General features: G+C 71.1%; 58 protein-coding genes and 1 pseudogene (2 of these 59 running past the window's edge). 34 read left to right on the top strand and 25 right to left on the bottom strand.

Going from position 1 to position 53,408, the window contains the following annotated elements; all coding sequences use genetic code 11:
• Both ACIO3O_RS02450 and ACIO3O_RS02445 read left to right on the top strand, forming a co-directional pair.
• A protein-coding gene (locus tag ACIO3O_RS02450) for an RHS repeat-associated core domain-containing protein (protein WP_401740924.1) crosses the window boundary here: on the top strand, positions 1-1,909 show its 3' portion. Its footprint begins 1,352 nt before the window's first position; only the last 1,909 of its 3,261 coding nucleotides appear in the window; the start codon falls outside the window, past its left edge; it ends in the stop codon at positions 1,907-1,909.
• 207 nt (positions 1,910-2,116) lie between these two features.
• Complete coding sequence (locus ACIO3O_RS02445) at positions 2,117-2,293, top strand: hypothetical protein (protein WP_401740922.1); 177 nt, start codon at positions 2,117-2,119, stop codon at positions 2,291-2,293.
• 256 nt (positions 2,294-2,549) lie between these two features.
• Here ACIO3O_RS02445 and ACIO3O_RS02440 read toward each other — a convergent pair whose 3' ends face one another.
• The 6 genes from ACIO3O_RS02440 to ACIO3O_RS02415 all read right to left on the bottom strand — a co-directional run bounded on the left by ACIO3O_RS02440 (position 2,550) and on the right by ACIO3O_RS02415 (position 7,147).
• Positions 2,550-2,846, bottom strand: coding sequence for a hypothetical protein (locus ACIO3O_RS02440; RefSeq protein ID WP_401740920.1), 297 nt, complete (start codon positions 2,844-2,846; stop codon positions 2,550-2,552).
• 984 nt (positions 2,847-3,830) lie between these two features.
• A complete protein-coding gene (locus ACIO3O_RS02435) occupies positions 3,831-4,217 on the bottom strand; it encodes a peptidase inhibitor family I36 protein (RefSeq protein ID WP_401740918.1) in 387 nt (128 codons plus the stop codon).
• A gap of 225 nt (positions 4,218-4,442) precedes the next feature.
• Entirely contained in the window at positions 4,443-4,772 is a 330-nt protein-coding gene (locus ACIO3O_RS02430) for a hypothetical protein (RefSeq protein ID WP_401740915.1), read from the bottom strand.
• Positions 4,703-5,977, bottom strand: a complete 1,275-nt coding sequence (locus tag ACIO3O_RS02425; protein WP_401740913.1) for a terminase large subunit domain-containing protein — start codon at positions 5,975-5,977, stop codon at positions 4,703-4,705. Before ACIO3O_RS02425 ends, ACIO3O_RS02430 begins: the two co-directional genes overlap by 70 nt.
• Complete coding sequence (locus tag ACIO3O_RS02420) at positions 5,964-6,518, bottom strand: hypothetical protein (protein ID WP_401740910.1); 555 nt, start codon at positions 6,516-6,518, stop codon at positions 5,964-5,966. The genes ACIO3O_RS02425 and ACIO3O_RS02420 overlap by 14 nt, the downstream gene beginning before the upstream one ends.
• 116 nt (positions 6,519-6,634) lie before the next feature.
• The gene (locus ACIO3O_RS02415) at positions 6,635-7,147 is read right to left on the bottom strand and encodes a hypothetical protein (protein ID WP_401740908.1); all 513 of its coding nucleotides are present in this window, start codon (positions 7,145-7,147) and stop codon (positions 6,635-6,637) included.
• A 379-nt stretch (positions 7,148-7,526) separates the two neighbouring features.
• On the opposite strand from ACIO3O_RS02415, the gene ACIO3O_RS02410 reads away from it, so the two are divergent.
• Entirely contained in the window at positions 7,527-7,763 is a 237-nt protein-coding gene (locus ACIO3O_RS02410) for a hypothetical protein (RefSeq protein WP_401740906.1), read from the top strand.
• Between the two features lie 292 nt (positions 7,764-8,055).
• Here the strand turns inward: ACIO3O_RS02410 and ACIO3O_RS02405 are convergent, their stop codons facing one another.
• The 3 genes from ACIO3O_RS02405 to ACIO3O_RS02395 are packed head-to-tail and all read right to left on the bottom strand — an operon-like array spanning position 8,056 to position 9,724.
• Positions 8,056-9,171, bottom strand: a complete 1,116-nt coding sequence (locus ACIO3O_RS02405) for a hypothetical protein (RefSeq protein ID WP_401740904.1) — start codon at positions 9,169-9,171, stop codon at positions 8,056-8,058.
• On the bottom strand, positions 9,168-9,590 hold the full coding sequence (locus ACIO3O_RS02400) for a ParB N-terminal domain-containing protein (protein WP_401740902.1): 423 nt from the start codon (positions 9,588-9,590) through the stop codon (positions 9,168-9,170). Before ACIO3O_RS02400 ends, ACIO3O_RS02405 begins: the two co-directional genes overlap by 4 nt.
• Complete coding sequence (locus ACIO3O_RS02395; RefSeq protein WP_401740899.1) at positions 9,587-9,724, bottom strand: hypothetical protein; 138 nt, start codon at positions 9,722-9,724, stop codon at positions 9,587-9,589. Before ACIO3O_RS02395 ends, ACIO3O_RS02400 begins: the two co-directional genes overlap by 4 nt.
• Before the next feature lie 137 nt (positions 9,725-9,861).
• Between ACIO3O_RS02395 and ACIO3O_RS02390 the strand changes: the two genes are divergently transcribed.
• Positions 9,862-10,266: a hypothetical protein gene (locus ACIO3O_RS02390; protein ID WP_401740897.1), complete on the top strand. Its 405-nt coding sequence runs from the start codon at positions 9,862-9,864 to the stop codon at positions 10,264-10,266.
• Between the two features lie 100 nt (positions 10,267-10,366).
• On the opposite strand, the pseudogene ACIO3O_RS02385 reads toward ACIO3O_RS02390, so the two are convergent.
• Positions 10,367-10,642, bottom strand: a pseudogene (locus ACIO3O_RS02385) (integrase core domain-containing protein); the annotation flags it as partial.
• A gap of 6 nt (positions 10,643-10,648) precedes the next feature.
• Between ACIO3O_RS02385 and ACIO3O_RS02380 the strand changes: the two are divergent.
• On the top strand, positions 10,649-11,491 hold the full coding sequence (locus ACIO3O_RS02380; RefSeq protein WP_401740895.1) for a SigB/SigF/SigG family RNA polymerase sigma factor: 843 nt from the start codon (positions 10,649-10,651) through the stop codon (positions 11,489-11,491).
• Between the two features lie 230 nt (positions 11,492-11,721).
• Positions 11,722-12,360: a nucleotidyltransferase domain-containing protein gene (locus ACIO3O_RS02375; RefSeq protein ID WP_401740892.1), complete on the top strand. Its 639-nt coding sequence runs from the start codon at positions 11,722-11,724 to the stop codon at positions 12,358-12,360.
• Positions 12,361-12,372: 12 nt separating this feature from the next.
• On the opposite strand, the gene ACIO3O_RS02370 is transcribed toward ACIO3O_RS02375, so the two are convergent.
• A complete protein-coding gene (locus ACIO3O_RS02370; RefSeq protein ID WP_401740889.1) occupies positions 12,373-13,251 on the bottom strand; it encodes a DUF4436 family protein in 879 nt (292 codons plus the stop codon).
• A gap of 2 nt (positions 13,252-13,253) precedes the next feature.
• Positions 13,254-14,441: an agmatine deiminase family protein gene (locus ACIO3O_RS02365; protein ID WP_401740888.1), complete on the bottom strand. Its 1,188-nt coding sequence runs from the start codon at positions 14,439-14,441 to the stop codon at positions 13,254-13,256.
• Positions 14,442-14,763: 322 nt separating this feature from the next.
• On the opposite strand from ACIO3O_RS02365, the gene ACIO3O_RS02360 reads away from it, so the two are divergent.
• The 12 genes from ACIO3O_RS02360 (at position 14,764) to ACIO3O_RS02305 (ending at position 27,181) form a co-directional block, all read left to right on the top strand.
• The gene (locus tag ACIO3O_RS02360) at positions 14,764-15,345 is read left to right on the top strand and encodes a TetR/AcrR family transcriptional regulator (RefSeq protein WP_401740885.1); all 582 of its coding nucleotides are present in this window, start codon (positions 14,764-14,766) and stop codon (positions 15,343-15,345) included.
• A 195-nt stretch (positions 15,346-15,540) separates the two neighbouring features.
• The gene (gene ureA / locus ACIO3O_RS02355) at positions 15,541-16,278 is read left to right on the top strand and encodes an urease subunit gamma (protein WP_401740882.1); all 738 of its coding nucleotides are present in this window, start codon (positions 15,541-15,543) and stop codon (positions 16,276-16,278) included.
• Complete coding sequence (locus ACIO3O_RS02350; RefSeq protein ID WP_401740880.1) at positions 16,275-18,026, top strand: urease subunit alpha; 1,752 nt, start codon at positions 16,275-16,277, stop codon at positions 18,024-18,026. The genes ureA and ACIO3O_RS02350 overlap by 4 nt, the downstream gene beginning before the upstream one ends.
• 80 nt (positions 18,027-18,106) lie before the next feature.
• Positions 18,107-19,096, top strand: a complete 990-nt coding sequence (locus ACIO3O_RS02345) for an agmatine/peptidylarginine deiminase (RefSeq protein WP_401740877.1) — start codon at positions 18,107-18,109, stop codon at positions 19,094-19,096.
• 349 nt (positions 19,097-19,445) lie between these two features.
• Complete coding sequence (locus tag ACIO3O_RS02340; RefSeq protein WP_401740875.1) at positions 19,446-21,035, top strand: ABC transporter substrate-binding protein; 1,590 nt, start codon at positions 19,446-19,448, stop codon at positions 21,033-21,035.
• Positions 21,032-21,991: an ABC transporter permease gene (locus ACIO3O_RS02335; protein WP_401740872.1), complete on the top strand. Its 960-nt coding sequence runs from the start codon at positions 21,032-21,034 to the stop codon at positions 21,989-21,991. Before ACIO3O_RS02340 ends, ACIO3O_RS02335 begins: the two co-directional genes overlap by 4 nt.
• A gap of 55 nt (positions 21,992-22,046) precedes the next feature.
• On the top strand, positions 22,047-22,910 hold the full coding sequence (locus ACIO3O_RS02330; RefSeq protein ID WP_401740871.1) for an ABC transporter permease: 864 nt from the start codon (positions 22,047-22,049) through the stop codon (positions 22,908-22,910).
• Positions 22,907-23,905, top strand: coding sequence for an ABC transporter ATP-binding protein (locus ACIO3O_RS02325; protein ID WP_401740869.1), 999 nt, complete (start codon positions 22,907-22,909; stop codon positions 23,903-23,905). Before ACIO3O_RS02330 ends, ACIO3O_RS02325 begins: the two co-directional genes overlap by 4 nt.
• Positions 23,898-24,707 (top strand): ABC transporter ATP-binding protein, encoded by an 810-nt coding sequence (locus ACIO3O_RS02320; protein WP_401740867.1) that lies wholly within the window; start codon positions 23,898-23,900, stop codon positions 24,705-24,707. The genes ACIO3O_RS02325 and ACIO3O_RS02320 overlap by 8 nt, the downstream gene beginning before the upstream one ends.
• A gap of 127 nt (positions 24,708-24,834) precedes the next feature.
• The gene (locus tag ACIO3O_RS02315; protein WP_401740865.1) at positions 24,835-25,947 is read left to right on the top strand and encodes an agmatine/peptidylarginine deiminase; all 1,113 of its coding nucleotides are present in this window, start codon (positions 24,835-24,837) and stop codon (positions 25,945-25,947) included.
• A 53-nt stretch (positions 25,948-26,000) separates the two neighbouring features.
• Positions 26,001-26,324, top strand: coding sequence for a hypothetical protein (locus ACIO3O_RS02310; RefSeq protein ID WP_401740863.1), 324 nt, complete (start codon positions 26,001-26,003; stop codon positions 26,322-26,324).
• Positions 26,325-26,713: 389 nt separating this feature from the next.
• On the top strand, positions 26,714-27,181 hold the full coding sequence (locus ACIO3O_RS02305; RefSeq protein ID WP_401741849.1) for a peptidylprolyl isomerase: 468 nt from the start codon (positions 26,714-26,716) through the stop codon (positions 27,179-27,181).
• A gap of 64 nt (positions 27,182-27,245) precedes the next feature.
• On the opposite strand, the gene ACIO3O_RS02300 is transcribed toward ACIO3O_RS02305, so the two are convergent.
• A complete protein-coding gene (locus ACIO3O_RS02300; protein ID WP_401740861.1) occupies positions 27,246-28,238 on the bottom strand; it encodes a GlxA family transcriptional regulator in 993 nt (330 codons plus the stop codon).
• A gap of 70 nt (positions 28,239-28,308) precedes the next feature.
• Here ACIO3O_RS02300 and ACIO3O_RS02295 point away from each other — a divergent pair, with 70 nt between their 5' ends.
• A complete protein-coding gene (locus ACIO3O_RS02295) occupies positions 28,309-29,349 on the top strand; it encodes an NADP-dependent oxidoreductase (RefSeq protein ID WP_401740858.1) in 1,041 nt (346 codons plus the stop codon).
• A 13-nt stretch (positions 29,350-29,362) separates the two neighbouring features.
• Here the strand turns inward: ACIO3O_RS02295 and ACIO3O_RS02290 are convergent, their stop codons facing one another.
• The gene (locus ACIO3O_RS02290; protein ID WP_401740856.1) at positions 29,363-30,013 is read right to left on the bottom strand and encodes a DUF2867 domain-containing protein; all 651 of its coding nucleotides are present in this window, start codon (positions 30,011-30,013) and stop codon (positions 29,363-29,365) included.
• A gap of 126 nt (positions 30,014-30,139) precedes the next feature.
• Between ACIO3O_RS02290 and ACIO3O_RS02285 the strand changes: the two genes are divergently transcribed.
• Positions 30,140-30,697 (top strand): TetR/AcrR family transcriptional regulator, encoded by a 558-nt coding sequence (locus ACIO3O_RS02285; RefSeq protein ID WP_401740853.1) that lies wholly within the window; start codon positions 30,140-30,142, stop codon positions 30,695-30,697.
• A 283-nt stretch (positions 30,698-30,980) separates the two neighbouring features.
• Positions 30,981-31,457, top strand: coding sequence for a hemerythrin domain-containing protein (locus tag ACIO3O_RS02280; RefSeq protein WP_401740850.1), 477 nt, complete (start codon positions 30,981-30,983; stop codon positions 31,455-31,457).
• Between the two features lie 6 nt (positions 31,458-31,463).
• On the opposite strand, the gene ACIO3O_RS02275 is transcribed toward ACIO3O_RS02280, so the two are convergent.
• Positions 31,464-31,856, bottom strand: a complete 393-nt coding sequence (locus tag ACIO3O_RS02275) for a VOC family protein (protein WP_401740848.1) — start codon at positions 31,854-31,856, stop codon at positions 31,464-31,466.
• Positions 31,857-31,989: 133 nt separating this feature from the next.
• Between ACIO3O_RS02275 and ACIO3O_RS02270 the strand changes: the two genes are divergently transcribed.
• Positions 31,990-32,880 carry a LysR family transcriptional regulator gene (locus ACIO3O_RS02270; RefSeq protein WP_401740845.1) on the top strand — a complete coding sequence of 297 codons (891 nt, stop codon included), beginning with the start codon at positions 31,990-31,992 and terminating at the stop codon, positions 32,878-32,880.
• Positions 32,881-32,896: 16 nt separating this feature from the next.
• Here the strand turns inward: ACIO3O_RS02270 and ACIO3O_RS02265 are convergent, their stop codons facing one another.
• Complete coding sequence (locus ACIO3O_RS02265) at positions 32,897-33,847, bottom strand: SDR family NAD(P)-dependent oxidoreductase (RefSeq protein ID WP_401741847.1); 951 nt, start codon at positions 33,845-33,847, stop codon at positions 32,897-32,899.
• Positions 33,848-34,179: 332 nt separating this feature from the next.
• Here ACIO3O_RS02265 and ACIO3O_RS02260 point away from each other — a divergent pair, with 332 nt between their 5' ends.
• Positions 34,180-35,364, top strand: a complete 1,185-nt coding sequence (locus ACIO3O_RS02260; RefSeq protein ID WP_401741845.1) for an aromatic acid exporter family protein — start codon at positions 34,180-34,182, stop codon at positions 35,362-35,364.
• A gap of 1 nt (position 35,365) precedes the next feature.
• Here ACIO3O_RS02260 and ACIO3O_RS02255 read toward each other — a convergent pair whose 3' ends face one another.
• The 3 genes from ACIO3O_RS02255 to ACIO3O_RS02245 form a co-directional block, all read right to left on the bottom strand.
• Positions 35,366-36,130, bottom strand: a complete 765-nt coding sequence (locus ACIO3O_RS02255) for a GNAT family N-acetyltransferase (protein WP_401740842.1) — start codon at positions 36,128-36,130, stop codon at positions 35,366-35,368.
• A 38-nt stretch (positions 36,131-36,168) separates the two neighbouring features.
• Positions 36,169-37,149 carry a DUF72 domain-containing protein gene (locus ACIO3O_RS02250; protein WP_401741842.1) on the bottom strand — a complete coding sequence of 327 codons (981 nt, stop codon included), beginning with the start codon at positions 37,147-37,149 and terminating at the stop codon, positions 36,169-36,171.
• 182 nt (positions 37,150-37,331) lie between these two features.
• A complete protein-coding gene (locus ACIO3O_RS02245; protein ID WP_401741840.1) occupies positions 37,332-37,949 on the bottom strand; it encodes an alpha/beta fold hydrolase in 618 nt (205 codons plus the stop codon).
• Between ACIO3O_RS02245 and ACIO3O_RS02240 the strand changes: the two genes are divergently transcribed.
• From ACIO3O_RS02240 to ACIO3O_RS02215, 6 genes are all read left to right on the top strand, one after another.
• The gene (locus tag ACIO3O_RS02240; protein ID WP_401741913.1) at positions 37,881-38,162 is read left to right on the top strand and encodes a hypothetical protein; all 282 of its coding nucleotides are present in this window, start codon (positions 37,881-37,883) and stop codon (positions 38,160-38,162) included. The two genes, ACIO3O_RS02245 and ACIO3O_RS02240, sit on opposite strands and share 69 nt — an antisense overlap.
• Positions 38,163-38,356: 194 nt before the next feature.
• On the top strand, positions 38,357-39,130 hold the full coding sequence (locus tag ACIO3O_RS02235) for a GNAT family N-acetyltransferase (protein WP_401740839.1): 774 nt from the start codon (positions 38,357-38,359) through the stop codon (positions 39,128-39,130).
• A gap of 62 nt (positions 39,131-39,192) precedes the next feature.
• The gene (locus ACIO3O_RS02230) at positions 39,193-39,522 is read left to right on the top strand and encodes a helix-turn-helix domain-containing protein (RefSeq protein WP_401740837.1); all 330 of its coding nucleotides are present in this window, start codon (positions 39,193-39,195) and stop codon (positions 39,520-39,522) included.
• Positions 39,519-41,024: a helix-turn-helix domain-containing protein gene (locus tag ACIO3O_RS02225; RefSeq protein ID WP_401740835.1), complete on the top strand. Its 1,506-nt coding sequence runs from the start codon at positions 39,519-39,521 to the stop codon at positions 41,022-41,024. Before ACIO3O_RS02230 ends, ACIO3O_RS02225 begins: the two co-directional genes overlap by 4 nt.
• A gap of 3 nt (positions 41,025-41,027) precedes the next feature.
• Positions 41,028-41,600: a transcriptional regulator gene (locus ACIO3O_RS02220; protein WP_401740832.1), complete on the top strand. Its 573-nt coding sequence runs from the start codon at positions 41,028-41,030 to the stop codon at positions 41,598-41,600.
• A 223-nt stretch (positions 41,601-41,823) separates the two neighbouring features.
• The gene (locus ACIO3O_RS02215; protein WP_401740829.1) at positions 41,824-42,498 is read left to right on the top strand and encodes an acyl-homoserine-lactone synthase; all 675 of its coding nucleotides are present in this window, start codon (positions 41,824-41,826) and stop codon (positions 42,496-42,498) included.
• A gap of 76 nt (positions 42,499-42,574) precedes the next feature.
• Here the strand turns inward: ACIO3O_RS02215 and ACIO3O_RS02210 are convergent, their stop codons facing one another.
• The gene (locus ACIO3O_RS02210) at positions 42,575-43,150 is read right to left on the bottom strand and encodes a MarR family winged helix-turn-helix transcriptional regulator (protein ID WP_401740826.1); all 576 of its coding nucleotides are present in this window, start codon (positions 43,148-43,150) and stop codon (positions 42,575-42,577) included.
• Between the two features lie 106 nt (positions 43,151-43,256).
• Between ACIO3O_RS02210 and ACIO3O_RS02205 the strand changes: the two genes are divergently transcribed.
• Positions 43,257-44,480: an MFS transporter gene (locus ACIO3O_RS02205; protein ID WP_401740824.1), complete on the top strand. Its 1,224-nt coding sequence runs from the start codon at positions 43,257-43,259 to the stop codon at positions 44,478-44,480.
• Here ACIO3O_RS02205 and ACIO3O_RS02200 read toward each other — a convergent pair whose 3' ends face one another.
• The gene (locus ACIO3O_RS02200) at positions 44,481-45,503 is read right to left on the bottom strand and encodes an ArsR/SmtB family transcription factor (protein WP_401740821.1); all 1,023 of its coding nucleotides are present in this window, start codon (positions 45,501-45,503) and stop codon (positions 44,481-44,483) included. It lies immediately after the preceding gene.
• A gap of 460 nt (positions 45,504-45,963) precedes the next feature.
• Between ACIO3O_RS02200 and ACIO3O_RS02195 the strand changes: the two genes are divergently transcribed.
• On the top strand, positions 45,964-47,187 hold the full coding sequence (locus tag ACIO3O_RS02195; protein WP_401740819.1) for an alpha/beta fold hydrolase: 1,224 nt from the start codon (positions 45,964-45,966) through the stop codon (positions 47,185-47,187).
• A 34-nt stretch (positions 47,188-47,221) separates the two neighbouring features.
• The gene (locus tag ACIO3O_RS02190) at positions 47,222-47,866 is read left to right on the top strand and encodes an HAD family hydrolase (RefSeq protein WP_401740817.1); all 645 of its coding nucleotides are present in this window, start codon (positions 47,222-47,224) and stop codon (positions 47,864-47,866) included.
• A 33-nt stretch (positions 47,867-47,899) separates the two neighbouring features.
• On the opposite strand, the gene ACIO3O_RS02185 is transcribed toward ACIO3O_RS02190, so the two are convergent.
• A complete protein-coding gene (locus tag ACIO3O_RS02185) occupies positions 47,900-48,592 on the bottom strand; it encodes a 2-phosphosulfolactate phosphatase (protein ID WP_401740815.1) in 693 nt (230 codons plus the stop codon).
• A gap of 70 nt (positions 48,593-48,662) precedes the next feature.
• Positions 48,663-49,187, bottom strand: a complete 525-nt coding sequence (locus tag ACIO3O_RS02180) for a PadR family transcriptional regulator (protein WP_401740813.1) — start codon at positions 49,185-49,187, stop codon at positions 48,663-48,665.
• Positions 49,188-49,368: 181 nt separating this feature from the next.
• Here ACIO3O_RS02180 and ACIO3O_RS02175 point away from each other — a divergent pair, with 181 nt between their 5' ends.
• On the top strand, positions 49,369-50,733 hold the full coding sequence (locus tag ACIO3O_RS02175) for an MATE family efflux transporter (protein WP_401740811.1): 1,365 nt from the start codon (positions 49,369-49,371) through the stop codon (positions 50,731-50,733).
• Here ACIO3O_RS02175 and ACIO3O_RS02170 read toward each other — a convergent pair.
• Entirely contained in the window at positions 50,681-51,322 is a 642-nt protein-coding gene (locus tag ACIO3O_RS02170; RefSeq protein ID WP_401740809.1) for an AAA family ATPase, read from the bottom strand. The genes ACIO3O_RS02175 and ACIO3O_RS02170 overlap by 53 nt on opposite strands.
• Before the next feature lie 148 nt (positions 51,323-51,470).
• On the opposite strand from ACIO3O_RS02170, the gene ACIO3O_RS02165 reads away from it, so the two are divergent.
• On the top strand, positions 51,471-52,430 hold the full coding sequence (locus tag ACIO3O_RS02165) for a GAF domain-containing protein (protein ID WP_401740807.1): 960 nt from the start codon (positions 51,471-51,473) through the stop codon (positions 52,428-52,430).
• Here ACIO3O_RS02165 and ACIO3O_RS02160 read toward each other — a convergent pair.
• Positions 52,397-53,408 carry the 3' portion of a methyltransferase gene (locus ACIO3O_RS02160; RefSeq protein ID WP_401740806.1) on the bottom strand. The gene runs 707 nt beyond the window's last position, so 1,012 of the gene's 1,719 nt are visible here — the last part of the coding sequence; its start codon lies beyond the right edge, outside the window; the stop codon is at positions 52,397-52,399. The two genes, ACIO3O_RS02165 and ACIO3O_RS02160, sit on opposite strands and share 34 nt — an antisense overlap.

Genomic DNA, 53,408 nt, shown 5'->3' with positions numbered 1-53,408 from the left:
CGCGACCGAAACGGTCGACAAGTACAACACCGTCTCCGGCCGCGACCTGCCGAACACCCAGACGTCTGCCGATGGTGAGAAGACGACGTACTCCTACGACGCGGCGGGCAACACCACCTCCGTTGCTGTGTCCGGTACGGGCGGTGGCACGCAGAAGTACGACTACAACCCCGCCACCCCCAAATGCGGCGGCTTCGAAGGCCAGCGGTGCAGCGTTACGGATGCTCGCGGCAAGGTAACGTCCTTCAAGTACGACGCCAAGGGCAACCTCATCGAGGTGGCACCGCCCGCACCTGTCGGCAAGACCACGTACACCTACGACGCCCTCGGCCGCATCGACACGGTCAAGGACGGGCGAGGAGTCGGGGCGGTCTATACCTACGACAGCCGTGACCGGATCACCGAGGTGTCCTCCACCTCCACCACCGTGCGCTACGTGTACGACGGTGACGGCAACCTCTCCCAGCGCACCGACGACACCGGCGTCATGAAGTACCAGTTCGACCCGCTCTCGCGCGAGACCATCCGCACCCTGCAGAACGGCTCGCAGACCGAGCTCACCTATACCGCCGCGGGCAACGTCGACACCTACAAGGACCCAACGGGGCTGACGGACTACGCGTACGATGCCGCGAACCGTCTAACGGCGTTGAAGGATACGTCGGGCAAGACCACGACGTACGCCTACAACGCGAACGACAAGCGCACGAAGATCACCTACCCCGGTGGGACCGTCCAGGAGTCGACGCTGGACAAGTCCGGTCGTCCGACCCTGATCAAGGCGACTTCGCCCAAGGGCACCCTCACCAGCACCTCGTACACCTACTCCTACGTGGCCGGAACGGCGACGAAGGACGGCGCGAAGATCCGCACGTCCACGGACGGGGTGATGGGCCTGACGAAGACCTACACCTACGACAGCGCGGGCCGCTTCTCCTACTCCGAGGAGAAGAAGGGCACCACGCTCGCCGCGTCCTACCAGTACTGCTACGACGCGGCGGGCAACCTCACGTCCCAGGGTTCCGCCAAGGGCTGCCCAGCTGGTATAGCCCTGACCTATAACGACGCCTCCCAGCTCATCTCCCGCGCCGGATCCACCGCCGGATGGGGCTATGACAAGGCGGGCAACGAGACCGATGGTGCCAGCGGGGTCGAGCGGGCGCGTACCGGCGGCGTCTGGTCGGATCACTCGCAGCAGACCTCGGTTTCCGTGGCGGGGAAGACGTACTCGGGCACCTACGGCTCCACCGACCAGTCCGAGCGCCTCTATTACGGCGACACCACCTTCCACAACGGCCCGCTCGGTCTGTCGGGGAAGACCGATCCCGCCGGTGACATGGGATTCAACCGCGAGCCGCAGGGCACCTTGAACTCCATGACGACCGGGGGTAAGTCGTACTACTACCTCACCGACGCACTGGGCTCCGTCCTGGCCATGGCAGATGAGACCGGCGCGAAGGTGAACGAGTACCGTTACAGCCCGCGCGGCGTCGACGGCACCTTCACCGAGAAGGTGCCCCAGCCCTACCGGTTCGCCGGGGGCTACCAGGACCCGACCGGCCTGTACCACCTCAAGGCCCGCTACTACGACCCCCGCATCGGCCGCTTCACCAGCCCCGACCCCTCGGGTCAGGAGAAGAATCCCTACCTGTACGCCGAGGGCGACCCCGTCAACCGCATTGATCCGATGGGGACGTTCAGCTTCTCCGACGCCCTCAACATAGGGGCTCAACTGGTGAGTGACATCGCAGGTTGCGCCGCTGGAGTAGGCGCCGCGTCCTCCTCGGGTCTTCTCATAGCAGGAGAGGTATTCGGCGGACCCGTCGGTTTTGTCGCTGTAGGTGCCACTGCCTGCGCCGTGGGCATGGTTGGATCGCGAACAGGCGCCAGCATAGTGACCTATGGGTAACTCACTCAGCCGCTAAATGCACTCAGCTGCGCCAATCGGCTAAGAAGAACTGGTCTGATCGCCGCTCAACGCAAGCAAGGTGAGGTTGATGAGCGGGCTGGTATGCATGCCTCGCGAGATGCATGCCAGCCCGCACCGTTGGGATCGCTCTCCTTCGGAGGGCGGCCCGAAGTTTATCGTCGTTTTGTCGACAAGAATGGAGTAGAAGTGCAGAAGTTGCTGATCTTTATAGTCCTGTCACTCATTGTTGCTCTAGGTGCCATCTTCGTTGGAATGCGAAGTGGTGATGGCACGTTTACCGCTCTTGGGATTGTCATCTTTGTGACCGTGACGGTTTTGGTCATTGCTATTTGGAATCACAGTTTCAGGAAAAAGAGGCTTTGAGCTGTGAGTCGCTGACGCCGCGGGTATCGGGAAAACGCGGTTAAGTGCAGTCCCAGGAGGGCCAGCCGTCGAGGGCAGGGCCTGCACTTGCGTCCATGGCAAACGCTCCAAACAGACTGAACTTCGCGAATTACCCAGAAGCGGGGCCGATCGGGCTCGCCTCGGTGAAGCCCGCTCTAGCCAGGCCTCCGGCCGTCCGAGTCGTTGTCCACGAGGCCAAGAGGTCAGCCCTTTCCAACCCTTAGCGCGAGGGCCGCTACTTTTTTGCCGCCAGCCCGCGCTTGACGAACGCCGACCCCGGCCCCTCGTACGTGCCGGACCGCAATGCCTCCGCCACCCCACCGTGGAGTTGCCACCTGCCGCCCCGCGAACCGGCCATCGTGTCCGCGGCCGCGTCCAGCACTGTCGCCAGTAGCCACAGCCGCGAACCAGACAGCCGGTAATCGCACTCCGGGAGCCGCTTCAGTGACTGCGACACCGCAACCTGCGTCACCCCGAACAGCTCGCCGTACTCCTGAGCCCCCACCAAGGGCGGCAGTTCGCCGTTCGTCATCGGACGAACCCCTGCCCCCTGATCAGCCTCCAGGGCCTCCAGCTTTCCCACGTCCAGCTGCCGGCCATGCTTGCCCGGCGGCAAGGCTAGGTTCACCACGAAGCCGCCCGGCCATGACGGCCTCCCCTCCTCGACAGACCATTGGCCATAGTGGAATACCGGCAGGACGGTCCGGTCTGAGGCCCGGGAATGCCTCAGCTACACGCTGTTACGCTGAATGGGCACTTTCCAAGCGGTGTGGCAAGGCCCCCGACGCGCTCGAAGCCGATGCACGGGGGCCTTCGCCAATCCCGGTTGTCGAGAGAACCGTTGGGGAACGATCGACAAGGCGCGCTTCGCGGGAGGCGTTGCCTGTCGGTGGCCGTCACCATCGAGAGTGGTGAGCGTCAACCCGAAGAGCAGCCGGTTCAAGACGGTGATCCATGAGGGCCACGTGCCGACCCGCCCGGAGCTGACCGCCGGCACCGATCTGACGAGCCACAGGACGCGGGTGACACCGCGCCTCGAATACTCCTTGACCTGCAAGGTCATCCGTCCGATTCTGGGACGGCGGCCGACGCACATCAGGAGTGGCCACGTCAGGACCCGCTGACCATGGCTTTGGAGGCCGGAGCGATGACCGGTCTACCCGTCGTCGTGGACATGTCGCGGCTGAATCCCTGAACGCCAATGTCCTCCGCTTGCTGCTCAACACCAGGCGGGAGCGGCCCACGCTCGCTAGGTCGTTGTTCCCGCTGGTGCACAAGCGGCTCGTCGTCTTGGCACCCGCGGACGCCTTCCACATCTTCTCCTCTCTCGAGGAAGCGACCGACGAGACCTTGTACTGACCGGACCACCCCTGCGGTCGGGGCCGGAACGGGAGCGTTTCGTGTGGCCGTCGGCAGTTCAGGCCGGACGGAGCCCAATGGGCCCGTCTTCCGCCCGGTGCGGGCGGAAGACGGGCTCGGAGTGAGGTGCTGGGCTCCGGACGTCGCTGACAGCAGGTCAGCCGCAGTTCACCCACTTGTTGGACTTCTGGGTCCAGACCGTAGCGCCGGTTCCGTAGGCACCTTGGGCGATGATGCCGGTCGATCCGCCGTAGTTCGTGTTGCCGTACCACCTGTAGTCGCAGGAAGCACCGTGGTTGTACCAGGACTTGAAGCCCTGGAAGACCACATACGGGGTCAGGTCGGCGTTGTTCTGTGCGACCTTCTGCATGCGGCCCGTGTAGTTCTGACCGGCCCAGACGCAGAAGTACGTGCTCGGGCAGTCGCTCCGGGCCCGCACGTTGGCTTCGGCGCCGACGGCCCCGGCAGTGCCAGTCCCTGCCAGTAGCCCGCCGGTCAGCACAACACCACCGATCGCGGCTGCGAGCTTGCTGTTCGTACGCATGCTGTTACCTCCTTCGAGAGCCGATTGGCTTGGAGACTTCTTGCTGCGAGATCCGTGCAATCGGGAAGTTACGAGCACCGGCTGCACGGCACATCCGGGGGAACCCTGAGCTGTTTTTGGCAGTTCTGGCCGCTTTGGGTATTTTCCCAGCTCAGCTATTCCGTGACGGGGACCGAAGCCATCATCGGTTCACGAAAACAAGGCCAGATTGGGGGGAGAGCTGGCTCACCGACGTCCTGCAAGGCGACCGTCCCGATAGGCGGAGGAAGACGCACTGCTGTGCTGCGGATCGGCAAGCTGTGTCATCGCGTGCACGGCAGCGTCCATGCGGTCCGGGCTGTCCCCGGCTACCCACGTCACCATCTGTTGCTCCAGCACCGGCCACTCACCGACGCGGTGCACCCGGCGCTGCTCGTACAGCTGGGCGATTGGCTCGGCGCGTAGCCGTTTGCCGTACTTCGCGGTGATGGGCAGGACGGCGGGCATCAGCATGTTCTCCGTGCGCTTCTCCCGGCGCAGTTCTTGCCATGCCTGGTTGAGGATCTGCTTCGACATGTCGCCGCCGTAGTTGGGCTCCACGATGATCGCGTCTGCCCGCAGCTCGATCGCGAGCAGGCACGCCTCACGCCCTCACGCATCCGCCCCCTCGGTTTCCGGAGCGGTCGTCCAGGACGTAGAGGTGCCCGTCGCGGTCGGTGGCGGCGGCGACGATGCCGGTCTCGTCGCAGACTGCGGACTCGCCGCCCGCGGGTCGACGGCGACGACGATGCGAGTGAGGTCGATGCCTCGGAACTGGGCTGCGCTGTGCGGTTGTTGGTGATCCACGCCCATTCCCATACGCCGCCGTCCTGCGGGCGCGGCTGTTGCATGTACAGCGACCACCACACGCGTTCACCGACCGAGCGGCGGATCTCGGTGAGGGCGTCGTGGTCGTAGCGTTCGGGCCACAGGGGTGCGCCGACGGGGCGGCCGAGCGCGTCGTCGTGGGAGAGGGCGAGGGCCGGCAGGTCGATGACCGTCCACCGGTCGCCCTCATCGGCCAGGACGCGGCCGGCGAGGTCGTCTTCGTCCCACCGGGTCTGGATGAGGATGACGGACCCACCCGGCTCGATACGGGTGAGGAGTACGGCCTGCCACCACTCCCACAGCCGCTTCCGCATGGTGGGGGAGGATGCTTCGGCTGCGTCCTTGATCGGGTCGTCCACCACCGCCAGGTGTGCGCCCTTGCCGGTGAGGCCACCTCCGACACCGGCCATGACGGCCCCGCCCTCGGTCCCGGCGAGGTCGAAGCGGTTCGCGGCCGAGGAGCCGGGGCGCAGGCTGATGCCGAGCTGGGGGCTGTAGTTGAGGATCGCGTCGCGAATCCACCGGCCGTGGTCGTCGGCCAGGTCGGAGGAGTACGAGGCGATCATCACCCGGTGCTCCGGACGCCTGCGCAGGTACCAGAGCGGCGCCCACCGGGCGGCCCGCCTGCTTTTGCCGTGCCGCGGGGGCATCGTCAGCGGGAGCTTCGTCGGTTTCCCGGCGGCGACCCGCTCGAACGCGGCGTCGATCTTCGCGAGGTGCGGGGCCTGCATCTCCCGGCCCTCGGTGAGGACCGATGCCATAGCACCGGGGGAGCGGTCCATCGTCAGCTCGCGTTCGACACGGACGAGCTGGGCGCGAAGCTGTGGGGTGGAAGCTGCGGTTGTCTCACGGCGTTGGTGCGCGGGAAGCGACCGGTACAGGGCGAGGACCGCAGCCTCATCAGCCTTCGGCATCCCCAGCCGCGTCGGTGGTTCCGGCGAGGGCGATCAGGCGTTCCAGCTCGGTGAGACCCGTCGTCTCGATTTGTATCGCACCGCCGTCGAGACCAGTCAGTTCCGTACGGACCGGCTGGTCGAGGCCGAGGAGGCGGCTGCTGCGCTCGATGATCCGCACCGCACGGTCCACGGCCTGGTAGTCGCCGGAGCGGATTGCCGCCCGGTACACGGTGAAGAACAGCCGTTCCAGGCGTTCCACCATCAGCTGCCGCAGCTCGTGGCTGTTCCCGTCGAGGACGGTGGTGCGCTCCAGGAGGGCCTTGGAGACGTCCTTGCACGCCAGTTCGATCAGGCGTTTGTCGGTGGGAGGCTCCTGGCCGCGCTTGTACCTGTCGATGTCGTACCCCTGCGGGTACGCCACCCCGTCGGTGTTGATCGACGGGGTGGCGGCGAGCTTGCGGGCGATCGTCAGCCAGTCGATGCCGGCGAGCTTGAGGTCGATCGCGTCCGCACGGTGCTGGGTGATCGCAGCCCTGATCGCCCTGTTGGGGCGGCCCATGAACAACTCCCAGGCCCCACGCCACCCTTACATGATCCTGTACTGAAGGTGGGGTGGGAGTCGTGCGAAGTTGTATCGGGCAACAGGGCCGCCAGCGCGTCTCGTTGGACGGTCAGCTATTGCTTGCCGGTCTCGTTTGCCAACGCCTCGGCGATGTTTGCTGCTTCACCGCACAGGTCTTTGCTTGCGACCCCTTGTCCTGCCATTGAGGAAAGCTGAACATTGACACTTTTTCCTGACGGGGTGTCAATTCCGCTGTGGCAGCTGAGATTTTGGTTTGGCAGCTTCCCGCTCAATACTGTGTACGCGGTGGTCTTCTTCTGCGAGGGTTCGGCTATGCCCTGACTCTTGAGCCAGTCGGCAGCCTGCTGCTTGGCGAAGGTGACCACAAGGCTTCGCCCTGGTTCCCATTCGTCTGGCGTGACCGCGCACGCGCTCTGGGGTGCACCCTCAGAAGGCTCAACGGCTTCGATTTTCCCCTTTACAGGGAGCTTTCCCTGCTGTGCTTTGACAGCTGCACAGGGTGTTTTGCCGTTGATCTCAACATCGTTAGCAGTGGCCTGAGTTGCAGTGTTCGCGGGTTCGGTTGACCCGGCTCCGCAGGCCGTGACAAAAGCCAGCGAGGCCACCGCTATCCCGGCAAGCCGCAGGGGGCACTTTCGCCTCACGGGCTGTCCTCTCGTTCGCTTTCTGTGTTCATGCACCTTAAGGCATGGCTCACCCCTCCTGGTAAATGATCTTGAATGGAATGCATGTGACCTGCATCTCAGAATTCGATGATCTTGGTGGAACCGATGGGTTGACTTTGCCGTCACGTGAACGGCTGGCGTGACTGAGTTGCGGCTTTTGCCTTGCTTGTGTCGTGCTCAAAGCAACGCAATTCTCGCCATCTCTATCGAGCCTTTCCCGAATGTGAAGCCTTTATTCGACCTTGACATGCCTCCTGCGTGAAAAGCATGATCGCTCGGCGCCAGAGAAATGGCGCAGTAAACGGGAGAAAGAAAGAACATGCGTAAGACGCTTATTGCGGTCCTGACCGGGCTGTTCAGCCTCACCCTTTTTGCGGCACTTCCCGCCAATCACACGGAGGCGAAGGCGATGACCTTCGACCCCAACGCCTGCCTCGATCCCAGCCAGGTGATGAAGTGCTCGAACCACATTCTGTGGAAGTACGTTCCTGTGCAGGGCCCGTACCCTGCGGGGAAGTGCCGCCCGTACGTTGCGGTGAAGGCTGGAAAGTGCTGATTCGCCGCTAGTGACATGAAATGAAGATGTGCTGGATGGTCGAGCGCGACCATCCAGCACATCCGCTTCGCTGGCTAATTTAGATGGTCAAGAGCTAACTGCCCGTGAAGGCCCAATGTCTCCTCGCGGGCTCGTCGTTGTGAATGCGGCATATTTCGGTTGAGGTGCGGCCACCATCCAAACTGCCAATTCCTGCATGATCGGTAGCGGTGGCTGCCGCGGAGAGGCACCCTTGGTGGAATGCTGTGCTCACCCCAGCCGGTTATGGGGCGGGCGTTGGTCAGCTTCACCTTCAGGCCGGGGACGGTGGCGTCTCCCTCCCAATTTTCGCCCGGCGTGCGCGAATGCCAGGTGCGCGTTCCGCCCCCAGTCCCAGGGGATCGGCAGAGCGCACAGATGCCAGGCGGCGGGCGGGTTGTACGCTGGCAGCAAGAGAGTCTGGATGCGCCGACGGTGGGTGACGTCGTGGCGGTCGCACTCGGCGAACGCTTTCAGGCAGTGCTGTGTGAGGTCGACCTCGCGGACGCCTGCCAGCCACATGATGCGGTAAGTGTCCTGCGCCTCGATTTCGACGCGAACCGGTTATGGATTCGCCCTCGAAGCAGCGCAGCAGCAGGCCGCGTAGGGACTCAGCGGTGTGATAGCGGATGCGCTGCCACTTCCCCTTCACGAAGCGCATGTCTACGTTCTCGTTGTCGAGGAAGTTCAGGCGGGTCGAGTCGCGGCTGATGGAGTGCCCGGAGTTCTCGTAAGCCAGCTCCCGATCCAGGTTGCGGGTGCCGATGCCTGCCTGACCGTCGGCCGCGCAGAGTGCGTTCACGGTGAGGAGCACCCAGTGCTGGTAGTCCAGGGACGTCGTGGCGTTGATGACGGAGTCCAGCACTACCACCTCGTACAGGCCCCGCTCCCGCAGTTCCCGTTCGATGCCGCGGATCTGGCCGACGATCGTGCGGATGTCGAGGGCGTACTTGCCCTTGGTGCGGTACGGCTCGTAGTCCTGAACCTTGTAGCCCTCACCGCGCAGGTGCCGGGCGTAATTGCCGTGGCCGACCCCGAAGTCCACCACGCGTGTGGAGGTAGTGATCCGGGGGAGGGCGAGGCGTTCCCACACCTCGGACTTGTAGCGGACCTGGTCGGCCTTCGCCTTCGAGGAGTGCTCGCGAAGCCGGTTGGGCTGCACGATGTGCTGGTTCCACACCGGGGCCTGGTCCTCCAGGCCGGTCCAGTCGTACACGCCGTACTCGCCCGTGAGGTCCTGCACTAGCTCGGCGGCGTCCGAGGAGGCGCACGTCCAGGCGAGGACGTCGAACCGCTGGGTTTTCGCGACGGCCGCGTACTCGGCGTTCAGGACGACGCGCCCCTGGTCGTCGATAACGACCGACCCCCACGCGCCGTGAGCTGCGGTCATGAACGCGATCGCCTGCTGTAAGGGGAGATTCTTCGACTCGGCGACCTGGATGGACTGCCACGGAATCCAGGACCACTGGCCGATCGGTCCGGGTTCGGCGTAGACGAGCGAGGACTCGGATTCGACCCGGTTGTGCAGGAGGTTGAACTTGATCTCGTCCTGGAGGCGGACCCTCTGCTGCGGATCATCGCCGGAGTCGTCTCCCGCCCGATGGCCTTCAGCCCCTTGGTCCTCTGGTGACCGGCGACGAGGGTTCCGTCCGCGTTCAGGATGACGGGCTTGACCACACCGTGGCGGCCCAGCGAACCCTGGAGACGGACGAAGGACTCGGGGGAGAGACGGCGCGGGTTGTAGTCCGCAAGGCGCAGCTTCGCCAGCGGGTAGGCGGGATCGAAGCGGACGTCGAAGCTGCGCGTCACGCGACGGCCCCCTCGGAGGCGTGGTGCTCCTCGTTGAGGACGTGCCACCCGAACCCGAGATCGCTGTTCTGGTCAGCGACGAACCGCTGGTAGAGGGCATCGAGGAGTTCAACCTCGGCCTGGGTGATGCGCACGCGCGTGGACGACCACTGCAGGTACCCCGAAACCAGCGGGTTCGTGGATTCTGGAGGGTGATTGGAAGCGAACCTGCTGGTAGTGGCATGTGTTCGACGGACTGGGCACGCGGGTTCAGCGATGCTTGAATGCTCCGGTGATCGAACTCGCGGTTGTCCTGGCAGCGGCAGGGCTGACGGCGTGGTTGTTCCGCCGCAAAGTGAAGCAACGTGCAGACAGTGCCGCTCAGGGAAATGCGATCAAGGTTCCCTGCCTGCTCCGACATCCTTCGCTTGAAGGACGATGGCTTCGTGGACGGCTGTTGATAGGTCCCTCCGGAATGGTCTGGGAGCCCCGGACCAAGGCCGGTGCGGCAGTATCCCTTCCGAAAGGGTTGCGGCGGGTCAGCGTGCGTTCACCGTCGTTGCGCGAGGCGGTGAAGATCAACGGTGGGTCCAGGATCGTTGAGTGCACCTCTCCCGAGGGCGCTCTTTTTGTTGCAATGATGCCGAATGAGTTGGATCACGTAATCACCGCCTTGAACAGCGACGGAGGGGAGTAGACAGCACCTCGTCACGCCTGGGTCGGGTCGATGGTGAAACGCTCGGGGTAGGCAGCGCGGACGTAATGGATGGGCCTTGACCCTGACTCTTGAACACGGGTTATGCGGCTGGTGCCAGCGTAGTTGGTGTGAGGTGGAGGGCGTTTTCGAAGGCGATCGGTGATCGTTGTCCGAGGCGGGAGTGGCGGCGTCGGGTGTTGTAACGGTGGAGCTATCGGAAGGCGTCGAGTCGTGCCTGGCGTGCGTCGGGCCGGCTCTTTCGTCCCTGCAGGGTCTCGCGTTTGAAGGTCGCGTTGAAGGACTCGGCGAGTGCGTTGTCCGCGCTGGACCCGACCGCACTCATGCTTCGCCGAACCCCTGTTGACCTGCAGGCATCGAAGCTGTGACGCAGACGAGCAGCGAGCGCGTCGTCCCGGCAAGCACCCCGCTGCCGCGCCTGGCCGACCCCACTGCCGTCGCACCGAAGAACGCCCGCGAGATCACACGCCTCTTCCTCGACCGGCTCAGCGAGTTGGAGGAGGGCACGCAGGAGTACCAGTACGCGCGCAACACCCTCATCGAGATGAACCTGTCTCTGGTGAAGTTCGCCGCGCGCCGCTTCCGCAACCGGGGCAGCGGGGACCTGGAGGACATCATCCAGGTGGGCACGATCGGTTTGATCAAGGCGATAGACCGGTTCGACCTGACCCGCGAGGTCGAGTTCACCTCCTTCGCGATCTCTTACATCACGGGGGAGATCAAGCGGTTCTTCCGCGACACCACCTGGGCCGTGCACGTGCCGCGCCGCCTCCAGGAACTCCGTACGGAACTGGCCAAGGCCAAGGAACAGCTCGCCACCGTCCTGGACCGCGACCCCACCGTCGCCGAACTCGCCGAGCTCCTGGAACTCACCGACGGACTCGTCGCCGCCAACGGGTACACGGCCGGCTCTCTGGACCTCCCCGCCGACACCGGCGACAAGTCCAGCACCAAGACCGCCGCCTCCTACGCCGACTTCCTCGGCGACGTCGACCCCGGCATGGAACTCTTCGAGGACCTCCACACCCTCGCCCCGCTCCTGGCCGCTCTCTCCGACCGCGACCGGCAGATTCTGTCCATGCGCTTCGGCCAGGAACTGACCCAGGCCGAGATCGGCAAGGAGCTCGGCATCTCCCAGATGCAGGTCTCCCGCCTCCTGACCCGCATCCTCGGCCAGCTCCGCGAAGGCATGCTCACCGCCTGCTGAACCACGCCCGCACGCCCCGGGCCACCCAGATGCGTTGGGGCCGGTTCGGGCCCCTGCCTGCCACGTGCGAAGAGCGTTCCGCCGTTGCGCAGAATGCAGAATTCTGCGATGACCGCTCGGCGTCGGCACCAGCGGAGCACACGTCCCTCGCCTCGGCGACGATGCCGACCGGACGCCAAGCACCGCAACGCCCCCGGTCGGCGCGCGGCCGGGGTTCGTAGGCTGGGGGCATGAGGGATGAACTGCCGCCCGGCGGTGCCGTGTTCAGTGATGACGAGATCGATGCCCGGTGGGCGCAGGCCTGGCGGCCCGAGCAGGTCGTGGAGCGGTTGAGTGGGGTCGAGGCGCCCTGGTACGTCGCGGCCGGGTGGGCGTTGGATCTGTTTCGGGGTGGGCAGACGCGGGTGCACGCGGACCTGGAGATCGCCGTGCCCGCCGCAGGCTCTTCCGAGGTACGGGCGTGCTTTCCTGAGTTGGTGTGTGATGCGGTGGGGACCGGGCGGGTCTGGGAGGAGGCGGGGGCCGAGGTGTTGGCGGCCACGCATCAGACCTGGTTTCGTGATCCGCGGAGTGGGCGGTACCAGTTCGATGTGTTTCGCGAGCCGCATGAGCGCGGGATGTGGGTCTGTCGGCGGGACGCGAGCGTGCGGCTGCCGTACGAGGTGATCGTCGAGCGGACGGAGGCGGGGATTCCCTATTTGGTGCCGGAGCTGGTGCTGCTCTTCAAGGCGAAGGCGGTACGGGCCAAGGACCAGGCGGACTTCGACGGGGTGCTGCCGCTGCTGGGGCGGGCGGGGCGGGAGGCCCTGCGGGGGTGGCTGGAGCTCGTACACCCCGGGCATCCGTGGTTGGCGCGGCTGGCGGGGTGAGACGGCGGAGGGTCAGAGTGGTGGGGGGTCCTCTCGGCGGACTCCGCTCACCACGACGACGATCACGCAGAACGCGATCAGCACCTCCGCCCAGAAGAAGGCCAGGTAGTCCAGCAGGCTGCCGATCGGTGGGGTGCCCGGGGCCGCGTTGCGGAAGGCGGCCAGGGCGAAGAGTGTTGCGGCCATCCAGCTCAGGGCGGGCCAGGTCAGGCCCTTGCGGTGGCGGACGAGGTACCAGCCGCCCAGGAGTACGGCCACCGTCAGTGCCCACATCGCGCACATCATGAAGAGGGCGAAGACCAGGACGCTGTGGGAGCGTGACACGTCCGCCGTGAAGGCCGCCGCGTCCCGGCCCGATCCGTCGCGGACCGTCGTGCCCTCCACATCGAGGGCGAACAGGGTGTCGGCGTTGGTGAGCGACATGCGGACGGGGACCGGCTCACCGGCCAGCACCGCGCCGAACTCCAGGTCCGTCTCGTAGGTGTCGAAGGGGTAGTCCGTGACCGCGCCGCCGGTCAGCGTGACCGGTACGTCGACGGATGAGATGCGGCGGTGGGCGGGGAAGGTCAGGTCGCCGCGGACGGAGGGGGAGGTCTGGAGGGTCAGGTCCTCGGTGGGGGAGATGCCGCCGGCCTCGGCGTACGTGCCGCGCGGGGTGACACGGACGCGCAGGACCAGTTCGCGGGCGAGCGCGTCCACGCGCTGGACGGACGTGTCGATGTCGATACGGTCCGGGGCCGAGCCGCCCACGGTCGTGCGGGCGTCCTGGTCCTCCCGTTCGCCGAACTGGAGCCAGAGGCCCCCGAGTACGGCCACCGCGACGGTGAGGAGGACCAGGAGCGTGCCGAGCAGCGCAGGGCGGCGGGTGCGCGTGGGCGTGGGGGTTGCCATGGTCAGGCGGCGGGCTTTCCGGGCTGGTCGTGGGTGGAGCAGTGGATTCCGCCGCCGCCGGAGGCGATGGTGTCGATCTGCACCTGGACGATGTCGCGCTTCGGGAAGTGGTCCTGGAGGATGCCCTTCGCCCGGTCGTCGGCCTTGCGGTCGCCGAACTTCGGGAGGAAGACGGAGTCGTTGGCGACGTAGAAGTTCGCGTAGGTGGAGACGAAGTCGTCGCCCTCACCCGTGATCCGGTCCAGGTCCGGCTGCGGGAGGTCGACGATCTCGAACTTCCGGCCCCGGGCGTCGGTGGCCCTGCTGAGGACCGAGCGGGCCTGGTCGGCCGAGCGGGACCAGGAGTCGGGGGGCGTGCCCGGGAAGGCCTGGTCGAGGAGGACGACACCGGGGGCGGTGAACCGTACGAGAGAGTCCACGTGCGCGTCGGTGATGTCCTGGCCGCGCACGCCCGCCAGCCACACGACCTTCTCGACGCCGAGGGTCGCGATCAGCTCCTTCTCGATCTGGTCGCGGTTCTTGCCCCGGTTGCGGTTGTCGTTGACGATCGAGCTCTCGGTGACGAGGAGAGTGCCCTCGCCGTCGGTTTCGAAGGAGCCGCCCTCCGCGACCAGGGGGGCTTGGGCGCGCGGGATCCCGTACTTGGCGAGGAGCGTGCGGCCGACCTTGGCGTCGTTGGTGTGCTCCTGCTTGTTGCCCCAGCCGTTGAAGTTGAAGTCGACGCCGACGACCTTGCCGCCCTCCTCCACGAAGACCGGGACGGTGTCGCGCGCCCACAGGTCGTCGACCGCCAGGGGGATGACCTCGACCTGCTTGCCGCACGCCTTCTGGGCCGCCGCCTGCTGGTCGGGGCGGGCCAGCATGACCACCGCCTCGTACTCGCCGACCGCCCGCGCGATGCGGGCGATGTCCTCGCGGACGTACGGGAGATCCTCCTCCCAGACCGACGCGAGCGCGGGCCAGGACATGAAGGTGCGGGTGTGGCTGTCCCACTCGGCGCCGAAGCGGCGGGCGGCCGGCTTCGGGGTGGGGGACTCACCGGCCGCCGGGGTGTTCGCGGCGGCGTTGCGCGGGGTGTCCTCGGGGTCGCAGGCGGTGGCGCCGAGGGCGAGGGCGCCGCCGATTCCGGCGAAGGCGCGCAGGGTCGTACGCCGGGAGGGCTTCCGGTGGGAAGGGAGGAGGGGGGACACGGTGGCTCCGATCGTGGGCTGGCGAGGCTATCCGGCCGGGGCGCGTGCGGCGCGGTGGCGCGCGCGGGCGCGGAGATCGCGGGCCCGGAGTTCACGCGGGTGCCGACGTGCTGCTGTCAGGAGGCTCCACGGAGGGAGCGGGCACCTGCGGATGTGGGGGTGGACGGTCGCCACTGTGACACTGACTGGATTTTCAGTCAAGCTGGGGGAGTGCGAAGAGGTGTCGTTTTCGCAGGTCGGGGGAGGTTTCGCAGGTGGGAGGGCCAGTGGAGCGGTAGGCGGTCGTGCCGGGGGCCCTGACCAGCCGGATAGGGTTTGTGGCATGGCGTCTCGTAGCACTCAGATCCTTGAAGCAGCCGCCCGGGTCATCGCCCGGCGCGGGGTCCGCGGGCTCCGCGTGGAGGAACTGGCCACTGAGGCCGGCGTCTCCACCGGCCTCATCTACTACCACTTCAAGGACCGCACCGGGATTCTGCGCCACACGCTGGAGTTCATCAACGACCGCGCCGAGCGGTACACCAGCACCGAGGATGCGGACGCGGAGCCGCTCGGTCCGCGCGAGGAGCTGGAGCAGGTGCTGCTCCTGGAGCTCCAGGACACCCCTGAGGTACGGGAGAACAGCTCTGCCTGGGGGGAACTCCAGGCCAGCGCCGTCTTCGAGCCCGTCCTGCGGGAGGACCTCGCCCGCGCCACGCTCCAGTGGGTGCAGGAGGTGGCGGTCCTCCTCGGGCAGGTGCGGCCGCTGGCCTCGGCGGCCTCGCTGGCCTCCGCCGCCGAGCGGCTCACCGCGCTGATCCAGGGGCTGAGCATGCGGTGGCTGAGCGGCAGTCTCGGCATCGAGCACGCGCGTGCGCTGGTGCTGGAGGCGATCGAGGTCGAGGTGGCGGGGCTGCGGCAGCTGTAGGGGGCCCGTCCCCCGGGGGTTGTGAGGGTGGGCTGGAGTCGCCTGTGCGCGCCCGTGCGGCGTAAGGATTTTCCGTACGTCTCGACTCTTGACTGAAATTTCAGTCAGTGCCACAGTGAGCGCTCTCCAGCCCTCTCCCCTCTTGCAGGGGGCGAAAGGAACCACCCCCATGTACGTCACCCCTGTGGGGCCGGCATGCCGCTGACCCCCACCGAACGGGACCGTCTGCTCCTGTTCACCGCCGCCGAACTGGCCAGGGCCCGCCGCGCCCGGGGCCTGCGGCTCAACGTTCCCGAGGCGACCGCGCTGGTCGCCGACACCGTGTGCGAGGCCGCCCGCGACGGGCTGCGGCTCGCCGAGGCGATCGAGCGGGGGCGTACCGTCCTCGGGCCCGCCGACGTGCTGCCCGGGGTCGTCGACGTCGTCACCGAAGTCATGGTCGAGGCCGTGTTCGACGACGGGACACGGCTCGCCGCCGTCGCCGATCCCTTCGGAGCGCACGCCGAAACTGACGAAAACGTCAGGAACGACGAGGCACCCGGGGCCGTCCTGCCGGGGCCGGACACCGACGTCGTGCCCGAACCGGTGGTCACCCTGACCGTGCGGAACACGGCGGCGGTGCCCGTCAGCGTCACCTCCCACTTCCACTTCTTCGAGGCCAACCCGCGCCTCGACTTCGACCGCGCCGCCGCCTACGGCATGCGGCTCGCCGCGCCCGCCGGGGCGTCGACCCGCTTCGACGCGGGCCAGGACGTCGAGGTCGGGCTCGTGCCGATCGGGGGCGCGCGGGTGCTGATCGGGTTCGCCGGGCTGGTCGACGGCCCGCTGGACGCCGACGGGGCCAAGGAGCGGGCCCTGACGAGGGCCGTGGCCTGCGGATATCTGGGCGCGGACCGCTCGGAAGCGGACCAGCCGGAAGGGATACGCGCATGAGTCGCCCGAGCAGGCACAGCGAGCACTGTGCGCCCGGCGAGAGCCGGCACATCGACCCGTACGAGTACGCCACCGTGCACGGACCCCGCGCGGGGGACCGGGTCCGCCTCGGTGACTCCGGGCTGGTGGTGCGCGTCGAGTCGGACGCGCAGCGGCCCGGCGACGAGTTCCTCGCGGGCTTCGGCAAGACCGCCCGCGACGGCATGCACCTCAAGGCGGCGACCGTACGCGAGACGTGCGACGTCGTGATCACGAACGTGCTCGTGATCGACGCCGTGCTGGGGATCAGGAAGACGTCGATCGGGATACGGGAAGGCCGCATCCACGCGATCGGGCGGGCCGGGAACCCCGACACCGTCGACGGGGTCGAGGTGGTCGTCGGGACCGGGACCACGATGATTCCGGGGGAGGGGCTCATCGCCACCGCAGGGGCCGTCGACACGCACGTCCATCTGCTGTCGCCCAGGATCATGGAGGCGTCGCTCGCCAGCGGCGTCACCACGATCATCGGGCAGGAGATCGGGCCGAGTTGGGGCGTCGGCGTCAACTCGCCGTGGGCGCTGCGGCACGCGTTCAACGCCTTCGACGCCTGGCCCGTCAACATCGGCTTCCTGGCCCGGGGTTCGGCCTCCGACCCGGCACCGCTGGTGGAGGCACTGGCCGAGGGCGGGGCCTCCGGGTTCAAGGTCCACGAGGACATGGGGGCGCACGCGCGGGCCCTCGACACGGCGCTCAGGGTGGCCGAGGAGCACGACGTGCAGGTCGCCCTGCACAGCGACGGGCTGAACGAATGCCTGTCGGTGGAGGACACCCTCCGGGTCCTGGAGGGGCGGACCATCCACGCCTTCCACATCGAGGGGTGCGGTGGGGGACACGTACCGAACGTACTGAAGATGGCCGGGGTGCCGAACGTCCTCGGGTCGTCGACCAACCCGACGCTGCCCTTCGGGCGGGACGCCGTCGCCGAGCACTACGGGATGATCGTCTCCGTCCACGCGCTGAAGACGGACCTGCCGGGCGACGCGGCCATGGCGCGGGACCGGATCCGGGCCGGGACGATGGGTGCGGAGGACGTGCTGCACGATCTCGGCGCCATCGGGATCACGTCGTCCGACGCGCAGGGCATGGGGCGGGCGGGCGAGACCGTACGGCGGACCTTCGCCATGGCCGGGAAGATGAAGGCCGAGCGGGGGCCGTTGGAGGGGGACGGGCCGGACGACGACAACGCGCGCGTGCTGCGTTACGTCGCCAAGCTGACCATCAATCCGGCCATCGCCCACGGGCTCGCGCACGAGGTCGGGTCGCTGGAGGTCGGGAAACTGGCGGACGTGGTGCTGTGGCGGCCGGCCTTCTTCGGGGCGAAACCGCAGATGGTCATCAAGGCCGGATTCCCCGCCTACGGGGTGACCGGGGATCCCAATGCCGCTACGGACACGTGCGAACCGTTGGTGCTGGGGCCCTTGTTCGGTGCGTACGGGGCCACTCCGGCCGATCTGTCGGTGGCGTTCGTGAGCCGGGCCGCCGCCGAGTCGGGGTCCTTCGGCAGGCCGTACGACGACATGGCGACGCGACGGCGCAGGGTGGCCGTGCGCGGGACGCGGGGCATCGGACCTGCGGACCTGGTCGGCAACAAGCGGCTCGGTGAGGTCCAGGTCGACGGGCGGGACGGGCTGGTGACGCTCGACGGGATGGCGTTGAGGTCGGAGGCGGCGGACGAGGTTTCGCTGAGTCGGCTGTATTTCCTCTGAGCGTCTTCCCCGGGCGTTTTGGTTGGTTTTTCCCTTGGGGTTCTTCGAGAGAAATGAGTGCAGTGATGAGTGGATTCCGCATGCCCGCAGAGTGGTCCGAGCACGAGGGCTGCCTGATGGCGTGGCCCACCCGTGAGGATCTGTGGGAGGGCGTCCTGGACGCCGTGAAGAAGGAGTACGCGGAGGTCGCCCAGGCGATCGGGCGGTTCGAGCCCGTCACCATGGTCGCTCCGCCGGGGTTCGGGGACGACGCCCGCACGTGGTGCGGGGACGGGGTCCAGGTGGTGGAAATCCCGCTGGACGACTCCTGGTTCAGGGACTCGGCGCCGCTCTTCGTGCTGGACGGGCAGGGGCGGCGGGCCGGGGTCGACTTCCGGTTCAACGCGTGGGGGCGCAAGCACGCGCCGTACGACTCCGACGACCGGGTGAGCGGGCTGCTGCTGGAGCACCTCGGGGTGGAGCGGATCGGCTCCGACATGATCCTGGAGGGCGGGGCCATCACCGTGGACGGCGAAGGGACGCTCATCACCACCGAGCAGTGCCTGCTGCACCCGAACCGCAATCCCGGGATGACCCGCGAGGAGATCGAGGGCGAGCTGAAGGCGCGGCTCGGCGTCGAGAAGGTGATCTGGCTGCCGTACGGGGGGCTGCTCGACACCGAGACGGACGGGCACGTGGACGGGGTGTGCGCTTTTGCGGCGCCGGGGAAGGTTGTCGTTTCGCTGCCGGACGATCCGCAGCACCCGGACTACGCGCGGATGCGGGCGAACCGGGCCGTTCTGGAGGTTTCGACCGATGCGCGGGGGCGGGCGCTGGAGATCGTGGACCTACCGCAGACCGTGTTCGCCGAGGTCGCGGGCGTGCGGGTCGAGGTGTCGTACCTGAACTACTACGTCGCGAACGGGGGTGTGGTCGTTCCCGTGGCCGGGGCGCCGGAGGATGCGGCGGCGCTGGAGGTGCTGGCGGGGGCGTATCCCGGGCGGGACGTGGTGGGGGTGGTGGCGCCGGTGGTGGCGTGGGGTGGGGGTGGCGTGCACTGCATCACGCAGCAGGTTCCCGTGGGGGTGTAGGGGGGTTTGTGCGGGTGGGTGGGGGGTGCTGTTCGTGGGGGGGGGGGGGGGCCCCCCCCCCCCCCCGTTGTGCCCCCCCCCCCCCCCCCCACCCCCCCCCCCCCCCCCCCCCGGGGGGGGGGGGGGGGGGGGGGCTGTGCGGGCGGGGGGCGCGGCCCCCGGACCCCCGGGTTTTCGCCCCGGTCCCGCCCCTTTCCCTAAAGCGCTCGCCGCGCGGCTTGAGTTTTGGTTGCTCGCGCAGTTCCTCGCGCCCCTGAAGGGGCGCGTTCCCCCGTCCGGAAGTAGAAAGTGGGTCGAGGTTATGCCACCACGTCGTGTCGCGAGGGGTGGGCGATGTCGTCCGGTTCTTGTGGCTCTCGCCGTGCTGTTCGGGTTCGGCGGCAGTGCCTGTGCCGGGCCGCCCGCCACCCGGGCCGCCGGTGTCGCGCTCTCCGCGCGAACGCCCCGTGCCGCCGGGGAGATTGATTCCTTCACCTGGGCCGTGTACGCCGAGCCGCCCACCCTCGACTACACCGTCGCCTTCGACTACCCGCAGAACACCGTCCTCGCCAACGTCTGCGAGAGCCTCATGCGGTGGACGCCCTCCCTCACCCTGGAGCCCGGGCTCGCCCGCACGGCCACCCAGCCCGACCCCCTGACCTGGGTGTACGACCTCCGGTCCGGCGTCCGCTTCCACGACGGGCGGACCATGACCCCCGAGGACGTCGTCTTCAGCCTCGACCGGCAGCGCGACCCCGACAACGCCGCCGCCTGGGCGCAGAACTTCGAGAACGTCGACTCCATACGCAAGTCCGGGCCGCTCCAGGTCACCGTCAAGCTGAAGAAGCCGGACTCGCAGTTCCCCCAGTACATGGCCACCGCCGCAGGTGTCGTCGCCTCCAAGGACGGCGTGCAGAAGGCGGGCAAGGACTACGGGACTTCCGGCGGACTCGCCTGCACCGGGCCCTTCACCCTCGGGGCGTGGAAGAAGGGGCAGTCACTGCGGCTCGACCGGTTCGACGGGTACTGGGGTGCCCGTGCCAAGTCGAAGCACGTCGTTTTTCGATTTCTGACGGATGCCTCTTCTCGTACGAATGCCCTGCTCAGCGGTGAGGCGGACGGCGGGTATCTGATCCCCACCGAGAGCTACGAGCGGCTGCGCGAGAGCGGGGTCGGGAAGCTGTACTTCGGCGAGGGGCTCAGCACCGTCAATCTCGGGATCACGAATATGAAGGGCGCCCTCGGTGACGTACGGGTGCGTCGTGCCCTCTCCCTCGCCCTCGACCGTTCCGGCTTCGTGTACGCCGGGCTCGGGGGCGGCGGCACCCCCACCCATTCCGTCACCTCGCGTGCGGCGTGGGCAGGGGCCTCGGCGGAGACCCTGAAGTCCGTGTTCGGGCAACTCCCGCCGAAGAACAGGGACTTGGCGGCTGCGCGTGCGCTCGTGAAGGAGGCCGGGGCCACCGGCAAGACCCTCACCGTCGCCACCAGCTCCATCGGGCAGGATGTCTCTCTGCTCGCCACCGCCGTGCAGGACGCGGGGAGCCGCATCGGGCTCGACGTCCGGCTCAAGTCGATCGCGCCCAACGCCTTCACGGCGCTCTTCACCGACCCCGAGTCGCGCACCGGCATCGACATGTTCCCGCTGACGTACTACGACTCCATCACCGACCCCCTCGACCTGCTCACCAACTTCAAGACCGGCGCGTACCTCAACCTCTCCGGCTACAGCGACCAGCAGTACGACGCCCTGGTGGACCGCGCGGTCGGTACGGACGACCGCGGCGCGCGGCTGAAGACCGTCGCCGAGCTCCAGCGGCGCGCCTCCGAGCAACTGCCCTGGATACCGGTCGCCGAGTGGCCCACCGCGGTCTTCCTCAACAAGAGGATCACCGGCGCCCCCACCACCATCGCGTACATGTACTACCCGTGGGCCGCCGAAGTGGGGGCCGCGTCATGAGCTTCGCCAGATTCGCCGTACGGCGGCTCGTGGAGATGGTCCTCACCCTGCTCGTCGCCTCCTTCGCCGTGTTCGGTGCGATGTACCTCGCGCCCGGCAGCCCCGCCAGCTTCCTGCTCTCCGGGCGGTCCGCATCCCCCGAGGCCGTCGCCGCGATCAACGCCCGGTACCACCTCGACGACCCCTTCCTGCTGCGCTACCTGCACTGGCTCGGGGACGTCGTCCAGGGCGACTTCGGCCGCTCGCTGACGTACCGCACCGATGTGTCCAGGCTCCTCGCCGACCGGCTGCCGACCACGCTGATGCTGGTCGCGATGGCGCTGGTGGTCGTCGTGGTGGTGGGGCTGCTGCTCGGGCGGATCGCCGCCGTGCGGGGCGGCGCCGTCGACTCCGCCGTGCTCGTGGTGACCACCCTCGCCATCGGCACGCCGTCCTTCGTCGCGGCCGTCCTGCTCCAGGGGCTCTTCGCCGTGCAGTTGGGGTGGTTCCCCAGCAGTGGGGCCGGTGACGGGTTCTGGGACACGGTCTTCCATCTGATGCTTCCGGCGATCGCCCTCGCCCTGTACCTGATCGGGCTGCTCGCCCGGGTCACCCGTACCGCCATGCTCGAAGCCCTCGGCAGCGAGCACGTCACCGTCGCCCGCAGCCGGGGCGTACCCGAGCGGCTCGTCATCCGCCGGCACGTGCTGCGCAACTCGCTGGGCACCCTGCTCACCACCGGCGGGCTCATCGTCTCCACCCTGCTCGTCTGCACGGTCCTGGTGGAGACCGCCTTCAGCATCGGCGGCATCGGCCAGCTCCTCGAACTCTCCACCAGTACCAAGGACTTCCCGACCGTCCAGGCCGTCTCCCTGCTCATCGTCGGCATCTTCATGGCCGTCAACCTGCTCGTCGACCTGGTGCTGCCGCTGGTCGACCCCCGGATCACGCTCGGTACGAGGAGTGCCGCCGCATGAGTGCCCTTCGCCGCCGTACGACTGCCCTTCCCGCCCACGAACTAGGCAGGTCCGCATGACCGCCGCCGTCCTCACCCGCAGACCCGGACTCGCCCGCCTCCGTGCCGCGTCCGGCCGCTCCCCGCTCCACCTCGCCTGCCTGGCGGTCGTCGGCCTCGTCGTCCTCGCGGCCCTCCTCGGGCCCTGGGTCACGCCCCACGACCCCAACGCCGCCGAACTCGGCTCCGCGCTCGCCGGGCCCTCCGGCGAACACCTCCTCGGCGCCGACGTCGCCGGACGCGACACCCTCTCCCGGCTGATCGCCGGGGCCCGCACGTCCCTCCTCGGACCGCTCGGCGTCGTCGTCTTCTCCACCGTCGCCGGGATCGCCGTCGGCATGGTCGCCGCGTGGCGCGGGGGGTGGGTCGATTCCCTGTTGTCCCGGTCCACCGAACTCGTCTTCGCGTTCCCCGGCGTGCTCCTCGCGATCCTCGTCATCGCGATGTACGGCGAAGGGCTGATCGCCCCCGTCGCCGCACTCGGCGTCGCCTACGTGCCGTACGTCAGCAGGCTCACCCGCTCCCTGGTGCTCGCCGAACGCGCTCGGCCGTACGTCAGCGCCTACCAGGTCCAGGGGCACTCCGCGCTCCAGATCTGCCTGCGCCACATCCTGCCCAACATCGCCCCCGTCGTCCTCGCCCAGTCCGCCGTCAACTTCGGCTACGCGCTGATGGACCTCGCCGGACTGTCCTTCCTCGGGCTCGGCGTGCCGCCGCTCACCCCCGACTGGGGGCGAATGGTCTTCGACGGGCAGACCGCCGTCCAGTACGGCTACCCGCTCTCCGCGATCCTGCCGTGCGTCCTCGTCGTGCTCACCGTCGTCGCGTTCAACGTGGTCGGGGAGCGCTGGGCCGACCGAGTCGCCAGGAGAGACAAGTGACCCCCTCAACTCCCGTTCCCGTACTGGATATTCAGGACCTCCGCCTCACCCTCCCCGGCACCGCCCGCCCCGTCCTCGACGGCGTGGACCTCACCGTCGGGCCCGGCGAGACCGTCGCCCTCGTCGGCGAGTCCGGCTCCGGCAAGAGCCTCACCTCCCGCACCGCGCTCGGGCTGCTGCCGCCCGCCGCCGTCGCCTCCGGAACCGTACGCGTGGAGGGCGAGGACACCCTCACCATGAGTGCCGCCCGGCTGCGCGCCCTGCGCACCGGGGGTGTCGCCATGGTCTTCCAGGACCCCCGGGCCGCCCTCAACCCGCTGCGGCGCATCGGCGACTTCCTCACCGAGGGGGTCCGGGCGGCCGGTACGAAGAAGGAAGCCGCCACCGCCCGTGCCGTCGAGCTGCTCGACGCCGTCGGCCTCGACGCGTCCGCCCTCGGCACGTACCCGAGCCAGGTCTCCGGCGGCATGCTGCAACGCGTCATGATCGCCGCCGCCCTCATGGGCGACCCCGCCCTCCTCCTCGCCGACGAACCCACCACCGCCCTCGACGTCATCAGCCAGGCCGAGGTCATCGCCCTGCTCACCACGCTGCGGGAACGCTTCGGCACCGGGCTGTTGTTCGTCACGCACGACCTCGACCTCGCCGCCGCGATCAGCGACCGGGTGTACGTCATGTACGCGGGCCGCATCGCCGAGACCGCCCCCGCCGACACCCTCTTCGCCGGGCCCCGGCACCCGTACACCGCCGCCCTCCTCGCCTCCACCCCGCGCCCGACCGCGCCGGGCGGACGGCTCGCCGCCATCGCGGGGCAGCCGCCCGACCTGCGTACCGCCGTCGACGGCTGCGCGTTCGCCGATCGCTGCCCCCTCGCCACCGGCCTCTGCCGGGAGCGCGCCCCCGAACCGCTGCCCGACCCCGTGCGGCCCCAGCACCTCGCCGCCTGCCACCACACCGACCGGCTCGTCGCCGAAGGGACCCCCGCCGATGCCTGAGCCGCTCCTCCAGGCCAGTGGCCTGCACCGCACCTTCGGGGACGTCCACGCCGTCGACGACGTGTCCTTCACCCTGCACGCAGGGGCCTCCCTCGGCATCGTCGGCGGCTCCGGCTCCGGCAAGACCACCACCGCGCGGATCGTCGTCGGCCTGGAGCGGGCCGACGCGGGAGAGGTCCTGGTACGGGGCCGGGCGCGACCCGCGCGAGTGCGGGGGCGGGCGGCGCGGCTGGCCGGGGCGCGGCAGGTGCAGATGGTCTTCCAGGACCCGTACCTCTCCCTGGACCCCAGGACCAGCGCCGAACAGGTGCTGCGCGAGACGCTGCGGCTGCACTTCCCCGACCGGGACCCCGCACCCCGCATCCGCGAACTCCTCGACCAGGTCGGGCTCGGCGCGCGGGCCGCCGAAGCGCTGCCCCGGCAGCTGTCCGGCGGGCAGCGGCAGCGCGTGGCCATCGCGCGGGCCCTCGCCGTCGAACCGGACGTGCTGGTGCTGGACGAGGCCGTCGCCGCGCTGGACGTGTCCGTGCAGGCGCAGATCCTCAACCTGCTCGCCGACATCCGCGAACAGACCCCCATCGGCTACCTGTTCATCACCCACGATCTCGGCGTGGTCCGGTGCGTCACCGACGACATCCTCGTCATGCGCCACGGCCGCGTCGTCGAGGCGGGGCCCACGGTCGACGTGCTGGCCGCGCCGCAGCACCCGTACACGCGGCTGCTGCTGGACTCCGTACCGCATCCGGGCTGGGACCCGGGGCGGATCGCGGAGGCACGACAGGGGCTGGCGGCGAACTCGTAAGGCGCCACCCGTTGTCCGTAAGGCACCACTCGTACGGCACCACCCGCTCTCCGCAAGGCACCACTCGTACGGCACCACCCGTCAGGCACATCCCACCCATCAGGCACGGCCCCTTCAGGAGGCACACGTGAACCGACCTGACATCAACCGCCGCCGTTTCCTCGCGGCCGCCGGACTGACCGCCGCCGGGGCCGCCCTCGGCACCGCCCCCGCGAGCGCGCGGTCCGCCGCAGCCGCCTTCCGGGTCCCCGGCGAGGAGGTCCGGCACACCCGCACCTGGATGACCTGGCCCGACAGCACGGGCATCTGGGGCGGCCAACTGGGCGGCGTCCAGGCCGACATCGCGCTGATCGCCCGTACGGTCGCGAAGTACGAGCCCGTGGTGATGTGCGCCAACCCGGCGAGCGCCGCCAAGGCCCGTTCGCTGTGCGGGAGTTCGGTGACCGTGCTCACCACGATCCCCGTCGACGACTGCTGGACGCGCGACAGCGGTCCCGTCTTCCGTACGGACGGAGCGGGTGGCCTCGATGCCGTCTGCCTCGGCTTCAACGGCTGGGGCAACAAGCAGACCCACGCCAAGGACGCCCTGGTCGCCCAGCGGGTCGCCACGTACGTCGGCGTCCCGTTCACCCGCGCCGGGCTCGTCGGTGAGGGCGGCGCCATCGAGCAGGACGGCGCGGGCACCCTGATGGCCACCCGCAGCAGTCTCGTCAACCACAACCGGAATCCCGGGAAGAGCGAGCAGCAACTGGCGGCGGCGATGTGTGCCGCGTACGGGGCGTCGAAGGTGATCTGGTTCGACGGAGTGCGCGGCCAGGACATCACCGACGACCACGTCGACGCGACCTCGCGTTTCCTCGCCCCCGGCACGGCACTGGTGCAGATGCCGCTCGCCTCCGACAACGACGCCTACGCCCGCGACGCCCGCCAGCAGCAGCGCATCCTGTCCACCGCCACGACCGCAACCGGAACCCCGATCGCCGTCCAGCAGCTCCAGGGCCCCGACTACGACAAGATCCGCTCCACCAACCCCGACTTCCTCGCCTCCTACGCCAACTACTACCTCTGCAACGGGGCCGTCATCAGCGCCCACTTCGGCGACACGACGGCCGACCGGGCGGCCAAGGCCACCCTGGCCCGCCTGTATCCGGGCCGCGTCGTCGAGCAGGTGAACATCGACCGGCTCGGCGCGGGCGGCGGCGGCATCCACTGCGTCACCCAGCAGCAGCCCGCCGTGTGAGATCGCCCGGGTTCGGGGCGTACGGCAGCGCACATCGCCGTACGCTCCGGACCATGAACGAACGAGAGATGCTCTCCCGGGTGATCGGCGTGCTGACCCAGAGCGGCGAGTGGTTCCGCGACATCCACCGCGACCCGCTCGGGCACGAACCCGCGGACGGACAGGTGGTCGGGCAACTGGTGGCCGAACTCCTGGAGGGGGCGCTTCCGGAGGGACTCTCCGAGGAGGAGGAACGCGAGCTGAGGCGGTCGACGGCGCGGCTGGTGAGCGTGTTCGCGTTCGCCTTCCACCAGTTGGCGGAGGTGCACGACTCGGGTCGTACGGACACCTCGTCGGCCGATCTGCTGCGTCAGCTGGCGCTGAAGGCCGGGGGATGACCGGCCGGGCGACCGGCACCGTGCGGGTGAGTCGGCGTGGTGCCGGGTCGGCTCGGAGGGCACCGTGCGGGTGAGCCGGCGTGGTGCCGGGTCGGCTCGGAGGGCACCGTGCGGGTGAGCTGGAGTGGTGCCGGGTCGGCTCGGAGGGCACCGTGCGGGTGAGCTGGCGTGGTGTCATTTCCGGCAGCGGCCGTGTCCGGGAGAACATGTACCGCTCGTACTCCCCTTTACCCGGAAGGCCCGCACCCGTGCGCCGTCGCTCAGCTCTCCTCGCCTCCGCCGCTCTGGCGACCTCGCTCCTCACCGGCTGCGCCGGCGCCGACGCGCCCGCTGCCGACAAGTCCACGTCGGGCAAGCCCGCCGCCCCGGGCAAGAACGTCTTCTTCGACGTGGCCATCGACGGCAAGCCCGCCGGGCGCATCGAATTCGCCCTGCGCGACGACGTCGCCCCGAAGACCGCCGCGAACTTCCGCTCGCTGGCCACCGGCGAGAAGGGCTACGGCTACAAGGGCTCGACCTTCCACCGGATCATCCCCGCGTTCATGCTCCAGGGCGGCGACTTCACCGCCGGCAACGGCACCGGCGGCCGCAGCATCTACGGCGACACCTTCAAGGACGAGGACTTCTCCCTGAAGCACACCGAGCCGGGCACGCTCTCGATGGCCAACAGCGGCCCCAACACCAACGGCTCGCAGTTCTTCGTGACCACCGCCGCCACCCCGTGGCTCGACGGCAAGCACGTCGTCTTCGGCAAGGTCGTCAAGGGCATGGACGTCGTCCGCAAGGCGGAGGCCCAGGGTTCCCCCGAGGGCACCACCAAGGCCCCGGTCACGATCACGGACTCCGGGGTCGTCTGATCCCGGCGGACCCGGTACGAGGCGGGGTCGCCCGGCGCGGGCGGCCCCGCCCTCGCGCCCGCCCTCAGTCGGCCCGGAACGTCCGGCGGTACGCCTGCGGGGTGACGCCGATCGCCGCGTGCAGGTGCTGGCGCAGCGAGGCGGTCGTGCCGAAACCCGCCCGGGCCGCCACCTGCTCCACCGAGAGGTCGCTGGCCTCCAGCAACTCCCTTGCGTGGAGCACCCGTTGCCGGATCAGCCAGCGGCCCGGGCTCACCCCCACCTCGTCCTGGAAGCGGCGCGCGAAGGTGCGCAGGCTCATCCGGGCGTGGTCCGCGAGGTCGCGCAGGGTGAGGGGTTCGGCGAGGTGCGCGAGGGCCCAGGCGCGGGTCGCGGCCGTTCCGGCCTCGGTCGGCTCCGGCACCGGGTGCTCGATGTACTGGGCCTGGCCGCCGTCCCGCCACGGCGGCACGACGCAGCGGCGGGCGACCCGGTTCGCCACCTCGCTGCCGTGGTCCTCCCGTACGAGATGCAGGCAGACGTCCACGCCGGACGCGGCCCCCGCCGAGGTCAGGACCCGGCCGTCGTCGACGAACAGCACGTCCGGGTCGAGCGTCACCCGGGGGAACAACTCCCGGAAGCGCCCGGCCAACCGCCAGTGGGTGGTGGCCCGACGGCCGTCGAGCAGCCCCGCCGCAGCGAGCGCGAAGGCGGCCGTGCAGATGGAGACGAGCCGGGCACCGGCCGGGATGCGGGCCAGGGCGGCCGCTACCGGATCAGGCAGCTCGGCGGAGTCCGCCGCGCTCAGGTACGGCGGTACGACGACGGTGTCCGCACGCTCCAGGGCCTCGGGGCCGTACTCGGCGGTGATGCTGAAGTCCGAGGAGGTGCGGACGGGGCGGCCGTCGGCCGTGCAGGTGACGACCTCGTAGCGCCCGTCGGCCGAGCCGAAGACGCGCTGCGGGATGCCGAGTTCGAAGGGGTAGACCCCGTCGAGGGCGAGGACGACGACACGGTGGGGTCGGGCCGGTCGGGCCGGTCGGGCCGGTCGGGTCGGTGCGGGGAGCGCGCGGGGCATGGCACGATCCTAAGTATGATTGGCATTCGTGCCACTCCCGCGGGGCGGGCGGGGGCCCGAGGCTGGACGCATGAACCACGACACGACCACCCCGAACGTCACCTTGCACACTGCTGCCACGGACACCGCGCCCGTCACAGGCGCTGCGCACGCATCAGACACCCCGCCCACCATGCGCGCCCTCACCCAGCACACCCTTGGCGGGCCCGAAGTCCTCCAGGAGGTCCGGCTGCCCCGCCCGGCACCCGGCCCCGGCGACGTACTCGTCCGCGTGCATGCCTCCGGGCTCAACCCCACCGACTGGAAGCACCGCGCCCTCCCGGGCCTCTTCCTCCCCGAACCGCCGTTCGTCCTCGGCTGGGACGTCTCCGGCACGGTCGCCGAGACCGGCCCCGGCGTCACCCTCTTCCAGCCCGGCGACGAGGTCTTCGGCATGCTGCCCTACCCGTACGGATTCGGGGCGCACGCCGAGTACGCCGTCGGCCCGGCCCGCGCCTTCGCCCCCAAGCCCGCCGCCGTCGACCACGTCCAGGCGGGCGCCCTGCCGCTGGCCGCCCTCACCGCCTGGCAGGCCCTCGTCGACACGGCCCGTGTCGAGGCCGGACAGCGGGTGCTGGTCCACGCGGCGGCGGGCGGCGTCGGCCACCTCGCCGTCCAGATCGCCAAGGCGCGCGGTGCGTACGTCATCGGGACGGCCGGCGCGCCCAAGCACGACTTCGTACGATCCCTCGGGGCCGACGAGGTGATCGACTACCGCCAGCAGGACCCCTCCGAAACCGTACGGGACATGGACGTGGTCCTGGACGCGCAGGGCCACGAGCACGCCCTCCGGTCGCTGCGCAGCCTGCGCCCCGGCGGGCTGCTGGTCTCGCTCCGACTGGACGACCGCAACGCCGAGTTGGTGGCCGAGGCCGAACGGCTGGGCGTACGCGCGCGGGTCATGCTGGTCGAGGCCGACCAGGCGGGCATGCGGGCGGTCGCCGACCTCGTGGCGGCCGGCGACCTGCGCGCCGAGATCGCCGGAACGTACGAACTGGCGGACGCGGCACGGGCCCACGCGCTCGGCGACACCGGCCGCACCGCGGGGAAGCTGGTGCTGACGGTGCGGTGAGCGGCCCCGGGTGCTACTGAGGGGCGGTGCGGCCGACCGCAGGCGCGCCGGGGGCCTCGGACGGCAGCCGCTCCCGCTCCCGCCCCCGGTCCCGCCAGGCGCCCTCCCACATCCGGGTCAGCGCCGGATACACGACCGCGTACCGGAACGGCGCGATGAAGCCCATGTACAGCTTCCCGAACAGCCCGTTGGGCTTGACCAGCACCGCCATCCGCAGCTCGTGGTCCCCGGAACCGTCCTCGGCCGGGACCCACCCGAGGTGCATCAGCGTGTGCACGGTCCCGTTCGCCAGCTCCAGCACGCACTCGTCGGCCAGTTGGAAGACCGGGCTGAACGGACCCTTCTTCCCGACTCCTTCCGCGGTCGCCCGCAGCTCCTCCGGCAGCCGGTCCCGCAACGGCCGCACCCGCCCGCCGAGACCCGCCTGCTCCTTGTCCCACCCGAGCAGAGCGCCCAGCTTCCAGCGCACCGCGAACAGGAACCGGGCCGCGGCGGGCTGCTGGTCGAGCCGGCCGCCCTCGTGCAGCGCCCGCAGCATCACCGGGAAGTCGTCGGGCCCGGCGCCCGGAGTGCGGAAGGACCACACGTCCTCGACGTCGAAGTCGGGGGCGACGCCGTGGATGCGCCACGGCCGACTGGTGTGCGAGGTGCGAGGAAGTTTCATGGCTGAGGCCACCTTTCCTGCCCCGGGGAACGGTCCACCGCCCCCGATATACGCTTGCGTACAACAGCAGGCTAGAGCGGTTGTACGGTTGCGTATATCCGGTGGACGAGTGAGGTGGCACACATCGTGGGAGCGGCTCGCACACCGCGCGGCGCGTGGATCGAGGAGGGCCTGCGGGTCCTGGCCGACGGCGGCCCGGCAGCCGTCCGCGTCGAGGCGCTGGCCAAGCGGCTCGGCGTCACCAAGGGCGGTTTCTACGGGTACTTCGCCGACCGTGAGGCCCTGCTCGACGCCCTGCTCGACACCTGGGAGCGGGAGAGCACCGACGACGTGATCGACCGCGTCGAGCGCGAGGGCGGCGACCCGAGGTCCCGGGCCACCCTGGCCGGACAACTCACCTTCTCGAACGACCGGCTGCTCCCGATCGATCTCGCGGTACGGGACTGGGCCCGCCGCGACGAGTCGGTGGCCGCGCGGCTGCGCAGGGTGGACGACCGGCGGATGGACCTGCTGCGCACGTTCTTCGCGACGTTCTGCGACGACCCGGACGAGATCGAGGCCCGCAGCCTGATCGCCTTCTGCGTGGCGATCGGCCACCACTCCCTGGCCGCGGGCCACGGGGGCCGCACCCGTACCGAAGTCCTCAGACGGGCGGGGGACTTGATCCTCCGGCGGGAGGGCTGAGGGGGTCTGGCGCCGGCTGCGTGCCCTCATCAGGGTCCCGGGTCGTCCCCGTACCCGGTAGGTGCAGCCCCGGGCTGGAAGGGGCGCGTCGCCCACGCCGGTGGTGCAGGGGGAGAAGGGGGGCATGCCGCAGCACGAGGTGGGTGGGATGCGGGAGTGGTCTCCGGGCGGTGTGCGGGTTAGTGTTCGGGCAGCGTCGCGTGCCGGTGGCAGACCGTGTCAGGCATGGAGGCGCCGAACCGAAGGAGACCGACGATGCACGCATCGCGTCCTTCGTTCTCGCGTGTCTGAGCGCGAGACGACCAGGCTCGTCGCCTGGAGCCAAGAACTCCGCCGGGTGCACCACCGGATGCGGGAAGCGCTGGACCTGACCCGCGCCTCCCTCGCCGACGGCACCCCCGGCGAGGCCGCCACCCGTGAACTCCTCCTGTACTGCCACGGCTTCTGCACCGCTCTCGACGGCCACCACCAGGGCGAGGACCGCACCCTCTTCCCGGCCATCGCGGCGGCCCATCCGGAACTGCGTCCGGTGCTGCGGTCGCTGGAGCAGGACCATTCCATGATCGCCCACCTGATCGGTGGCCTGCGCGCGGCCGTCGACCGGGCCGCGCCGCCCGAGGAGCTCGACAAGCACCTCGAAGGCATCGGCGCGATCATGGAGAACCACTTCCGGTACGAGGAGCGGCAACTGCTCACCGTGCTCGAAACCCTGGAGCTGACGGCGACCCCGGGGGAGGTGCTGGGCCCGATGGCCGAGTGAGCCCGGTCAGGCCGTCGCGTCCTGGGGGTACCAGCGCAGCTCCACGGTGTTGCCGTCCGGGTCCTGGACGTACACCGACGTGGCGGTGCCGCGTGCGCCGAAGCGGTCGACGGGGCCTTCGAGGACGGTGAACTCCCCCGAGGCGATGAACGCGTCCCAGTCCAGCGGTTCCACCGTGAGGCAGATGTGGTCCACGTTGGACTCGCCCCGGGGGCGGCTCATGAGGTCGATGATCGTCTCGCCGGTGACACGCAGCGACGGGAACGAGACCTCGCCCGCCCGCCAGGCGTCGAGGCGTACCGGCTCCAGGCCGAGCTGGCCGGCGTAGAAGGCGAGGGACTTCTCGACGTCGGTGACGTTGAGGACCAGGTGGTCGAAGGCCTTGACGTGCAGGTTCATGGGGTTCCCCCGGTGGGTTGCAAGAGGTGGTCGGGTGTGCGGCCCGCTTGCTTCCACGATCCGCCGGGGGCGTTCCGTCATCAAGGCGGGATCGCCATACGATCGTTGAGCCAGATTCAACGAAGGGGGTCCCGTGCTGGAGCGCGTGGAGATCGAGACGTTCCTGACGCTCGCGGAACAGCTGCACTTCGGCCGCACCGCCGAGCACCTGCGCGTCACCACCGGCCGGGTCAGCCAGGTGATCAAGAAGCTGGAACGGCAGGTCGGCGGCCCCCTGTTCGAGCGGACCAGCAGAACGGTCCGGCTCACCCCGGTCGGTCGGCAGCTCGCCGACGACCTGACCCCGCTGGTCGCCGGTCTGGAGGAGGCCGTACGCAGGGCCGCCCAGGCCAGCCGCCGCCTCACCGGCGAACTGCGGGTCGCCTTCCTCGGCGAGTGGACCGCGCCCCCGCTCCTGAAGGTCGTGGCGCTCTTCGAGGAGCGCCACCCCGACTGCCGGGTCGACGTGCGCGAGGTCCAGCTCGCCAACTCCCGGGCGAGCCTGGTCGACGGCTCGGTGGACGTCCTCATCGCGTCGTACCCGTTCGACGGCATGGCCCGCGGCCCGGTGCTGCTCACCGAGCACCGCGTGCTCGCCGTCGCCGCCGGACATCCGCTCGCCCGGGAGGAGTCCGTGTCGCTCGAAGTGCTCGCGGACCACCCCGTGGTGCAGTACCCGGAGGTGACGTCCATCGGCTTCAAGCGGGACCGCACCCCGGACCACACCCCCTCGGGCCGTCCCGTGCCGAAGGGGCCGGCCGGCGGGTCGTTCTCCGAGATGCTCACCCTGGTCGCGATGGGCCGGGGCGTCCTGCCCGTCGGCGAGCACTCCCGGCACTACTACCCCCGCCCGGACGTGGCGTACGTACCGCTGCGCGACGCCCCGCCGATCGAGCGGGGACCGATCTGGCGGGAGGACAACACCACGGAGAGCGTCCGGGCGTTCGTCCGGGCCGCCGCCGACATCGCCGGACAGGGTGATTGAGCGTGCGGGGCGCGGTTTACACCGGGGCCACCGCCGGGTCCACCCCCGTCAGCTCGCGGCTCGCCCCCCACAGCCGTCCCGCGACCGCCGTGTCCGCGAGGTGGTCCCACACCCGTTCGCGCCTCGGCTCCCCGCGCAGCCCGAACACCCTCGGCCCCCACAGCTCGCCCCCGCGCACCGCCGCATCCAGCACCGCCCTGACCCCGGGCCACGCCCCCGCGTCCTTGCCCTGCACGAGGAGCGCCGCCGGTGCCGCTCCCACCCGTGCGCCTGCGGTACGGACATGGATCGGCGGCCGGGACGGCGTGAGCGCGTCCAGCGCACCGCCGGGATGGACCACCACGCTCGCCACCGTGCTGCCCGAGGCCCGCAGCCGCCGGTCGAGTTCGAGACCGAAGTGCATCTGCGCCAGCTTGGAGCGCCCGTACGTACGTTTCGGCCGGTAGTCCGCCCGGGACTGGAGGTCGGCCAGGTCCAGCCGCTCGGACTTCGCCGCGAAGCTCCCCACCGTGACGACCCGCGCTGCCGCGGCCGCCGTCAGCAGCGGCAGCAGCAGGCCGGTGAGGGCGAAGTGCCCCAGGTGGTTCGTGCCGAACATCAGCTCGTGGCCGTCCCCGGTCTCCTCGCGCGGCGGATCGTCCAGGGCGACACCGGCGTTGAGCACCACCGCGTCCAGCCGCTCCACCCCGAGCGCCTCCGGGACGCGGCCCAGCGAACCGAGGTCGGCGAGGTCCAGCCGGACGCCCCGCACCCGGGCCCCGGCGACCCGTGAACGTATCGACGCCATGGCCGCCTCCGCCTTCGCGGCGCTCCGGCTGCCCAGCACGACGGTCGCCCCGGTCGCCGCGAGCTGCTCGGCGGTGAAGTAGCCGATGCCCGCGTTGCCACCGGTCACCAGGACGGTGCGGCCGTCCGCGCGCGGCAGGCGGTGGACGTTCCAGTCCGGGGAGGACGATGCGTACGGCATGGTGGTGGGCCCCTCACGTGCGAAGACGGCGATACGGCTCACGGTGTCAGCACCCGCCGACAGCCCGCCGACGCGCTTCCGACGCGGCACCGACAGCCACGACTGCGGGTACGGGATCAGCAGGCGTACGAGGTCCTCGCGCAGCAGCAGAGAACTCCGTGTACGGGTGTCGCGCGTGACGCTCGTCGCAGGCCGGGCCGCGGGCGACTGGAACCGGCCGTTCCGGGGCAGTCGGACGACGCACAAGGCGAGCACTAAGGGGCGTACGGGACATGTCGGTACAGCGGGGCGAAGGAGTGGAGGAGCGCGCACCAACGGGGGATCTCGGCCCAATGGGGCGGCTGTGGCGAACGGGACGGGTGTGCCGCTGGGTGCGGCGTGCCTTCCGGTACTCCGGGCACGAGCGGCACACGCTCCTGCTCGCCGCCAAGAGCGTGGTCGCGGCGACCCTGTCCTGGTTCGTCGCTCACGACGTGCTCGGCGCGCGCTCCCCGGCCTTCGCGCCGTTCTCCGCCGTGCTGGTCATGCAGACGACCGTCTACCAGTCGGTCGTGCAGTCGCTGCGGTACGTCGGCGCGGTCGTCGCGGGGGTGCTCGTGCAGGCGGCGCTCGGCTTCGTGGCGGGCCCCGACCTGCTGACCTTTGTGCTCGTCACCGTCGTCTCGCTGGCCATCGCGCGCTGGCCGGTGCTGGGGGCGCAGGGGTCGCAGGTGCCCACGGCGGCGTTCTTCGCGTTCTCGACGTACGTCGCGGCGGCCGACGGCGCGGACCGCCTCGGCCAGCTCGGGCAGATCGTCGCGCTGGTGGTGCTGGGCTGCGTGATCGGTACGGTCGTGCACATCACGGTCGTACCGCCGTTGCGGCACCGCAGCGCCGAGGACAGCATCCACACCCTGGCCCACGCGCTGCGCACCCTGCTCGCCGACATGGTGCCCGAACTGCGCGAAGGCGCACCCGAGCGGGAGAGCGCCGCGCAGTGGCGGCGCCGGGCCGACCGCACCGGCCAGCTGATCGACGAGGCGCGGGCGGGGCTGCGCACCGCGCGGGAGAGCGTCGCCCTGAACCCGCGCGGACGGCTGCGCGGCCACCGGGGGCACGTCTCCTTCGACGGTTACACGGCGGTGCTCGAAGCGCTGGTCCGCACCCTGTACCAGGTCGCTTCCCTCACCCGCAGCCTCGACCAGTGGTACGGGGACGGCGAGGACGACGTCGTGGAGGGGGACTACCGGCCCTTCCTGCGCAGGTACGCCGACTTCCTGGACTCCCTCGTGGCCCTCGGCGAGGTGCTCGGCGAACTGGACGAGGACCGGCTGGCCGCCCAGGCCGAGCAGCTGTGCGGCCTGGCGCAGAAGGCGCAGGAGCACCGGCGCGCCCTGGCCGAGGAGGCCTCCCGCCAGGGCCTGCCGCTGGCGGACCCGGCGCATCCGTACGGGGTGCTGGTGGTGGAGGCGACCCGGCTGATGGAGGAGTGCCAGAACTGCTGCGACGTCCTCCAGGACTGGGCGCGGGAGGACTGAGTCACGCCCGTTCGAAGCACGCGAGGTTCCCCACGGCCTCGAACCCCCGCCTGCGGTACCACTCCTGCGGCCAGTCCTGGGCGTCGGCGACCAGGAACCGGGTGCCGCATCCGCTGTCCGCCGCCGTGCGCAGCGCGGTGCTCAGCACGGCGTCGCCGTGGCCGTGCCGCAGGTGGGCCTGTGCGGTGACCAGCTCCTCGATCTGGGCGATGCCGGACGCCGGGTCCAGGTAGAGGTCCGCCCACGCGGCGACCTCGCCCTGTGGCGTACGGGAGGCCAGGAAGCGGACCTCGGCGGCGCCCCGGTGGCGGACCGAGCGCCGCTCGACGAGCTGGCGGATCACCGCGTCGCCGGCGTCGGGGAGGAACACCCGCCACTGCCGCTCCAGCGCCTCGCGCAGCGCGTCGAGTTCGACCACGGCGGCGCTGCCCGCGGCCTCCGGCACCGGTCCCGTGTGCTCCATCAGCACGTACGCGGACCTGCTGTACCCGGCCCGCAGCAGCGGCTCGGTGCAGGCCTCCCCGGCCGTCTCGTCGAGGACGTACACCATCCGGTGCGAGAGGTGCCCGAGTGCGGCATCCACGGTCCGGGGCAGCGCCAGGGGGTCGAACTCCCCGTCCATGACGACGAGGTTGTTGCCACGTGAGTGCGGGAACGCGGGGTCGTAGGCGGCGAACCCACCCGGAACCTCGGCGGTCCGGGCCGCCTGCCGCCGGGAGAAGCCGGCCACGAAGGAGAGCAGGGCGGAGCGCTGGAGATCGGGCATGGAGGCACCCTAAGGACGCAGGGACCCCTGACGCGAGTCTATTGATCACCGGCTCGTGCGGTACGCCCGCTCCCCGGCTCCTGCGGTACGTCGCCGGGGGCGCCCGGCGACGTACCGTCCACCCCCTGCCCCAGCAGCCCCCGCATGGTCTCCGCCGCCTCCACCGAGGCCGTCGCGCAGCAGTTGTTGAACAGCACGTGCACCCGCCGTGCCCGTTCCGCGAGCGCCTCCACGCGCGGCACCCACGCCCGCAGCTCCTCCCGCGTGTACCGGTGCCGGTAGCTCTCCTCCTTGCTGCCGGTGCCCCACTGCGCGCTGCGCCCGTGGAACCGTACGACCGCGAGGTCCCCCGAGGTCGCCTCCGCGACCGGTGGCAGCGAGGAGGCCAGCCCCTGCGCGGTGTCGACGGCCACCAGCGGGATCTGAAGCTCCCTCAGAAAGTCGATGGTGTACGGGAGTTGGTCCGGCTCGAACCAGCCGGGATGGCGGAACTCCACGCTCAGCGGCAGCCCCGCCCGCTCCCGGCACTCCGCCACCAGCGCCCGCGCCCGCGCGTCGGGCGCCAGCCACGGCGAGAACTGGAACAGCACGCTCCCCAGCCGACCGGCGTTCCGCAACGGAGCGATCCCCGCGTGGAACTGCCGCCACAACTCGTCCAGCACCTCCGGCGCGAGGTCCCGCCTGCGCACCCGGGACCTGCCACGGGCGGCCTCCCGCAGCTCGCGCGGAAGCGCCGAACTGCGGGCGCTGTGCCCGGTGAACAGGGCGAACGCCTTGACGTCGAGGACGAAGTCGTCCGGAGTCCGCTCCACCCACAGCCTGGCCACGCGTTCGGTGGGCAGCGCGTAGAAGGTGCTGTCCACCTCGACCAGCGGAAAACGCGAGGCATAGTGCCGCAGCCGCCCCTCGGCGTCGCGGGCGCCCGGCGGGTACCAGCCGCTGGCGACGAGCGCGGGGTCGGTCCAGGAGCAGGCGCCGACAAGGATCTTCCCCGTGGTGGTGGGCGTAGTGTCAGTGATGCCGCCTCCCGGAGTCGTGCGTGTGGGACGCGGGTACCTCGTACGCCCCGGGCGAAACGGAGGGGGCGAGCTCTCGCACCGCTGCGGCACCCCGCCGACCCGTCACTACACCGCACGGGTGATCGAGCAGGCGAACGTACGCCTCGCCGACCATCGGGCGGGGGCGGCCGGGGCGTGCCGGTTCAGGGTGCGTGCGCCAGGGTGTGGATCTCCGTCACGATCCGCTCCCACGACGACTCCGGCACCTCGTGCCCGACCCGGGGCAGCGGCACCAGACGGGCACCGGGCACCCGGGAGGCGATCGTCCTCGCCGCGCGCGGCTTGATCAGGGGGTCGTCCTCGCCGTGCAGGACGAGCAGGGGGCGGTCGATCCCGTCGATCGGCGGCCCGTGCCACCGCGCCCCGATCTGGCGGCTCTGCGCCTCCTGGTCGTGCACCCCGCCGTCCGGGTTGGCCTCGACGGCCATGCGGGTGGCCGCCGCGTCGAAGGGACGCCGGGGGGAGGCCAGCAGCCGGGCCACCTCGACGCCTGCCGCCACCGTGCCCTCCGGGGTGTCGGGGAACTTCAGCCGGGCGAACTTGGCGAGAGTGCCGAGCCTGATGTACCGGAGGGCCTTGAGCCCCGCCACGTCGCCCGGCACGGAGGCCATGGTGGTGAGCGTGCGCACCCGCTCCGGGTGGCGCAGGGCCACACGCTGCACGACGGCGCCGCCGAGCGAGAAGCCGACCAAGTGGGCCGATTCCCAGCCCAGTTCGTCGAGTACGGCGACGGCGCACAGTTCGCCCGGGCGGAACTCCAGGCCCGCGCGGCGCCCACGGGCCGGGCAGCCGCCCAGGCGGCCTACGTGGCCCGGGCCGCGACGAGCGGGCCCCACCCGCACCTGCGCGCCGCACTCTCCGGGTCCGTGGAGCCGGACCCCTCCACCCTGTTCGAGCAGACAACCCACCGCCTGCTCACCGGCCTCCTCACCCCCGGCTCCCACGATTCCCTTGCCCCCACCGCCCCCGCATGAGACGGTGCCACCGCCCGGCTTCACGGGCCCCTCACCCCGAAGGACTGACGCCAATGAACGCGGCGAGCCGCCACGGCCGCCGTCGGCCCTGACCGCCCTGCCCCTTCGGCACGGCGCGCTCAGCGGCGCGTACGGCGGACGCATCCCCCGTCCCGTACACACACGCCGTACACCTTCGTGAGGTCATCCACACCATGGACATCGACGTCCAGAGCTTTGCCGCGCACAACCTCCGCCGCCGCCCCGAACCCCTCGAAACCGGCGGATTCGTCGCCGGTTTCGACCCCTCCAGCCCCAGCCCGTACCTCAACTACGCCACCCCCCTCCCCGGCATCCGCCCGACCTCCCGGGACGTCGCCGCCCTTGTCGGCGCGTTCCGCGAGCGCGGGCTCCTGCCCCGCCTGGAGTTCGCCCCCGACGCGGTGCCGGCCGTCGAGCCCGCCCTGCGGAGCGCGGGATTCACCACCGAGGCGGTGCACCCGTACCTGGTGTGCACCCCGGACACGTTCGATGCGCCGGACAGTGGACCCCGTATCGAAGTCCCCCGTACGGACGCGGAGTTCGCAGCCGTCGACGCCGCACTCTCCGAGGTGTACGGAGGCGACGCCTTCCCCGCGTCCGCGGCGGGCGCGGCCAGGCTGCGCCGGATCGAGGCGGGTGGCGGTGCGGTCCGCTTCGTGCGTGCCCCCGACGGCAGTTGCGCCGGTGCTGCCACCTGCTCCGCACCTGCCGAGGGCACCGCGGAGCTCGCCGGGGTCGCCACCCGGTCCGCATTCCGGCGGTGTGGCATCGCCGGAGCGGTCACGGCCGCGCTGACCGGGACCCTGTTCGCCCGAGGGGCCCGCTCCGTCTGGCTGGAGTACGAAGGGGAGGGCTCCCGGCGCATCTACGAACGGGTCGGCTACCGGCCGCACGGCACCCGCCTGTACATGGTGCTCGGTGGTATGAATCATGCGGTCACGCCATGAACGCCGCCGCAGCTGCCCTCCCTCATGCGGAACTCGCATGATCGATTGGTAGGGTGGGCGGCATGGGACTGACGTTGCAGGAGTCGCTGCGGCTGACCGTCGCCGCACTGATGCAGGCGACCGGCCACTCGCAGCGCACCGTCGCGGACATACTCGGACTGACGCAGACCCAGGTCTCGCGCCGTCAGTCCGGCACCGCCGCCTGGCAGCTCGACGACGTCGACGCCCTCGCCGCCCACTACGGCATCCGCCCGTTGGACCTGCTGGACGGTCCGACGCGGGCGTGCGAGGCGTTGCCGGACGCCCATCGACGTACCACCGCGCACGCCACCACGAGCTCCGCCGCGCGCACCACCTCTCGTACCACCCGGGCAAAGGGGCCGACCCGATGAGTGACTTCGACGCCATCGACTCGCTGCTGTCCGGCGTGGCCCCCCAAGTCCCGCTGCCCGACCCGGCCGAGCGCCGTGACCTGCGCGAACGGGCCCACCTCTCCAAGGCCCGCGTCGCCGAGGCCCTCGGGGTCGGCGTGAGCACCGTCTCGGGGTGGGAGGCGGGACGCGACCCGATCGGCGAGGTGCGCAAGCGGTACGCGTACCTGCTCGACGGACTTCGGGTGAAGCTGGCTCCGGAGCCCGAACCGGACGAGGAGCCCGAGGAGGAGCCTCAGGAGGAGCCCGCCGGGGCGGCGGCCGCCGTGGACGACGACGTCGAGGTGCTCTCCGTGCCCGAGCCGTGTGTTCTGTGCGGCAACCCGGCAGCCCAGCGCATCGACGGCTTTGCGCAGCACCTGGATCCGGCGGCGTGCGAAGCCGCGTGCGAGCCCGCGCGCGCGAGCGCCTCCGGGCCTGCGCCGTCCGCGCAACCGGCCCCGGACCGGAAGGCCCCCACCCGTACGACCGCGAAGGCCCGCCCCGAGGCCAAGCCGCCGCGCGGCCGTGCCTTCCAGGACGAGTCCGGGCCCGGCGACCTCGTCACCCGTGCCGTGGAGGCCGCCCTCGCCGAGCACGGCGGGGACGTGGACGGCGCCGTCGCCGCCCTGGTCAAGCACGCGATCCCCGACGCGATGGTCCTGCTCGACGAGACCCGCAAGGGGGCCCGGTACGACGTCGTCGCGCACCCCGCGCTGCCGAAGATCCTGCGCAAGCAGACCGCGAAGGGGGCCGACCAGATCTGGGAAGCGCGGCCCAAGTGGACCCGGCGCGCACTGCCCGCCGGCGCCCACGAGGTGACCGCGCTCGACATGAACGCGGCGTACCTCTCCGCGCTCAAGACGCACCTCCCGATCGGCCAGTTGGAGCACTCCACCGGCTTCGAGCACGACCGGCGCCGGGCCGGGGTGCACCTGATCACGCCGCCGGACTGGGACCACGACGACGTCCTCCCCAACCCCATCGGCAACCGGGACGAACCCGGCCCGCTCTGGGTGACCGAGCCGACCCTGCGCCTGCTGCTGCGGCTGTCCGGACCCAAGCACCGGCTCTGCGAACCCCCGGAGATCCACGAGTCGTACACCTCGGGATCGACCGAGAACCTCCTGGAGAAGTTCCGCGTCACGCTCACCGACGCCCGCGCCCTGGCGATCGAGGAGGACGACGAGGTGACGCTGGAGTACGTGAAGGCGATGTACTCCAAGTTCGTCTCGACCATGGGGGAGTCGAACTACAACCGGGAGCTGTACCGCCAGGACTGGATGCACCTCATCCGCTCCCAGGCCTTCGCCAATCTGTGGATGAAGGCCTGGAAGGCGCACGAGGAAGGGCTGCACGTGGTGCGGGCCATGGGTACCGACGAACTCCACGTCGTCGGCGACTGGCGTCGTGTCTTTCCCGAGGGCAGGGGGGTTACGGAGGTCAAGGTGAAGGACACGTACACGGTGGGGGAGGGGAGCTAGCCAGTGCCGGAGAAGAACATCCAGTTCGGCCTGTTCGGCGCGCGGGGCATCAAGGGCGGCGAGGCGGTGGCCAACCAGCTCGACCGGCTCGCGGGCGGCATCACCACGCCCGTCACCGCCAAGCGCGGCTGGACGGCCCGGCTGAACTACCTCACCCGTACCCCGCACGCCGTACGGGCGGCCAGGGCCGCGGGCCTCACAGTCACCGACCGCACGCTCAAGGCCTGGCGGGACGGGAAGCGGCAGCCGTCGCGGGCCAGCCTGGAGAAGATCGAGCGGGCCTACACGGTCGTACGCCGCCAGAACGTCTCGAAGCACCTCCTCAAGCGGCTCAACCGCGACGGGCGCGGCACCCGCATCGAGATCCACCCGCTCAACCAGTCCCAGGTGCCGCAGCCCCACAAGCGCGTACTGAGCATGCGCACGATGAACGTCCGCGACTGGGACGCGCTGGTCGCCGCGTGGGCGGCCGGTGACACGGGCGGTCTGGAGACGGCCTGGGACGACACGGTGGTCGACCTCGGATCGGACTGGGGCCAGTACGAGTACGTGTCGAACGTGGGGTTCGCGGCGTAGTCCCCAGGGGGCCCGGAACCGGCGTCGGCCGTCCCCGCGCGGGCAGCGACATGATCCGCCGTTGCTGGGCGCTCGTGGCGACGGAAAGGGGGGTGGCACCACCGTTCGCGTGATGTCCGCCGAACCGGACGGTGCAAAGCGGGGCAAAAGACGCCGCAGGCCCGAAGATCACATTCTCGAACGGTGTGCAGGGCGTAGGACGAGAAGGCGGGCCCCCTTTCCGATGACCTCATTCGCGGCGCAGGACTGCACGGTGCTGACCGGACGAGCAGGCGCCCCTCACCTGACGCCGGTACTGCTGGAAGACATGTTCCGGCTGCGCCACGACGTCTTCCACCGGCGGCTCGGCTGGGCCGTCGGCGTCCACAACGGCCTGGAACGCGACGAGTTCGACGACCTCGACCCCGTCTACGCCATCGCGGTCCACCGGCCCAGCAGTACCGTGGTGGGCTGCGTGCGCCTGTTGCCCACCACCGGCCCGAACATGCTCCGCGACGTACCGGCCTTCCGTCCGGCTCTGTGCGGGCGGCCCGCGCCCAGTTCACCGCACATCTGGGATGCCAGCCGGTTCGCCCTCGACCCCCGAGTCCGCCCGGCACCGGCGGACACCCCGCCACCCCGCCTGGGCCCGCGTGGATTCCAGCCCGTGCCCCGGGCGCTGCTGGCCGCCGCCGGCCGGTACGCGGCGGATCGCGGTGTCGAGGAGTTCGCCGGACTCTCCGGAGTGACCGTCGAAGCCAAGTTCCACGCCAGCGGCATCCCGACCACCCGCATCGGCGACCCGCCCTGCCGCATCGGCTCCGTGCTCTGCACGGCCTACCGCTTCGCCGTCGCCGACCTCGTCGCACTGGCCCCACCCGTTGCCGCGCCAGGCGCGGTCGACCAGCTCATCTCCTGAAACCCGTGTGCCGTGAGGAGGGGTGCGGCCCGGGACGCCCCTCTGCGGACAGGCCCTCTGCCCGCCGCACTCCGCGCTACGTGATGGACGTGTCGCCGAGCGAGACCAGCAGGCGGCGCAGTTTGTCGGCGAGGTCGGCGCACTCCTCGCGGTCGAAGGAGGCGAGCATGCGGGCCTCGTTCGCGAGGTGGCCCGTCATGTAGTCGCGGGTGATCTCGTGACCCTTCTCGGTCAGGCGGATTTTCACCGAGCGGCGGTCCTCGGTGCCCCGGACCCGTTCGACCAGGCCCTTGGCCTCCATGCGGTCGATACGGTTCGTGATCGCCCCCGAGGTGACCATGGCCGCCTTGCGGAAGGCGCCGGCGGTCAGTTCGTACGGAGGGCCGGAGCGCTGGAGAGTGCTCAGGATGTCGAACTCGCCCAGTTCCAGGCCGCGTTCGGCGGCGAAGGAGCGGAACTCTTTCTCCAGGGCGACGCCGAGACGCTGGAGTCGGCCGAGGACTTCGACGGGCCAGAGGGCGTCGGTGAGGTCGGGGCGTTCCCGGGCCCAGAGGCCGACGATCGCGTCGATCGAGTCGGTCGAAGCAGGTGCGTCGGTCGCGTCAGCCGCATCTGTCGCTTCGGTGCGGGGTGCAGGGGGCGTGTCGGTCATGGCCCCAGGGTATCTCAACGTTGAAACACTTGACGTTGAAGCAGTGGCGGTGTTTTTATCTCAACGTTGAAATTGTCAACCTTGAATGAGTGCTCAGGGAGTTCCCGTGGTCACCACCGCCCCCGTCCTCCGCCCCGCCGGCTTGAACCGGCCCGCGCCGCCCTCGCCCCTCTGGCTCGCGCTGCTGGCCGCACCCGTCGCCACCGGGGCCAACGCCCCCGTCCTGATCCTTCCGGACATCGCGCGCTCCCTGGGCATCCACACCGCCCAGGCCACCTGGATCGTCACCGTCTTCGCCTGGGCCATGACCGTCGGCACCCCGCTCCTCGGCGCCCTCGTCCGCCAACGCGGCCTGCGGGCCACCCTCCTGGCGAGCGCGGTCACCGCCGTAGGGGGCACCGTCCTCGTCGCCCTCGCGCCCTGGTTCCCCCTGGTGCTCCTCGGCCGCGCGGCGCAGGCCGCGGCGGGGGCCGGGCTGGTGGCCGTGGCCATGAACCTCGCCGGGTCGACCCGGCGGATGGGGGCCGTCACCGCCGGGTTCGGCGTCCTCGGCGCGATGGGGCCGCTCCTCGGCTCGCTCCTCGCGCAGGCCGTCAACTGGCGTGCCCCGCTCGCCCTTTCCGCGCTCGCGCTGCTCGCCGTCCCCGCCGTGTGGCGGCACACCGGGCGCGACGCCGCCGTGCCGCGCGGCACGACCGCGTTCGACGCCGTCGGGGCGGGGCTCGTCGTGGCGCTCGCCTCCGCCCTCGTGCTGATGCCGACCGCACCCCTGCCCGGCCTGCTCGCCGCTGCCGTCGTGGTCGTCCCGCTCGTCCTCCACGTCCGCCGCCGTCCCGACGGCTTCGCGCCCGCCGCCGTGCTGCGTTCGCGGACCTTCATCGGGTCGGCCCTGCTCGCCTTTGTCTTCTCGACCTCGTACTTCATCCTCCTGTTCGCCCTCCCGGAGCTCGTCCGCCGTCGCACCGACTGGAGCACCGCCGCCATCGGCACGGGTCAGCTCGTCGCGCTCCTCACCGGCTCCCTGCTCTCCTGGCTGCTCGCCGCCGCCGCGAACCGTCTCGCCCACCGCAAGGTGCTCACGGTCCTCGTCGTCCTCGGCACGGCCGCGCCCCTGACCGCCGCCCTCGCCCCCTGGGGGCCCGCGCTGCTCCTCGCGGCGGCCGCCGCCGTCTTCGTCGCCACCGGCAGCAACGCCGTCCTCTCCGTGCGCACCGCCCAGCACGCCTCCGAGGCCCAACGGCCCTCCGCCATCAGCCTGTTCGTCCTCTGCTACCAGCTCGGCGGCGCCCTCGGCCCGGCCCTCGCGACCGTGCTCGTCCTGAACCGGTGACTACGGGGTCCCGCCGAGCAGCAACTCGCCGAGCGGAGTGCGGACATGACGCACCGACAGACCGGTACGGGTCGTCGTCAGGAGGCCCGCCGCGCGCAGGGCCGAGGCGTGGGAGGAGGCCGTCGCGTTGCTCACGCCGGTGCGGTGGGCGAGGCCCGTGGTGGTCTGCGGCTCGTCGAGGGCGCGCAGGAGCGCCAGCCGGGTGCGGCCCAGCACCGCCGTCAGGGGGGCGTCGGACCGGTCGGGCCCCGGCTCCGCCTCCGGGAGCAGCGGCAGACCGGGGCCCGCCGGATAGGCGAGGGAGACCGGCCGGTCCGTGAGGTCCTGGAGGTCCTGGAGGTCCTGGAGGTCCTGGAGCAGGGGACCCTGCCGCCAGTGGAAGGTCGGCCGCAGCAGCAGTCCGCGCCCGGCGAGACGCACGTCCCGCCCGGTACCGGGGCCGGTGCCGGGGCCGTCCGGCTCGGGCCACTCCCAGACCCCGTCGCGCATGCGGGAACCCGGGGCCAGGGCCGTGAGGGCCGCGCCGAGGCCCTGCTGCGCGACCGTGAGTGCGTGGCGGGTGAACTCCGCGCGGTGCAGGTCCTGGATCAGCGGCCAGACGGGCGCGAGGGCCGCCGCGTACGCCGCCCGCTGTCCCCGCTCCCAGGTGCGCCAGGCCTCCGGCTCGCCCGCGTGCAGGGCCCGTATCCAGGGCGGGGCGGCCCGGCGGCCGTCGTACGAACGCTCCAGCCCTTCTCGTACGAGAGCGGGCTCGGCGGACCTGATCAGCGCGCACCCCTCGTCCAGCGTGTCCCCCAGGACGTCGAGGAAGGCGGGCGGACGGCCGTCCGGGACGAGGCCCGCGAGGGGCTCGACGGCACGGGGCAGGGAGCGGAGCAGTCGGCTCCGCCAGTGGGCGAGGAGGGGATCCGGGTGCGGGGCGGCCAGCGCCATCAGGGCCGAGTGCAGTTCGGGCACGGGCGAGGGGCGCGGGGCGAAGCGCACGAGGGCGAGATCGGCCGCCGTGAAGTGCACCCGGATCATGCGGATTCCCCGGGGAGGGGGCGGGGCGGGGGCGGTCCCTCGTGGGGGCGGGGCCTGAGCGGTGCCTCGTGGGGGCGGGGCGTGGGCGGTGCCTTGTGGGGTCGGGGTGTGGGGGACACCTCGTGGGGTCGGGGCGTGCGTGGTCCCTCGTGGGGGCGGGGCCTGAGCGGTGCCTCGTGGGGTCGGGGCGTGGGCGGCACCTCGTGGGGTCGGGGTGTGGGCGGCGCCTCGTGGGGTCGGGGCGCCGGTGACACGTCGTGGGGGCGGGGCCTGCGCGGTCCCTCGTGGGGTCGGGGCGTGGGTGGCACCTCGTGGGGTCGGGGTGCGCTCAGCTTCCCGGGGGAGGGGTTCGCGCGCCCCGTGTCCGTTCCTGTCATGCGCATCCCCCGTTCCGCGCAAGCCTTTTGGCCTGGGTCGTAAGCCTCGTCCTGGTGGCGGGCCCGTCATCAGGATGCCTCCCATGACTGACAATCCCGCACCCGGCCGCCGTTCCCTCCTCAAGGGCGGCGTCGCCGCAGCACTGGCCCTCGGGGTCACCCCTCTCAACCCGGCCCGGGCAAGCGCCGGTTCAGCCGCCGGGCTCAGGCTCCGGCTGCCCGCGCCCACCGGACCGTACGCCGTCGGCGCCGAGGTCGCGTACCTCGTCGACCGCAGCCGCAACGACCCGTGGACGCCCGCGATCGGCGTACGCGAACTGATGGTCACCGTCCTGCGCCCGGCCGCACCCGGCCCCGGACACCGCCCGCATCCCGCCGCGTCCGGCGGACGCCACCCGGGCCCGGCCGCACCCAGCGCCGGACACCACCCGGGCCCGGCCGCACCCGGCGCCGGACGCCACCCGCGCCTGCCGCAGCTCACGCCCGCCGCAGCCAAGGCGTTCGCCGAACTCGCCCCGCTGGTCCGCGCGCCGTACCTGCCCGGCGCCGGGGTCGACTGGGCGGCCACCCTCACCCATGCCCGCACCGGCACCACCCCGCTGCCCGGGCCCCGTCCCACCCTCCTGTACAGCCCCGGCGGCGGCGACTCCCGGACCATGGGCAGCGTCCTGGCGACCGAACTCGCCTCGCACGGCTGGACCGTGGTGACGGTCGACCACCCGGGCGACGCGAGCCAGGTCGAGTTCCCCGGCGTACGCCCCGGCCGCCCCGATCGCGTACGCGGCACGGAACTCCGCCCGAATCCGGACGCGGCGACCTTCCGCACCATGATCGGCACCCGGGTCGCCGACCTCCGCTTCGTACTCGACGCGCTGCGGCCGGCCAAGGTCGGGCTGTACGGGCACTCGGCGGGCGGCACCGCCGTCGCCCAGGCCTTCCACGAGGACCGGCGGGTGGCCGCGGCCGTGAACCTGGAGGGCTATCTCGACGGCCTGGACGGCGAGTTGTTCCCGGTGGCCCGTCACCGTCCGGACCGCCCGCTGCTCCTCGCGGGCACCGACGGCTTCCGCGACGCCCGCATCGACCGCTCCTGGTCCGCGCTGCTCGCGCACGGCGGCCCGGTCGCCCGGCGCGAACTCGCCCACGCGAACCACTGGGCCTTCACCGACTACGCGGCCCTGGTCCCGCAGCTCCAGCGGGCGGGCCTGATGACGGCCGAGCAGCGCACGGGCATGGTCGGGGCGGCGCGTCCGGAGACGGCGGGACGTCTCGTACGGGACTTCTTCGCACGGCACCTGCCGGTGTGAGGCGGCCTCGACGCGGCTGGCATCATCACTGCCCATGGAACCTTCGGAAGCTGCGGAACCCTCCGGGCTGCGCTTCGCCGCCGTGCTCCTCGACTTCGACGGGGTGCTGAACCTGTGGGACCCCGACGGGATGTCCGCCCTGGACCGGGCCAGGGGCCTGCCCGAAGGGACCCTGGCCCGGGCCGCGTTCGAGGCGGAACTGCTGGAGGCGGCGGTCACGGGCCGCCTCACCGACGAGGAATGGCGGGCCCGCGTCGCCCTCGCGCTGACGCCGACCTGCGGCTCCGCGGACCGGGCGCGGGCCCTGGTCGCCGCCTGGAGCGGCCTCAGCGGCCGGATCGACACCGAACTCCTCGACCTGGTGGCCGCGCTGCGGGCGGCCGGGGTGCCGGTGGCGCTGGTCTCCAACGCCACCACCCGTCTGGAGTCGTACCTGGAGGCGAAGGGCCTGGCCGCGTCCTTCGACGCGGTGCTCAACACCTCCCGCCTCGGCATCGCCAAACCGGACCCCCGCGTCTACGCGGAGGCGGCCCGGCTGGTCGCCACGCCCCCGGACCGCTGCCTGTTCGTGGACGACACCCGCGCCAACGTCACAGCGGCGAGGGAGGCGGGCCTGACGGGCCACCACTACCGGGGCGTGCCCGAACTGCGCTCGCTCGTCGCACCGTTGCTCGGCTGAGACGATCAGACGGCGGCGATCAGACGTCGACGATCAGACGTCCGTATGCGGTACGACCGGCCGCAGCACCATCAGCGGGCCCTCCCGCCGCGCCTCCATCGCGAAGGCGAACCGGTCCGTCTGCACGCACAGTCCGACGTCCTCCGGGTGCGAGCCGCTCCGTACGCCCGTGGCGAGTTCCTCGGCGGCCCGCGAGTCCCGTGCGCGCTTGACGTACGGTTCCGCCTCGGCCTCCCCGCCTCCGGCGTGCGCGGCGATGTACTCGGCGCAGGCCAGGTCCTCGTCGGCCCGGCCGTCCTCACCGGTGACGACGTAGGTCACCTCGGCGGCCCCCCGCTCCCGCAGCACGCGGGCCGTCGCCCCCGCGACCACGAAGCTCGCGCAGAGGATCAGCGGTGCGTCGGCGACGGCCAGGGCGCCCACCGTCCCGGCGGTCGTCTTCTGCACCACGGTGCGGCCGGACAGCTCTGCCGATCTGAGCAGCGCGGGCGAGTTGACCGCGTCGAAGCCCTCGGTGAGGGCCCCGTCCTTCAGCGCGAGCCAACCCGGGTTCGCACTCTTGAGGGCCAGCGCCTCGTCCAGCGTGGCGGCCAGGACGATCTTCTCGGCGCCCCGCTCGAAGGCCCAGGCGGCCACGGTGAAGGCACGCATGACATCGATGACGACAGCGGTGCGGGGCACGGGGGCGCCCGCCAACTCCGGTATTCCTGCGAAGACATGATCCATCCGGGCATTCTCCCTCAGGCTCCGCACAGGCTCTGCGCAGGCTCCGCGCGCACGAGAGCCAAAGACGCCCTCACCCCTCCAGGCTGCCGAGCGCCTCCCTCAGCCACTCCTTCTCCGCCGTCCCCGTGGCCCGCGCGATGCGCAGCATGCCCTGGCGGAAGAGGTCCGGCTCCTCCTCGGCCCGCACCGGCTCGCCGTTCCGGTAGAAGAAGCTGGCCGGGGCGTCCAGGAAGGCCTGCCTGCGGCGCAGTACGGCGGCCTGTTCGGCGCGGTCCGGCAGGTGCCGCAGGAACGCGAGCAGCGTGAAGAAGCGCTGCCCGTCGGTGATGTCGCCCTCGGCGGGGGAGCGCAGCCTCGCCAGGAGTTCCTCGCGTCCCGCGCCGGTGAGGGACAGCGTGTGGCGCGGGGCGGAGCCGGTGCCGGGCTCGGTGCGCCGGTCGATCAGGCCCGCCTTGGTCAGCCGGGTGATGGCCGGGTAGAGCGCGCCGTCGCTCACCGGGCGGATGTGCCCGCTGAGGCCTTTGATGCGGGCCTTCAACTCGTAGCCGTGCAGGGCCTCTTCGTACAGGAAGCCCAGAATCGACAGCTCCAGCATCCGCCGAGTCCCCTTTCGCGTCGGTGAGCGCTGCGCCGCGCCTCGTCGGGCGGGGTGCCCGCATCTTGTCGGGCGGGGTGCCCGCGCCTTGCCAGTCCCGTTCCGCGATGGTACCTCTTTCCGTGCTACCTCGAATCGAGATATAGCGAAGCGATGCATGGGGTCATGAGGGGGAGCGTTCATGGATGCTGCGGAACACCGGCGCGCGCTGGTGGGACTCGCGTACCCGGTCTACTTCGAGCTGCTGGCCGGAGTGACGGCCGGAATCATCAACATGGTCTGGGTCGCCCGGCTCGGCGCGGACGCCGTCGCCGCCGTGGCCGTCGCCACCAACGTCGAGAACCTGCTGCTCGGCGTGATCCTCGTCGCCGGATCGGGCACCACCGTGCTCGTCGCCCGGGCCCGGGGCGCCCGTGACCCCGCCGCGCTGCGTTCGGCGGTGCGTGGCGGGTGGGTGCTCTGGGCGGTGGTGACCACCGTGGTCGCGACCGGTGGATTCCTGTGCCGCGAACCCCTCGCCCGCCTCGTCCTGCCGGAGGGCGACTCCCTTGATCTGGCGGTCGGTTACTTCGCCGTCGCGCTCCCCGGCATTGCCGTCTTCTTCGCCACCAACGTCGTCGACGGCATCCTCAAGGGCGCGGGCGACACCCGTACGCCCATGCGGCTCGCGGTCCTCGCCAACGGTCTGATCCTCGTCCTGGACCCCCTGTTCATCATCGGCCTCGACCTCGGCGTGCGCGGCGCGGCCTGCGTCACCGTCCTCGGCCGCACCGTCGCCCTCGCCTGCGGCCTCCTGGCCCTGCGCCGCAACGCCGCCCTGCGGCACGCGGCCCAGCAGGCCCCCGCACACGCCGCCGGGCCCCTGCGCATGCGGACCCTGCGCGCCGACGCCCGTCGCACGCTCGCCACGGGGCTGCCCATGTCCGTCGACTTCGTCGTACGGATGACCGGCACGCTCGCGCTCGTCGCCGCGGTCGCCCGGATCGGCGTCGACGAGGTCGCCGGGTACGGCATCGCCACCAAGGCCACCTACCTCGCCACCATGGCCTTCTACGCGGTCCGCCAGGCCGCCGCCATCCGCACCGCCCACCTCCTGGGGGCGGGCCACGACGCACGACGCGGCGTCGGACGCCAGGCCCTGTTCCTCGCCGGAGCGCTCGGCCTCGTCGCGGCGCTGACCCTGCTCGCCGCCGCCCCCTGGATCATGCGGGCCTTCGGCGCCACGGGCGCGGTGGCCGACGCCGGAGCCCTCTACCTCCGCTGCCTGGGCCCCTACCTCCTGCTCCTCGCCTGCTTCATCGCGCTGGGCGGCGTGTTCGAGGGCAGCGGAGCCTCGCCCGCGCTCGTCCGGATCACCGTCTGCGGTGTGGCCCTCCAACTCGCGCTGGCGTACGCCCTGTCGGGGTGGGGCCTGCCAGGAGTCTGCCTCGCGATGGCTCTGCCCATGGCCCTCCAGTGCGCCGCCGTCGCCCGGCTGCACCGGGCCGCCCGCCCTATTCCGGCCCCGGTCCGGCCCCGCCGCGCAGGAAGTCCGCGATCTGCGTGAGCGGCGGATCGTACGCGTGCGGCGACGTGTGCGACGACGCGTGCGACGAGGTGTGCGACGAGGTGTGCGGCGACGTGTCGACCGTCAGCGTCGGTACGTCCAGCGAGATCGGGTCGAACGCGTCGAGCGCGCGCCTCCCCGCGTCGAGGTCGGCCAGGAACGCGGCGTCGGCGTGCGCCGCGCGGTGCGGGTCGTGGTGGGCGCGGGTGGTGATGCGGTCGTACGCCACGGACGCGGCGGTCGTGCAGCGGACGACCCGGATGCGCGCGGCCGGGACGAGCGGCGCCAGGTTCGGCCGCCACAACCGGTCCTGGTACGCGGCCTCCGCGACCACCGTGACACCGGCCAGGACCAGCGTCGCGACCGTGTCGAAGAAGGCCCGCAGGGCGACCCGGTCGAGCGGGTCGCCCGGACCGGCGCGATGGTCCGGGGCGCCCAGGACCAGGCCCTGCTTGATCTCGTCCCGGATCAGGGCCGGGCAGCCCAGCTCGGCGGCGAGCAGGCGGGCCAGGGTCGTCTTCCCGGTCCCGGGGCCGCCGCTCACGACGGCCAGCACCGGGCGGACGGGGTGCGCGGGGGGTGGTTCCACGGACACAGGGGCTCCTTCGGATCAGGGTGTTCGGCGGGGGCGGCCGACGGGCGTAGGCGGTGGGCGCGGGCGCTGGGTGATTGCCCCTTCGGGGGCCAGTTGTGGGCTTGTGGCCGAATCGTGGGGTGCATTGGTGGGATCGTGCCTCATGGGCACAACGCAGTCGAAGGCCGCACGGTACGGGGTGACCGACCTCCTGCTGCGCGGTGAGGTGAGTGAACAGGGCCTGGTGGTACGGGAGGTGGGGCGGACCGAGCCCCTGTACGGCCAGGGCTGGGCCACCCTCGGGCCCGCCGCGTGCTTCAGCGTCACCGCGCGCGAAGGACGCGACACCACCCTGCGCGTCTCCGGCGAACTCGACCTGGCCTGCCTGCACTCCCTCGCCCGCCTGCTGCGCGCGCTGGGCAGCACGCCCCGGCGGCTCGCCCTCGACCTCGGCCAGGTCGGCTTCTGCTCGCCGGACGCCCTGGACCTGATGGCACGCGCCGCCCAGCAACTGCGCTCCCTGGGTGGGCAACTGGTCGTCGTCAGCGCCCCCAGCCAGGTCCTGCGCACCCTCCGGCTCAGCGGCGGGCACCCCGGCCTGCCGGTCAACCTCACCCCGGTGGGGCTGTTCTCCCGCGACGACTACCGCCACCGGCAGGCCCTGCTGCGCGACGCCCTCGCCCTCACCCTGCGGATCACCGGCGCCCCGATGGGCAACGCCCAACTCCTCGACCCCGAGACCGGGTTGCTGCACCTCACCTCACAGCGCGGCTTCCACCAGCCCTTCCTGGCCTTCTTCGCCACCGTCGAGGACCGCGACACCGCCTGCGGAGTGGCCGCCCTGGACCGGGTGCCCGTCTTCGTCGAGGAGGTCGCCGCCTCCCCGGTCTTCCTGGGCACCCCGGCCCTGGACGCGGTCCGGGAGGCAGGTGTCGGTGCGGTGGTGTCGCTGCCCGTCACCACCCGGCAGGGCGTCCTGATCGGCGTGATCTCCGTCCACCACCGCACCGCCACCCTGTGGACCCCGGCGCAGCGACGCACCCTGGTCTCCCTGGCCGGGGCCACCGGGCAGCTCCTGGACCCCGCCGGTCACGCCGGGGCCGCACCCCCCTTGCGTACCTGAAGAACCGTTGCGTCCAGCGGCAGCGGCGAACAGTCCACCAGCGTCAGGCCCGCGTCCGCGAAGAGCCGCGCGAAGTGCTCCGCGCGTCGCTCGCGACCGCCCACGTTGCACCGCATGTGCAGATCCCAGGCCGTGGCCAGCGAGGGCGTGCCGTCGTCAGGCAGGACGCGCTCGACGACGAGCAGGTCCGCGTGGTCGGGCATGGCGTCGGCGCAGTGCCGCAGGATCGCGCGGCAGCGGTCGTCGTCCCAGTCGTGCAGCACCCGGGAGAGGAGGTAGACGTCGCCGCCCGCGGGTACGTCGGCGAAGTCGCCGGGGTGGAAGGCACACCGGTCGCCGTGGCCCGCCTTGTGCAGCAGGACCCGGGCTGCGTCGATGGTCTGCGGGCGCTCCAACAGGGCCCCGTGCAGGGAGGGGTGCGCGGCCAGGACGCGGCCCAGCAGCTCGCCGGTGCCGCCCGCGATGTCGACCACGGTGGTTCGGGCCGCCCGCGCGGCGGCGGCGACGAGTACCGGGTGCGCGGGCACCGGCTCGAACATGTGTGAACTGGCCGCCATCGACCGGTCGAAGAGCTCCGCCAGGTCGGGGTGGCGGGCGAAGTGGTCGAAGTGGTTCTCGCCGTGCAGGTGGTCGAAGGCGACCTCGCCGGTGCGCACCGTGTGCTCCAGCTCGGCGAAGGACCGGTAGAAGGGACCGCCGTACAGGAGGGCCAGCGCCCGCAGGGATCCGGGCGCGTCCTCGCGCAGCAGCACACCGCGTTCGGTGAGCCGGAAGCCGTCGGGCTGCTCGGCGACCGCGCCCAGCATGGCGAGGTAGCGCAGCAGGGAGGTCAGGCTCCCGGCGTCCGCGCCGAGCTTGAGCGCCAGGCCCTCGGGGGCCAGCGCCTCGTCCGTGCGCAGGACGTCCGCCAGCCCGAGCCGGGCGCAGACCGCCAGGGCCTGTGTGGTCCAGGCACCGGTCAGCTGCCGCAGCAGCGCC

The sequence above is a fragment of the Streptomyces sp. NPDC087440 genome (assembly GCF_044744005.1).
GTDB lineage: Bacteria > Actinomycetota > Actinomycetes > Streptomycetales > Streptomycetaceae > Streptomyces.
Note: the sequence above shows the minus strand (reverse complement) of the source record. Positions and strands in the feature narration are given on the sequence as shown.

What these genes read in the sequence shown, in the direction of transcription:
- ACIO3O_RS02375 (WP_401740892.1), top strand. Translation starts at nt 11,722, where the DNA reads ATGAGGGATGAACTGCCGCCCGGCGGTGCCGTGTTCAGTGATGACGAG.
- ACIO3O_RS02320 (WP_401740867.1), top strand. Translation starts at nt 23,898, where the DNA reads ATGCCTGAGCCGCTCCTCCAGGCCAGTGGCCTGCACCGCACCTTCGGG.
- ACIO3O_RS02225 (WP_401740835.1), top strand. Translation starts at nt 39,519, where the DNA reads ATGAGTGACTTCGACGCCATCGACTCGCTGCTGTCCGGCGTGGCCCCC.
- ACIO3O_RS02335 (WP_401740872.1), top strand. Translation starts at nt 21,032, where the DNA reads ATGAGCTTCGCCAGATTCGCCGTACGGCGGCTCGTGGAGATGGTCCTC.
- ACIO3O_RS02185 (WP_401740815.1), bottom strand. Translation starts at nt 48,592, where the DNA reads ATGGATCATGTCTTCGCAGGAATACCGGAGTTGGCGGGCGCCCCCGTG.
- ACIO3O_RS02430 (WP_401740915.1), bottom strand. Translation starts at nt 4,772, where the DNA reads ATGTCGAAGCAGATCCTCAACCAGGCATGGCAAGAACTGCGCCGGGAG.
- ACIO3O_RS02405 (WP_401740904.1), bottom strand. Translation starts at nt 9,171, where the DNA reads ATGACCGCAGCTCACGGCGCGTGGGGGTCGGTCGTTATCGACGACCAG.
- ACIO3O_RS02300 (WP_401740861.1), bottom strand. Translation starts at nt 28,238, where the DNA reads ATGCCCCGCGCGCTCCCCGCACCGACCCGACCGGCCCGACCGGCCCGA.
- ureA (WP_401740882.1), top strand. Translation starts at nt 15,541, where the DNA reads ATGCCGCTGACCCCCACCGAACGGGACCGTCTGCTCCTGTTCACCGCC.
- ACIO3O_RS02275 (WP_401740848.1), bottom strand. Translation starts at nt 31,856, where the DNA reads ATGAACCTGCACGTCAAGGCCTTCGACCACCTGGTCCTCAACGTCACC.
- ACIO3O_RS02370 (WP_401740889.1), bottom strand. Translation starts at nt 13,251, where the DNA reads ATGGCAACCCCCACGCCCACGCGCACCCGCCGCCCTGCGCTGCTCGGC.
- ACIO3O_RS02290 (WP_401740856.1), bottom strand. Translation starts at nt 30,013, where the DNA reads ATGAAACTTCCTCGCACCTCGCACACCAGTCGGCCGTGGCGCATCCAC.
- ACIO3O_RS02265 (WP_401741847.1), bottom strand. Translation starts at nt 33,847, where the DNA reads ATGCCGTACGCATCGTCCTCCCCGGACTGGAACGTCCACCGCCTGCCG.
- ACIO3O_RS02230 (WP_401740837.1), top strand. Translation starts at nt 39,193, where the DNA reads ATGGGACTGACGTTGCAGGAGTCGCTGCGGCTGACCGTCGCCGCACTG.
- ACIO3O_RS02190 (WP_401740817.1), top strand. Translation starts at nt 47,222, where the DNA reads ATGGAACCTTCGGAAGCTGCGGAACCCTCCGGGCTGCGCTTCGCCGCC.
- ACIO3O_RS02360 (WP_401740885.1), top strand. Translation starts at nt 14,764, where the DNA reads ATGGCGTCTCGTAGCACTCAGATCCTTGAAGCAGCCGCCCGGGTCATC.
- ACIO3O_RS02175 (WP_401740811.1), top strand. Translation starts at nt 49,369, where the DNA reads ATGGATGCTGCGGAACACCGGCGCGCGCTGGTGGGACTCGCGTACCCG.
- ACIO3O_RS02435 (WP_401740918.1), bottom strand. Translation starts at nt 4,217, where the DNA reads ATGCGTACGAACAGCAAGCTCGCAGCCGCGATCGGTGGTGTTGTGCTG.
- ACIO3O_RS02180 (WP_401740813.1), bottom strand. Translation starts at nt 49,187, where the DNA reads ATGCTGGAGCTGTCGATTCTGGGCTTCCTGTACGAAGAGGCCCTGCAC.
- ACIO3O_RS02345 (WP_401740877.1), top strand. Translation starts at nt 18,107, where the DNA reads ATGCCCGCAGAGTGGTCCGAGCACGAGGGCTGCCTGATGGCGTGGCCC.
- ACIO3O_RS02260 (WP_401741845.1), top strand. Translation starts at nt 34,180, where the DNA reads ATGGGGCGGCTGTGGCGAACGGGACGGGTGTGCCGCTGGGTGCGGCGT.
- ACIO3O_RS02255 (WP_401740842.1), bottom strand. Translation starts at nt 36,130, where the DNA reads ATGCCCGATCTCCAGCGCTCCGCCCTGCTCTCCTTCGTGGCCGGCTTC.
- ACIO3O_RS02235 (WP_401740839.1), top strand. Translation starts at nt 38,357, where the DNA reads ATGGACATCGACGTCCAGAGCTTTGCCGCGCACAACCTCCGCCGCCGC.
- ACIO3O_RS02350 (WP_401740880.1), top strand. Translation starts at nt 16,275, where the DNA reads ATGAGTCGCCCGAGCAGGCACAGCGAGCACTGTGCGCCCGGCGAGAGC.
- ACIO3O_RS02425 (WP_401740913.1), bottom strand. Translation starts at nt 5,977, where the DNA reads ATGCCGAAGGCTGATGAGGCTGCGGTCCTCGCCCTGTACCGGTCGCTT.
- ACIO3O_RS02295 (WP_401740858.1), top strand. Translation starts at nt 28,309, where the DNA reads ATGAACCACGACACGACCACCCCGAACGTCACCTTGCACACTGCTGCC.
- ACIO3O_RS02215 (WP_401740829.1), top strand. Translation starts at nt 41,824, where the DNA reads ATGACCTCATTCGCGGCGCAGGACTGCACGGTGCTGACCGGACGAGCA.
- ACIO3O_RS02420 (WP_401740910.1), bottom strand. Translation starts at nt 6,518, where the DNA reads ATGGGCCGCCCCAACAGGGCGATCAGGGCTGCGATCACCCAGCACCGT.
- ACIO3O_RS02330 (WP_401740871.1), top strand. Translation starts at nt 22,047, where the DNA reads ATGACCGCCGCCGTCCTCACCCGCAGACCCGGACTCGCCCGCCTCCGT.
- ACIO3O_RS02210 (WP_401740826.1), bottom strand. Translation starts at nt 43,150, where the DNA reads ATGACCGACACGCCCCCTGCACCCCGCACCGAAGCGACAGATGCGGCT.
- ACIO3O_RS02440 (WP_401740920.1), bottom strand. Translation starts at nt 2,846, where the DNA reads ATGACGAACGGCGAACTGCCGCCCTTGGTGGGGGCTCAGGAGTACGGC.
- ACIO3O_RS02410 (WP_401740906.1), top strand. Translation starts at nt 7,527, where the DNA reads ATGCGTAAGACGCTTATTGCGGTCCTGACCGGGCTGTTCAGCCTCACC.
- ACIO3O_RS02165 (WP_401740807.1), top strand. Translation starts at nt 51,471, where the DNA reads ATGGGCACAACGCAGTCGAAGGCCGCACGGTACGGGGTGACCGACCTC.
- ACIO3O_RS02195 (WP_401740819.1), top strand. Translation starts at nt 45,964, where the DNA reads ATGACTGACAATCCCGCACCCGGCCGCCGTTCCCTCCTCAAGGGCGGC.
- ACIO3O_RS02310 (WP_401740863.1), top strand. Translation starts at nt 26,001, where the DNA reads ATGAACGAACGAGAGATGCTCTCCCGGGTGATCGGCGTGCTGACCCAG.
- ACIO3O_RS02200 (WP_401740821.1), bottom strand. Translation starts at nt 45,503, where the DNA reads ATGATCCGGGTGCACTTCACGGCGGCCGATCTCGCCCTCGTGCGCTTC.